This is a genomic window from Ensifer sp. MJa1, from assembly GCF_037026475.1.
Taxonomy (GTDB): domain Bacteria; phylum Pseudomonadota; class Alphaproteobacteria; order Rhizobiales; family Rhizobiaceae; genus Ensifer.
This window is the reverse complement of sequence record NZ_JAKUMO010000002.1, coordinates 113,271-169,149: the sequence shown is the minus strand read 5'-3', so window position 1 is coordinate 169,149 and position 55,879 is coordinate 113,271. Positions and strand designations below refer to the sequence as shown.

52 protein-coding genes and 3 pseudogenes (2 of these 55 only partly in view) are annotated in these 55,879 nt (G+C 62.9%); 30 read left to right on the top strand and 25 right to left on the bottom strand.

Features of this window, described 5'->3' with window-relative positions:
* Both minD and minE read left to right on the top strand, forming a co-directional pair.
* Positions 1–807, top strand: the 3' portion of a protein-coding gene (minD, locus tag MKZ91_RS03595; RefSeq protein WP_336168064.1) for a septum site-determining protein MinD. It extends 9 nt beyond the left edge of the window; 807 of the gene's 816 nt are visible here — the last part of the coding sequence; the start codon falls outside the window, past its left edge; it ends in the stop codon at positions 805–807.
* Positions 804–1,064: a cell division topological specificity factor MinE gene (minE, locus tag MKZ91_RS03590; protein WP_065778265.1), complete on the top strand. Its 261-nt coding sequence runs from the start codon at positions 804–806 to the stop codon at positions 1,062–1,064. Before minD ends, minE begins: the two co-directional genes overlap by 4 nt.
* Before the next feature lie 182 nt (positions 1,065–1,246).
* Here the strand turns inward: minE and MKZ91_RS03585 are convergent, their stop codons facing one another.
* On the bottom strand, positions 1,247–2,338 hold the full coding sequence (locus tag MKZ91_RS03585; protein ID WP_336168584.1) for a citrate synthase/methylcitrate synthase: 1,092 nt from the start codon (positions 2,336–2,338) through the stop codon (positions 1,247–1,249).
* A 75-nt stretch (positions 2,339–2,413) separates the two neighbouring features.
* On the opposite strand from MKZ91_RS03585, the gene MKZ91_RS03580 reads away from it, so the two are divergent.
* Both MKZ91_RS03580 and MKZ91_RS03575 read left to right on the top strand, forming a co-directional pair.
* Positions 2,414–3,544, top strand: a complete 1,131-nt coding sequence (locus tag MKZ91_RS03580) for a citrate synthase (RefSeq protein WP_336168061.1) — start codon at positions 2,414–2,416, stop codon at positions 3,542–3,544.
* Between the two features lie 293 nt (positions 3,545–3,837).
* Entirely contained in the window at positions 3,838–4,284 is a 447-nt protein-coding gene (locus tag MKZ91_RS03575) for a hypothetical protein (RefSeq protein ID WP_336168059.1), read from the top strand.
* 462 nt (positions 4,285–4,746) lie between these two features.
* Here the strand turns inward: MKZ91_RS03575 and MKZ91_RS03570 are convergent, their stop codons facing one another.
* A complete protein-coding gene (locus tag MKZ91_RS03570; protein ID WP_336168057.1) occupies positions 4,747–5,832 on the bottom strand; it encodes a Fic family protein in 1,086 nt (361 codons plus the stop codon).
* A 411-nt stretch (positions 5,833–6,243) separates the two neighbouring features.
* On the opposite strand from MKZ91_RS03570, the gene MKZ91_RS03565 reads away from it, so the two are divergent.
* Positions 6,244–7,254, top strand: coding sequence for an IS1595 family transposase (locus MKZ91_RS03565; protein WP_336168055.1), 1,011 nt, complete (start codon positions 6,244–6,246; stop codon positions 7,252–7,254).
* Positions 7,255–7,565: 311 nt separating this feature from the next.
* Positions 7,566–8,739, top strand: a pseudogene (locus MKZ91_RS03560) (Do family serine endopeptidase); the annotation flags it as partial.
* Positions 8,740–8,829: 90 nt separating this feature from the next.
* On the opposite strand, the gene MKZ91_RS03555 reads toward MKZ91_RS03560, so the two are convergent.
* A complete protein-coding gene (locus MKZ91_RS03555; protein WP_336168053.1) occupies positions 8,830–9,726 on the bottom strand; it encodes a helix-turn-helix domain-containing protein in 897 nt (298 codons plus the stop codon).
* Positions 9,727–9,999: 273 nt separating this feature from the next.
* On the opposite strand from MKZ91_RS03555, the gene MKZ91_RS03550 reads away from it, so the two are divergent.
* Positions 10,000–11,061: an alpha/beta hydrolase family protein gene (locus tag MKZ91_RS03550; protein WP_442892198.1), complete on the top strand. Its 1,062-nt coding sequence runs from the start codon at positions 10,000–10,002 to the stop codon at positions 11,059–11,061.
* Between the two features lie 186 nt (positions 11,062–11,247).
* A complete protein-coding gene (locus MKZ91_RS03545) occupies positions 11,248–11,655 on the top strand; it encodes a cupin domain-containing protein (RefSeq protein ID WP_336168048.1) in 408 nt (135 codons plus the stop codon).
* 43 nt (positions 11,656–11,698) lie between these two features.
* Here the strand turns inward: MKZ91_RS03545 and pcaD are convergent, their stop codons facing one another.
* The 3 genes from pcaD to benD form a co-directional block, all read right to left on the bottom strand.
* Positions 11,699–12,484, bottom strand: coding sequence for a 3-oxoadipate enol-lactonase (gene pcaD / locus MKZ91_RS03540; RefSeq protein WP_336168047.1), 786 nt, complete (start codon positions 12,482–12,484; stop codon positions 11,699–11,701).
* 165 nt (positions 12,485–12,649) lie between these two features.
* Positions 12,650–13,984: an MFS transporter gene (locus MKZ91_RS03535; protein ID WP_336168045.1), complete on the bottom strand. Its 1,335-nt coding sequence runs from the start codon at positions 13,982–13,984 to the stop codon at positions 12,650–12,652.
* Between the two features lie 37 nt (positions 13,985–14,021).
* Positions 14,022–14,810, bottom strand: coding sequence for a benzoate diol dehydrogenase BenD (gene benD / locus MKZ91_RS03530; protein WP_336168042.1), 789 nt, complete (start codon positions 14,808–14,810; stop codon positions 14,022–14,024).
* A 245-nt stretch (positions 14,811–15,055) separates the two neighbouring features.
* Between benD and MKZ91_RS03525 the strand changes: the two genes are divergently transcribed.
* A complete protein-coding gene (locus MKZ91_RS03525) occupies positions 15,056–16,234 on the top strand; it encodes an IS110 family transposase (protein ID WP_336168040.1) in 1,179 nt (392 codons plus the stop codon).
* An 8-nt stretch (positions 16,235–16,242) separates the two neighbouring features.
* On the opposite strand, the gene benC is transcribed toward MKZ91_RS03525, so the two are convergent.
* The 6 genes from benC to MKZ91_RS03495 all read right to left on the bottom strand — a co-directional run bounded on the left by benC (position 16,243) and on the right by MKZ91_RS03495 (position 21,741).
* A complete protein-coding gene (benC, locus tag MKZ91_RS03520; RefSeq protein WP_336168038.1) occupies positions 16,243–17,265 on the bottom strand; it encodes a benzoate 1,2-dioxygenase electron transfer component BenC in 1,023 nt (340 codons plus the stop codon).
* A 39-nt stretch (positions 17,266–17,304) separates the two neighbouring features.
* A complete protein-coding gene (gene benB, locus MKZ91_RS03515; RefSeq protein WP_336168036.1) occupies positions 17,305–17,793 on the bottom strand; it encodes a benzoate 1,2-dioxygenase small subunit in 489 nt (162 codons plus the stop codon).
* Positions 17,790–19,148, bottom strand: a complete 1,359-nt coding sequence (locus MKZ91_RS03510; RefSeq protein WP_336168034.1) for a Rieske 2Fe-2S domain-containing protein — start codon at positions 19,146–19,148, stop codon at positions 17,790–17,792. The genes benB and MKZ91_RS03510 overlap by 4 nt, the downstream gene beginning before the upstream one ends.
* A 98-nt stretch (positions 19,149–19,246) precedes the next feature.
* Entirely contained in the window at positions 19,247–20,185 is a 939-nt protein-coding gene (gene catA / locus MKZ91_RS03505) for a catechol 1,2-dioxygenase (RefSeq protein WP_336168031.1), read from the bottom strand.
* Positions 20,186–20,258: 73 nt separating this feature from the next.
* Positions 20,259–20,549: a muconolactone Delta-isomerase gene (gene catC / locus MKZ91_RS03500; RefSeq protein ID WP_336168029.1), complete on the bottom strand. Its 291-nt coding sequence runs from the start codon at positions 20,547–20,549 to the stop codon at positions 20,259–20,261.
* A 10-nt stretch (positions 20,550–20,559) separates the two neighbouring features.
* Positions 20,560–21,741, bottom strand: coding sequence for a muconate/chloromuconate family cycloisomerase (locus MKZ91_RS03495; protein WP_336168026.1), 1,182 nt, complete (start codon positions 21,739–21,741; stop codon positions 20,560–20,562).
* A 150-nt stretch (positions 21,742–21,891) separates the two neighbouring features.
* Between MKZ91_RS03495 and MKZ91_RS03490 the strand changes: the two genes are divergently transcribed.
* Positions 21,892–22,833, top strand: coding sequence for a LysR family transcriptional regulator (locus MKZ91_RS03490; RefSeq protein WP_336168024.1), 942 nt, complete (start codon positions 21,892–21,894; stop codon positions 22,831–22,833).
* Between the two features lie 5 nt (positions 22,834–22,838).
* On the opposite strand, the gene MKZ91_RS03485 is transcribed toward MKZ91_RS03490, so the two are convergent.
* The 6 genes from MKZ91_RS03485 to MKZ91_RS03460 form a co-directional block, all read right to left on the bottom strand.
* On the bottom strand, positions 22,839–23,699 hold the full coding sequence (locus MKZ91_RS03485; protein WP_336168022.1) for a sugar phosphate isomerase/epimerase: 861 nt from the start codon (positions 23,697–23,699) through the stop codon (positions 22,839–22,841).
* On the bottom strand, positions 23,699–24,904 hold the full coding sequence (locus MKZ91_RS03480; protein ID WP_336168020.1) for an NAD(P)/FAD-dependent oxidoreductase: 1,206 nt from the start codon (positions 24,902–24,904) through the stop codon (positions 23,699–23,701). Before MKZ91_RS03480 ends, MKZ91_RS03485 begins: the two co-directional genes overlap by 1 nt.
* A 207-nt stretch (positions 24,905–25,111) precedes the next feature.
* Entirely contained in the window at positions 25,112–26,056 is a 945-nt protein-coding gene (locus MKZ91_RS03475; RefSeq protein ID WP_336168018.1) for a substrate-binding domain-containing protein, read from the bottom strand.
* 81 nt (positions 26,057–26,137) lie between these two features.
* A complete protein-coding gene (locus MKZ91_RS03470; RefSeq protein WP_336168581.1) occupies positions 26,138–26,449 on the bottom strand; it encodes a MocE family 2Fe-2S type ferredoxin in 312 nt (103 codons plus the stop codon).
* 8 nt (positions 26,450–26,457) lie between these two features.
* Entirely contained in the window at positions 26,458–27,492 is a 1,035-nt protein-coding gene (locus MKZ91_RS03465) for a sterol desaturase family protein (protein ID WP_336168016.1), read from the bottom strand.
* Positions 27,493–27,661: 169 nt separating this feature from the next.
* Positions 27,662–28,663, bottom strand: a complete 1,002-nt coding sequence (locus MKZ91_RS03460) for a LacI family DNA-binding transcriptional regulator (RefSeq protein WP_336168015.1) — start codon at positions 28,661–28,663, stop codon at positions 27,662–27,664.
* Between the two features lie 159 nt (positions 28,664–28,822).
* Between MKZ91_RS03460 and MKZ91_RS03455 the strand changes: the two genes are divergently transcribed.
* Complete coding sequence (locus MKZ91_RS03455) at positions 28,823–29,548, top strand: glutathione S-transferase (RefSeq protein WP_336168013.1); 726 nt, start codon at positions 28,823–28,825, stop codon at positions 29,546–29,548.
* An 18-nt stretch (positions 29,549–29,566) separates the two neighbouring features.
* Here the strand turns inward: MKZ91_RS03455 and MKZ91_RS03450 are convergent, their stop codons facing one another.
* On the bottom strand, positions 29,567–30,700 hold the full coding sequence (locus MKZ91_RS03450) for an aminotransferase (RefSeq protein ID WP_336168012.1): 1,134 nt from the start codon (positions 30,698–30,700) through the stop codon (positions 29,567–29,569).
* A gap of 201 nt (positions 30,701–30,901) precedes the next feature.
* On the opposite strand from MKZ91_RS03450, the gene MKZ91_RS03445 reads away from it, so the two are divergent.
* Complete coding sequence (locus MKZ91_RS03445; RefSeq protein ID WP_336168010.1) at positions 30,902–31,471, top strand: helix-turn-helix domain-containing protein; 570 nt, start codon at positions 30,902–30,904, stop codon at positions 31,469–31,471.
* 167 nt (positions 31,472–31,638) lie between these two features.
* Positions 31,639–32,931, top strand: coding sequence for an adenylate/guanylate cyclase domain-containing protein (locus MKZ91_RS03440; RefSeq protein WP_336168008.1), 1,293 nt, complete (start codon positions 31,639–31,641; stop codon positions 32,929–32,931).
* A gap of 21 nt (positions 32,932–32,952) precedes the next feature.
* On the opposite strand, the gene MKZ91_RS03435 is transcribed toward MKZ91_RS03440, so the two are convergent.
* Positions 32,953–33,912 carry an MBL fold metallo-hydrolase gene (locus MKZ91_RS03435; protein WP_336168007.1) on the bottom strand — a complete coding sequence of 320 codons (960 nt, stop codon included), beginning with the start codon at positions 33,910–33,912 and terminating at the stop codon, positions 32,953–32,955.
* A 91-nt stretch (positions 33,913–34,003) separates the two neighbouring features.
* Here MKZ91_RS03435 and MKZ91_RS03430 point away from each other — a divergent pair, with 91 nt between their 5' ends.
* Complete coding sequence (locus MKZ91_RS03430) at positions 34,004–34,915, top strand: LysR family transcriptional regulator (RefSeq protein WP_336168006.1); 912 nt, start codon at positions 34,004–34,006, stop codon at positions 34,913–34,915.
* 57 nt (positions 34,916–34,972) lie between these two features.
* On the opposite strand, the pseudogene MKZ91_RS03425 reads toward MKZ91_RS03430, so the two are convergent.
* Positions 34,973–35,227 (bottom strand): annotated as a pseudogene (locus MKZ91_RS03425) (DUF427 domain-containing protein); the annotation flags it as partial.
* Between the two features lie 58 nt (positions 35,228–35,285).
* Positions 35,286–35,969: pseudogene (locus MKZ91_RS03420) on the bottom strand (DUF599 domain-containing protein); the annotation flags it as partial.
* 369 nt (positions 35,970–36,338) lie between these two features.
* Here MKZ91_RS03420 and MKZ91_RS03415 point away from each other — a divergent pair.
* From MKZ91_RS03415 to leuB, 11 genes are all read left to right on the top strand, one after another.
* Entirely contained in the window at positions 36,339–37,022 is a 684-nt protein-coding gene (locus MKZ91_RS03415; RefSeq protein WP_336168001.1) for a GntR family transcriptional regulator, read from the top strand.
* Between the two features lies 1 nt (position 37,023).
* Positions 37,024–38,463, top strand: coding sequence for an aldehyde dehydrogenase family protein (locus tag MKZ91_RS03410; RefSeq protein WP_336167999.1), 1,440 nt, complete (start codon positions 37,024–37,026; stop codon positions 38,461–38,463).
* A gap of 78 nt (positions 38,464–38,541) precedes the next feature.
* Complete coding sequence (locus MKZ91_RS03405; protein ID WP_336167997.1) at positions 38,542–39,288, top strand: SDR family oxidoreductase; 747 nt, start codon at positions 38,542–38,544, stop codon at positions 39,286–39,288.
* 42 nt (positions 39,289–39,330) lie between these two features.
* Positions 39,331–40,806: an ABC transporter substrate-binding protein gene (locus MKZ91_RS03400; protein WP_336167995.1), complete on the top strand. Its 1,476-nt coding sequence runs from the start codon at positions 39,331–39,333 to the stop codon at positions 40,804–40,806.
* Between the two features lie 105 nt (positions 40,807–40,911).
* Entirely contained in the window at positions 40,912–41,862 is a 951-nt protein-coding gene (locus tag MKZ91_RS03395; RefSeq protein ID WP_336167993.1) for an ABC transporter permease, read from the top strand.
* On the top strand, positions 41,862–42,722 hold the full coding sequence (locus MKZ91_RS03390) for an ABC transporter permease (RefSeq protein ID WP_336167991.1): 861 nt from the start codon (positions 41,862–41,864) through the stop codon (positions 42,720–42,722). Before MKZ91_RS03395 ends, MKZ91_RS03390 begins: the two co-directional genes overlap by 1 nt.
* Positions 42,719–43,735, top strand: a complete 1,017-nt coding sequence (locus MKZ91_RS03385) for an ABC transporter ATP-binding protein (RefSeq protein WP_336167989.1) — start codon at positions 42,719–42,721, stop codon at positions 43,733–43,735. Before MKZ91_RS03390 ends, MKZ91_RS03385 begins: the two co-directional genes overlap by 4 nt.
* A complete protein-coding gene (locus tag MKZ91_RS03380) occupies positions 43,732–44,706 on the top strand; it encodes an ABC transporter ATP-binding protein (protein WP_336167987.1) in 975 nt (324 codons plus the stop codon). The genes MKZ91_RS03385 and MKZ91_RS03380 overlap by 4 nt, the downstream gene beginning before the upstream one ends.
* 12 nt (positions 44,707–44,718) lie before the next feature.
* Positions 44,719–46,110 carry an amidase gene (locus MKZ91_RS03375; RefSeq protein ID WP_336167985.1) on the top strand — a complete coding sequence of 464 codons (1,392 nt, stop codon included), beginning with the start codon at positions 44,719–44,721 and terminating at the stop codon, positions 46,108–46,110.
* Entirely contained in the window at positions 46,107–46,334 is a 228-nt protein-coding gene (locus MKZ91_RS03370) for a hypothetical protein (protein WP_336167982.1), read from the top strand. Before MKZ91_RS03375 ends, MKZ91_RS03370 begins: the two co-directional genes overlap by 4 nt.
* 67 nt (positions 46,335–46,401) lie before the next feature.
* Entirely contained in the window at positions 46,402–47,511 is a 1,110-nt protein-coding gene (leuB, locus tag MKZ91_RS03365) for a 3-isopropylmalate dehydrogenase (protein ID WP_336167980.1), read from the top strand.
* Between the two features lie 141 nt (positions 47,512–47,652).
* Here leuB and MKZ91_RS03360 read toward each other — a convergent pair whose 3' ends face one another.
* On the bottom strand, positions 47,653–48,135 hold the full coding sequence (locus tag MKZ91_RS03360; protein WP_336167978.1) for an Lrp/AsnC family transcriptional regulator: 483 nt from the start codon (positions 48,133–48,135) through the stop codon (positions 47,653–47,655).
* 100 nt (positions 48,136–48,235) lie between these two features.
* Here MKZ91_RS03360 and MKZ91_RS03355 point away from each other — a divergent pair, with 100 nt between their 5' ends.
* From MKZ91_RS03355 to MKZ91_RS03340, 4 genes are all read left to right on the top strand, one after another.
* Entirely contained in the window at positions 48,236–49,735 is a 1,500-nt protein-coding gene (locus MKZ91_RS03355; RefSeq protein WP_336167976.1) for an aminotransferase class V-fold PLP-dependent enzyme, read from the top strand.
* Complete coding sequence (locus MKZ91_RS03350; protein ID WP_336167974.1) at positions 49,728–50,603, top strand: MBL fold metallo-hydrolase; 876 nt, start codon at positions 49,728–49,730, stop codon at positions 50,601–50,603. The genes MKZ91_RS03355 and MKZ91_RS03350 overlap by 8 nt, the downstream gene beginning before the upstream one ends.
* Before the next feature lie 9 nt (positions 50,604–50,612).
* Positions 50,613–51,395: a sulfite exporter TauE/SafE family protein gene (locus MKZ91_RS03345; protein ID WP_336167972.1), complete on the top strand. Its 783-nt coding sequence runs from the start codon at positions 50,613–50,615 to the stop codon at positions 51,393–51,395.
* A 137-nt stretch (positions 51,396–51,532) separates the two neighbouring features.
* A complete protein-coding gene (locus MKZ91_RS03340) occupies positions 51,533–52,831 on the top strand; it encodes an amidohydrolase family protein (RefSeq protein WP_336167970.1) in 1,299 nt (432 codons plus the stop codon).
* 10 nt (positions 52,832–52,841) lie between these two features.
* Here MKZ91_RS03340 and MKZ91_RS03335 read toward each other — a convergent pair whose 3' ends face one another.
* Complete coding sequence (locus tag MKZ91_RS03335; RefSeq protein ID WP_336167968.1) at positions 52,842–53,699, bottom strand: MurR/RpiR family transcriptional regulator; 858 nt, start codon at positions 53,697–53,699, stop codon at positions 52,842–52,844.
* A 159-nt stretch (positions 53,700–53,858) separates the two neighbouring features.
* Positions 53,859–54,875 carry a polyamine ABC transporter substrate-binding protein gene (locus MKZ91_RS03330; protein ID WP_442892197.1) on the bottom strand — a complete coding sequence of 339 codons (1,017 nt, stop codon included), beginning with the start codon at positions 54,873–54,875 and terminating at the stop codon, positions 53,859–53,861.
* Between the two features lie 226 nt (positions 54,876–55,101).
* Between MKZ91_RS03330 and MKZ91_RS03325 the strand changes: the two genes are divergently transcribed.
* Positions 55,102–55,879: the 5' portion of an ABC transporter ATP-binding protein gene (locus MKZ91_RS03325; protein WP_336167964.1), read on the top strand. It continues 314 nt past the right edge of the window; only the first 778 of its 1,092 coding nucleotides appear in the window; the start codon lies at positions 55,102–55,104; its stop codon lies beyond the right edge, outside the window.

Here is a 55,879-nt window from a genome sequence, read left to right as displayed (position 1 = left end):
GTAGTCGTAGTTACATCGGGCAAGGGCGGCGTCGGCAAGACGACGTCCAGCGCCGCACTGGGCGCCGCACTCGCTCAGAATGGCGAGAAGGTCGTCGTCGTCGACTTCGACGTCGGTCTGCGCAATCTCGATCTCGTCATGGGCGCCGAGCGGCGTGTCGTCTATGATCTGGTCAATGTGATCCAGGGTGAAGCCAAGCTGTCGCAGGCGCTGATCCGCGACAAGCGCGTCGAAACGCTTTACCTGCTGCCGGCCTCACAGACCCGCGACAAGGACAATCTGACCCCGGAAGGCGTCGAGAAGGTCATCGCCGCCCTGCAGAGCGCCTTCGACTGGGTCATCTGCGACAGCCCCGCCGGCATCGAGCGCGGCGCGACGCTCGCCATGCGTCACGCCGACATCGCCATCGTCGTAACCAATCCGGAAGTCTCCTCGGTGCGCGATTCCGATCGCATCATCGGCCTTCTCGATTCCAAGACGCTGAAGGCCGAGAACGGCGAGCGCATGGAAAAGCACTTGCTTTTGACGCGCTACGACCCGCTTCGCGCCGAGCGCGGCGACATGCTGAAGGTCGATGACGTGCTCGAGATCCTGTCGATCCCACTGATGGGCATCATCCCGGAAAGCGCGGACGTGCTGCGCGCCTCCAACGTCGGCTCGCCGGTGACGCTCGCCGACAACCGCTCAGCCCCGGCGCTCGCCTATTTCGACGCGGCACGCCGACTGAAGGGCGAAAGCCTGCCGATCACGATTCCCGGCGAGAAGCGCAGCTTCCTCGGCAAGATTTTCGGAAGGAAGGCGGCATGAACCCTTTCCGTTTCTTCTCCCGCTCCCAGTCAGCCCCTGCCGCCCGCGAACGGTTGCAGGTGCTGCTGGCCCATGAGCGCGCATCGGCCGGCGATTCCGACCTCGTCACCAAGCTGCGCGACGAAATCCTGAAGGCGATTTCCAAGCACATGCAGATCGATGACGACAAGGTGCGTGTGACGATGGAACGCGGCGCCCAGGTCTCGACGCTCGCGGTCGACATCGAGATCCCCTTCGACGCAAAGAAGGCGGCCTGACTGCCGCCTTTTGCTTGCGCACAGTCCAAGTCTATTTTGCTGGGCGACTTCCCGATGGATTTCGCCCAGCATTTTCTTGAGCAGTCCGCGTTGGCGGCGATCAACTCTTGTCACGCCTCGCCCCGGCTCCTGAGGCGATTGGCGGCAGATCGCTCCGCCACCGACTTGCCTGCGCTCGGCCCTCACGCTGCCTGTTGCGGCAGCGGCCCGACATAGTGGGAACGCGGCCGGATCAGCCGGCCTTCGAGCGCCTGCTCGCGGGCATGGGCGAGCCAGCCGACCATGCGGCCGATCGCAAAAACACCGGTAAAGGCATCGCGCGGGAACCTCAGCGCATCGAGCAAGAGCGCCGTGTAGAATTCGACATTCACATCCAGCGGACGATCGGGCTTGCGGACCTTCAGGATGGAGAGCGCCGATTGCTCGACCGCTTCGGCCAGTTGAATGCGATCGCGGTACGCCAGGTCGCCAGCCGCCAGTTGCTGCAGCGCTGCTTTCAACGCATCGGCGCGGGGATCACGGACACGATAGACGCGATGGCCGAAGCCCATCAGCCGCTCGCCATGGTCGAGCGCCTGGACGAGCCAGGTTTGCGCGTTCTCCGCAGACCCGATCGCATCCAGCATGTCGAGCACCGGACCCGGCGCACCGCCATGTAGCGGCCCCTTGAGCGCACTGATCGCGGCAAGGACCGAAGACGTGAGACCCGCTTTCGTGGACGCGACCACGCGCGAAGCGAAGGTCGACGCGTTGAGGCCATGATCCGATATCGTCACAAGGTAAGCATCGAGGGCCGCCACCTCCCGGCTGTTCGGCATCGCGGCGCCAAGCATTGCCAGAATATCGGCGGCGTGGGACAGCGCCGGCGTCGGCGCCACTGGCGCTTGGCCGCGCTTCAAACGCAGGACAGCCGGCAGGAAGACAGCCGGCGCGGCAAGCAGCAGCAGCGCCGTGTCGAGGTCATCTCCATCCGGGAGGCGTGCCATCAACGCACGCATGATATCGACCGGCGGCAATTGCAGCAGGGCATCGTCGATGGCGAGAACATGGGTGAACACTTCTGCCCGTTTCTGCCCGAGGCGCCTGCCGAGTTCGACTGTACCGGCAACATGCCCCAGCAGCCCTTTAAACAGCAGGGTGACGACATCTTCAAAGCGCGCGTATTCGACCAAACGATCGAGCGACACGCCGCGAATGATCAACTGTCCGGCCTCGCCGTTGACATGGGAAAGCTGTGTCTCGGCGGCGACGACGTCTTCAAGTCCGTTCTTCATCATCAAGTTTCTCCTTTACGAAGACGATGATCCGACCTAGTTCTATTGACGTCAATCTTGATGCAATTGATCAACATGAAGTCACTCTGGATCTCCGCCGAAGAGGCGCTTGCCCGCCTCGGCAGCAAACGGCAGACGCTCTACGCCAATGTCAGCCGCGGCCGCATCCGTGCGAAGCCCGACCCTGCCGACCCGCGCCGCAGCCTTTATCAGGCCGACGATGTGATGCGCCTGGCGGAGCGCCATGCCGGCAGGCGGCAGGCGGCGGTCGTCGCGGCCGAAGCGATCCGCTGGGGCGATCCGGTTCTGCCGACGATGATCTCCAGCATTGCCGGCGGTCAGTTGCTCTATCGTGGTCGTGATGCGACCGCACTTTCGGCGGAGGCGACGCTGGAGGAGGTCGCCGCTCTCCTCTGGCAAATGCCCGCGGACGTCGTGCTTTCTGCCGGCGGGGGTGAAATCAGCCAATCTCGTATGGCCACGGCCTTCGCCCTTCTCGCTGCACGCATCGAAAGCGACTTGCCTGCCCTTGGTCGCCGCCCGGCGATCTTGAAGGCTGAGGCCGCCGAAGTGCTTGCGACCGTCGCCGCCGGACTGGCGCCATCCCGGGAGCAGATGCCGCTGCACCTACGGTTGGCTATGGGCTGGAAGCGGCCGGACGCAGCCGATGCGATCCGCCGATCGCTGGTGCTTACGGCCGAACACGAACTGAATGTCTCGACCTTTGCAGCCCGCGTCACCGCGTCATCGGGGGCGGCACTCTCAGCCGCCACGCTTTCGGGCCTTGCGACCCTCACTGGGCCGCGCCATGGCGGCGCCTGGCTGAGCGTCACCCGGCTGGCCGGGCACGCGTCCACAGTCGGGGTGCGCGAAGCGATCCGCAGCATGCTGTCGTCCGATGGCGTCGTCAGAGCGTTCGGTCACCGGCTCTACCCGGACGGCGATCCGCGCGCCAAGGCGATGATGGCGAGTTTCGAGGTTCCAGAACTCTATGTCGTGCTTGCCGAAGCTGGCGAGGAGTTGCTCGGCGAACCGGCCAATCTCGACTTTGCACTTGCCGCGCTAGCCGCACGGTTCGAGCTTCCCGAGGATGCGCCCATGGTGATCTTTGCGCTTGCGCGCACCGTCGGTTGGCTTGCCCATGCCATGGAACAGGTGGAGAGCGGTGAACTGATCCGCCCGCGAGCCCACTACGCAGGCTCCTGATCGTCGCGGCGCCTACCCCCTGGCGGTTGCGGCAAAGTGCTTGCCGGCACCGGAGACTGGTTCCGCCGGCCGCCTGCACAAATAACAACCAGGTTAAATCCTTTTATTACATAATGTTAATGGAAGCATTGCCGAGAGAATATTACATGATATTAACATGACGGCGGCGTAGTGAAGTATTACCTTCCAATCGAGGCTGGATATTGCCGGCGACCGCAGCGGCCGCGACGCGACAATAGAAGACGGCCCTCTCTGGAAGCCTTCGCGCTTTCTTGAATTCAGGAGATGCAGATATGCGCTCGCCCCTCAAGACCACCTCCATCGCAACCCTCGCCTTCGTCGCCCTGTCCGGCGGCGCCTTTGCGGCCGATCAGCACGATTTCGGCCGCGAAAGCGACAAGGGCGCCTATACCGGCGACTACTACCAGGGTGCTTTCAGCCCAGACGGCGTGACGGCGCCCGCCATGCCAACGGTCAGAGTGCCTGTGCACATGGCTTCGTCACGGCTCGACCGTGTGCTGCATGAACTGCGGGCCGACAACCGCCAGATCAATGCGGACCGTGCCGAGGGCAAGTTGACCGCGACAAACTACAGCAAGCTTGAACGGGAGGACGCCGCGGTGCGCGCCCAGGCGATCAAGACCGCCTCCGCCCATAACGGCATGCTGCCGTCCCAATCCTATGCCCGGTTGCAGTCCGAGGTCCGCCACCTCGATCGGGACATTGCGCGAATGGCCTGATCAGATACCCGCGGCTCATCAACGGTGAGCCGCGATGCGACGGTCGATCCGGACGGGTTGGCCGCCGCGCCCATCAATCAACCAAGCCCTGCACATACGCCGGTAACGGCACGTTACCGCGGCAGACGTCGTGCGGCCGTCAGTTCGTGAGAGGACACGATCATGTCAAATACGTCCAAGAAATATCCGGCAAAAACCACCAAAAGCGATTTATGTCTCTGAACTAAAGCGACATTTTTGCTCAAATTTGCCGGAAGTTGGGGCGCGGCTGGAAGAGGTCAGCGGTCAGCACTGCCCATACGGTTCGCCCTCGTGCGGGGTGAAAGCCGTCAGCTTATCCGTGTCGCTCTGGTACACATGGGCATCTCAGGTCAAGCCGAGCTTCGTTCGGTCTCGAGACGAATTCCCAAACGTTATGTTAGGTTTGTGCCGGCTTTCAGAAATTTCCCCAGTGTCGGCTATTCAGGGTAGCGCGTACCAAGTCGAACGACCGCCTCCATTACGCACAAGCATTCCTTTCGTTACCAGGGACGCAAACGTGGCTTTAAGCGTATTAGGACTCGCGCCAGCTTCGCGGACCATGTCACGCGATGTGACGCGACCATGGTCACGCGCATAATCAAGGATTTTGAGTGCCAATTCTGGAAGGACGGCTAGAGCAGTCTTCTCCCGTTCGACCTTTGCCGCAAGGCGGCGCTTTTGTTGTTGTAGGGCGCGAAAGAAGAAAAGGAGCCATGGTTGCCAATTAGGGGTTTCGGTTCGAATGGTCTTTTGAGTCTGGCGTAGTGCCAAGTAGTAGCCTTCTTTGCTGTTCTCAACCACGCTTTCCAAAGAAGAGTATGGCACATAAGCGTATCCGGCTTGGAGGAGCAGCAACGTGGTCAATATCCGGCTGAGGCGGCCGTTTCCGTCCTGGAAAGGATGGATTTCCAAGAATACGACGGTAAACACGGCAACAATTATTAGTGGATGTAGACGACCTAGCTCACGCGCGTCTTTCAGCCAAGTGACAAGCTCTTGCATCCGTCGTGGGGTGTCGAAAGGGGTGGTCGTCTCGAAGACGACCCCGATCATTTTTCCCTCCTTATCAAAGGCACCTACATCGTTTCGCAATGTCTTGTATTCGCCCCGATGACGCTCGTCCTTTGAGCTGTGCCGGAGAAGATCGCGATGAAGTTGTTTGATGTGATTTTCCGTTGGTGGAATATCTTCCCACGCTTGGAATATCGTTTCCATCGCCTCGGCGTAGCCAACGACTTCCTGTTCGTCGCGACCTGTGAAGCCTTTGATTTCCAGATTGGCAAGGAGATGTTCGACTTCCCTGTCGGTTAGCTTGCTTCCTTCGATGCGAGTCGAAGAGCCAATGCTTTCAATGGTCGCGATCATTCGCAACGCTTTCAAGCGCTCTGGCGCAAGCGTACCCAACGCGCGCCATGCCCCCTTGAATTCGTCAATTTCAGCGACGAGAGTTAGTACCTCAGGCGTAATCTGTATGGTGTCTGTATTGATCATACCAGATTGAATACCGGATTGAACCTGATTGATCAACCAGATTGCTTGCCAGATTATACCGGATTATCGAAGGCGACCAGATTAAACGCCAGATTATGCCCGAATAGATTGTCAGCCTTCCCGTTGAAGTTCAAGGGGCAAACGAGCCAGAGGAAGGTAGCCGCTTCCGCTAACCATCCGATTTTTCTTCGATCGACTCCCGCGGAAAGTCCAGGTAAGAGCCTGGGTCATGTTCAGGATGATACGCATACAGCTCTGATCTCCCCGCGGCCATTTTCGGCCGCCGATCCGCTGTGCCTGCCGTCGACTTGTGGAGCCTGAACATGACCCTCAACGCTACCGCTGCCATTGCCCATCGCCCGCACACTTCGGTGTTGGCCGTCAGTGCCTTGGGCGGGGGCTTGGAAATACGCCCCGCCTTCCTCGGGATCGTGGAGGGGCTGAGCGATGGCGAACCCCGAAGACACGCCCAAAGGCCAGCACTTCCTGCTATCGCCAGAGTGCCGAACGCTGACAGTGCTCGATCTCGCCAAGATGCGGGATGCGACAGCCTACGACTGGTTTAAGCGCCTGCGCTGGCCCGAGACGGAGGGCGTGCCTTACTGCCCCCAGTGCGGGACGGTGCGGTGCCACACGATGAGCCGCAACCGCTTCAAGTGCACCGAGAAGACCTGCAAGGCCGTGTTCAGCGTCACCTCAGGCACGGTGTTTCATGCACGTAAGCTGAGCTTCAAAAAGATGCTTATCGCCATCTGGTTCTCGGCGAACTCGGTGAAGGGCAAGGCGGCGCTCCAACTCTCGCGTGAAATCGGCGTTCAATACAAGACGGCTTGGGTGCTCCTCATGAAGCTGCGCGAGGCCATCGCGTGGCGCAGGGAGGAGATGGTGCTCGATGGCGAGGTCGAGATTGACGGCAAGTACGCTGGCGGCCACATCCGTCCTGAGAATAAGGCTGAGGATCGCATCGACCGCCGCCTCAAGAAATACCAGAACATGAAGCGTTTGTGCGCTCTTGCGATCCGCCAGCGCGGACTGGGAGGCCAGACGTTTACCCGGATCATCCGAGACGAAGACGGCAACGCAGCCTGGGCTGCCGTCCGTGATCACGTCTCGAGGGAAGCAACGGTCTTCGCGGACGAGCACGGCAGCTATAATGACCTGGCTGGCCTCAACGAGCTGCAACGCGTCAACCACTCAAAGGCCTATCAGACCGACGATGGCACGAATACCAACCAGGTCGAGAGTTTCTTCTCGCGGGTCCAACGGGCCTATGTCGGCATCCACCATCGGTTTTCGTTGAAATACTTCGACTGGTACGTGGCCGAGCTCGCGTGGCGCGAGGACTGCCGCCAGGTGAGCAATCGCAGTCATACGTTCCAGGTGCTGGGCAGGCACTGTCGCGCCCGACATCACGCTATCTGTGTGGGTACTGGCAGGGCAACAAGCCGCCAGACCTGATCTGGGAAGGCTAGGCCGCGACCTCCCACAGAACTTTACGACCGTCGAACTGGCCAGACTGCCGAACGCGTCCCGCAGTCGTCAGTTGGGTAAGGACCGCCGACAGGCGGTGTGCGATGTCTGAGAGGTTTGCTGGCTCGCTCGCGATGCCGATCTTGGCTGCAAACTTCGCTGCGCAGTCGGTCACCGAAATCGGTTCCCCTCACTCAGGGCCGCCCGCTTCTGCTTCAACTCGTACGCTACACTCATTCGAGGCTCCGTTTTCACCGGAAACCAGGGTAGTCGGGACGACATTTCAGGTCTGGTGGTTTTTGCTACCTAACCGGAAATATCGTGCCGTCGCCCTTCTCGGCGCGGCCGTCATTGTTGCACCCCTGTCCGCAGTGAGCTTCTCGGCACACACTGTGACGACAGCCTCCGCACCGGCGCTGTCGACATCGCCTTGGCTCCGCCGGGTCCTTCGCGCCGATCGTCTCGGCCGACAAGCCCGCTGTCGTGACCATCACGACAGTGATCAAGGCGGAGAATGCGGGCAACGACGACGCGTCGCCCCTTGGCGGCAACGCGCCGTTCGACGAGCAGTTTCGCCAGTTCTTCCGCGACCAGGACATTCCACTGCCGGATCAGGCACCGCAGCAGAAGCAATCCCAGCGCGCCGAGGCCCTCGGTTCCGGCTTCATCGACAGCGCAGACGGTTATATCGTCACCACCAATCACGTCATCGACAAGGCGTCGCGCATCACCGTGACGCTCGACGACGGCACGCAAATGCCGACCAAGGTCGTCGGCACCGATCCGAAGAACGACCTGGCGGTCCTCAAGATCAAGCCGCCGAAGCCGCTTGCGACGGTTGCCTGGGGCGACTCCGACGCCTTGCGGGTCGGCGACCAGGTGCTGGCCATCGGCAACCCGTTCGGCATCGGCACCACCGTGACCTCCGGCATCGTCTCGGCGCGCGGCCGCGACCTGCACAGCGGCCCCTACGACGATTTCATCCAGATCGATGCGTTGATCAACCACGGCAATTCCGGCGGACCGCTGGTCGATGCCAGGGGTGAGGTCGTCGGCATCAACACCGCGATCTATTCGCCCAACGGCGGCAGTGTCGGCGTCGGCTTCGCCATTCCCTCGGACCAGGCGCAGAAGGTCGTCGCCAAGCTGATGAAGGACGGTTCGATCGAGCACGCCTTCATTGGCGTACAAATTCAGCCGGTGACATCCGATATCGCCGACGCAATCGGCCTTGGCCAACCGGAAGGCGCGCTCGTCGCCGGGGTCAACGGCGGAACGCCCGCCGCAAAGGCGGGCCTGAAGGCCGGCGACGTCATCACCGCCCTTGGCGGCAGCCCGGTCAAGTCGCCGCGCGACCTGTCGCGTATGGTTGCCGACCTTTCGCCCGGCACGTCACAGAGCCTGAGTATCTGGCGAACCGGCAAAACCAAGGATGTCTCGATCACCATCGGTCGCAATACCGGCGACCAGCAATAACCGCCTGTCTGGTCAAGCCACACCCGCTATCCTCCGCCTGCCCGGTCGCATGACGACCGGGCAGGACTTTGAGTCGATCGGTCGCGGTCAGGCCGCTAGCGTTTCCATCCGGTTTTGCTCACGCCAAGCGACGGGGCTTAAGCCGGTCACCCGCCGGAACTCGCGATGGAAGTTAGATTTCGTCTGAAAGCCGGATTCAAGCATGGCCGAGGTGACGGTCATGTCGGTCTCGCGAAGCAGCCGGCAGGCCTCCGCGATGCGAAAATCATTGATGTACTGGGAGACGTTCTTGCCCGCGATCCGGTTGACCGCGCCAGATATCTGGCGGGCGGGCAGGCGTGCGCGCCGCGCCAATCGCGACAGCGTCAGGTTTTCGTCGTGCGCAAGTTTCTGGCCGACCAATAGATCATCGATACGATCAAGGATCTCACGATCCTGCGACGCCGAAGAGGGAGCTTGATCGACGATGGCCGCTGCGGCCGGCAGCGCTCGCGCCCGATCTGCGATCAGGGCGGTCAGGCCGATGAAGAGCAATCCCAACAAGTTGGCGTTGCTGACCATGATGCCGATGTTTTCGCCCTTCGCCCATTCGAAGTCGAGCACGATCGCCAGGTCGAACAGGGCTGACAGACACAATGAGACGGCGGCGATGATCAAGGCGCGGTGTGCCGCCTGAGCGCCTTCGAACCGCGCCTCATCAAGGGCATCGACGCCGGGGCGCGCCAGATTCATGAGGATCAGCGCATATCCGACATATTGGGAGATCAGGAGCGCGTCGATCGGTCCCTGGCGCAGCATCACAAGAGCCGCGATGAAGAGGGGCGGAACTGCGTGTAGCCACCTGGCACTGGCGAATTCTCGCTCATCACCGCCAATCAATCTGTGGAAGCTCGCCAGTACCAGGGGTGGCACGCAACTCGCCAGGATCGGCAGGACAAAACGAAATTGCTCGATTTCGTAGCCCCAACGCAGACCGACGACCATGGACTGAAGAGCGCAGAGCGCTACCAGGGCAAGGAACGGCCGGTTACGCTCCGCCGGCTCGCTGCCGCGCAGCAGGAGCGCGAGCAGGACGAGGAGCATGGCGGCGACGACGAACGGAAGCGGAAGGAAGATCAAGGCAGGTCCTTTGGCAGGCAAATCACCGTGTAATTATCGCCCAGATCGCGATCTGGGACGACCTCAATCATGATCGAGGACGCAGGCAATCACGGGGAAGGTGACGATCGGCCGCCCTTTCAACAAAGCGAGATGCTCATGCCCCTCCTTCAATTTGTGCCCGTCGCCCTTTTCATCGCAAGCCTTGCTACCTCTGCACAGGCGAGCGACGTCGGCGTGCGTGAAATCAGTATCCCGGCGCCCAAGCGCGGAATCGATCTAAAGGTCACCGTCTGGTATCCGGCCAAGGTCGGAGGTGAACCTGTCCTCGTCGGCGACAACCGGATCTTCAAAGGCACGCCGACCTTAAAGAACGCACCTGTGCAAGAAGGGCGATATCCGCTGGTGGTCGTGTCGCACGGTTCGGGCGGACGCATCGACTCGGTGGGCTGGCTCGCGGCCGACCTCGCCGCAGCAGGCTTCATTGTTGCCGGCCCTAATCACCCCGGCTCCACCAGCGGAGATTCGACGCCTGCCGAGACGCCGAAGCTATGGCAGCGCACCGAAGATCTTTCGGCAGTCATCGACATGTTGACCACCGATGCCCAATGGAAGGGTGCCATCAAAGCTGACCGGATCGGGGTGCTTGGCTTTTCGCTGGGTGGAGCCGCCGCCATGGAGATTTCGGGTGCTGAAGCCAGCCTTGAGGCCTATGCGCGCTATTGCGACAGGTACAAACGATGGGATTGCGCCTGGTATGCCGGCGGCAAGGGCTATGTCGACGACGCCGAAGTCGCGGTCGACAAGGTCGATCTGCGCTCGATCGACAGGGCACGCTTCGAGCAGACGAACCGCGACCCGCGTATCACATCGGCCGTGCTGGTCGAACCGGGCCTTGCCCAGGCCTATACGCAGGACAGCTTGAAGAAGATCGCGATCCCGATGCAGTTCATCAATCTCGGCAGCAAGGAAACGATCCCACTGGCCGTCGCGTCCGAGCCGCTGGCGGCAGTGGTGCCTCAGGGCTCCTACGCCGCGGTTGCGGGTTCGGACCATTTCAGCTTTCTGCCGGAGTGCAAGGAGGGTGCCACCGAGCTGCTCAAGACCTTAGGCGAAGTCGATCCGATCTGCGCGGCAACAGAGCGGCCGCGTGCCGACATCCATGCCGATATCAGCAAGTTGGCCCGCGATGCCCTCGGGAGAACGCTGGCGGATCGATAGGGTTTGGACTGACCGCAGGGTGGCGGCACCTGCCATCCTGCAACGATATCGCACACGCGGCAGCCGCTTAAACAGGCCGCGCCTACACAGGCTTACAAAAACCGCCTTCACCCAACACATCCCCCATACACACTTCCGTTGAAATGACGGTGCTTCCAACGGTGGAAGCGCAAAACGGAGGATCTCATGAAAACGACCCGCTTTATCGCCGCCGCCCTACTGCTGGCCAGCGGCAGCATGACGACGCTTCATGCGGCCGAGCCTCAGAAGATGCAGGGCATCCAACGCACGGACCTCGTGAAAGACGATATCAGCGTCAAAGGACACGAAGCCGTGCAAGTCCGCGTCGACATCGCCCCTGGCGTGCTCGCGATCAAACATTCCCATCCGGGCGAAGAAATCGCCTACGTGCTTGAAGGTTCGCTCGAATACGAACTGGAAGGCAGGGCGCCGGTGACACTGCATGCCGGCCAGTCCCTGTTCATTCCGGCTGGCGTAGCGCATTCGGCCAAGAACGTCGGCGAAAAGACGGCGTCGGAGCTGGCCACCTACATCGTCAAGAAGGGTGAGCCGCTGCTCGTGCCGGTCAAATGAGCGCTGCGCGGGGTCACGCAGGAGGTTCTCTCAGCTACCAGCGCTAGGGTCGCAGGAAATCGAGAAGCGCCGTGTTGAATACCGGCGCCGACTCGATGTTGACGATGTGCCGGCCGGGCAGCGACAGATGTCGTCCTCGCTGCACGCGTGCGGCGATCGCTTCGAGGTCGGATGGTGGGCACACCGGGTCCCCGTCGCCGGATATCGCGAGTAGGGGATTGGCGATCTTCCCGATTTCTTCTCGCAGGTCCGCACCCGCCAGTGCCATACAGCCGCCGATATAGCCATCGATCGTGGTGGCGCCGAAACTCTTGAACACGCGGTCAACCGCTTCACGATTTCTGGCCGAGAATTCCGCGCTGAACCAACGTTCCGCCGTGGCCGAGCCCAACGTTGCAAGACCGTCCGACTTGACGCTGTCGATGCGCGCGGCCCAACTCTCGGGCGTACCGATGCGCGCCGCCGTTGCGCAGAGCACGATCCTGTCGAGGCGCTTGCCGGCGTGCACGCCGAGCCATTGCCCGGTGAGGCCGCCGATCGACAGGCCACAAAAATGCGTCCGCTCGATCCTAAGTGCGTCCAGAAGAGCCAGCACGTCATGGCCGAGATCGGCGAGCGCATAGGGCGGTGGCGGCGCCGAGGAACGCCCATGACCGCGGCGATCATAACGCAGCACGCGGAAATGCGGCGACAGGTCCGCGATCTGTGCGTCCCACATCGTAAGGTCGGTGCCGAGCGAATTGCAGGAGAGCAGCCAGGGCGCATTCCCCTCCTGTTCGCCATCGATGCGGTAGTGAAGCCGATGCGTCGGAAGATCGAGATAAGCCATGAAACAGAAACTCCAATGGTGAAAGCCGCCAGCGGCGGCGGCTTCGATCTGGCTGGCGCGACAGCGCCCCTGGTTTCACATGCGCTGCGATAGGTGGATACCGACAGAGCGCGCTCAAGAGGTGGCGGCCAAGCGCCATCGCGATCCGGCCGCCATCGCCATTCCCTAAGCCGTCGCCAACTGTGTAACCTCGACGCGGCGGGCATTGCTGATCGCGAAGATGAGCATGGCGAGCGCCGAGATCGCCGCCGGTATGGCGAAAATCGCGAAGTTCTGCTGCAGCGGGAATTCCTGCGCCAGAAGCACGCCGCCAAGCGTCGGCCCGACGATGGCGCCGATGCGCCCGACACCCGAGGCCCACCCCAATCCGGTGGAGCGGACCGAGAGATTGTAGAGCTGTGCAACGCTTGCGTAGAGCAGGATCTGCGTGCCGATGGTGGTGGCACCGGCGATGAACACCATCAGGAACAGAAGGGCGGGCGGCAGGCTGAAGCCGATCAGTGCGATCGAGAACGCAGCTGCGACGAAGAAGCCGACCACTACCTTCGGCAGGCCGAAGCGGTCGCCGAGCCAGCCACCGGCAATGGCGCCGACCATGCCGCCGAAGTTGAGCGAGAACAGGCTGAGCAGGCTTGCTTTCTCGGCATAACCGGCCTCCTGCAGCACCTTTGGCAGCCAGGACGACAGGAGATAGACGAGCAGCAGGCAGCAGAAGAAGGCAACCCAGAGCATGACAGTGCGAAGGGTGCGCTGGTGCCGGAAAAGCTCCAGGACCGACGCCGATGCGCCCTTGGTTTCGGAAAACACCAGCCGGTCCGACGCAACGAGACGCGCGTCGGGATCGATCTTGGCATAGATCCGCTTGGCCTCGTCCTGCTTGCCCTGACGGATGAGGAAGCCGAGCGATTCCGGCAGCTTCCAGAGAATGACAGGCAAGAGAAGCAGCGGCACGGCGGCGATGAAGAACATCGGCTTCCAGCCGTAGGACGGGATGAGACCGATGCCGAGGCCGGCCGCCACCATGCCGCCGACCGAATAGCCGGAGAACATCAGCGCCACCAGCGTGCCGCGCAGCCGCTTCGGCGCATATTCGTTCATCAGCGCCACGGCGTTCGGCATCAGGCCGCCGCAGCCGAGACCGGCGAAGAACCGGAAGATCTTGAACTGGTCCGGCGAATTGGCAAGGCCGGTCAGAAGTGTGGAGACCGTAAAGAGCACGAAGCTGATGGCGATGCCCTTCTTGCGGCCGATCCGGTCGGCGAGCGGGCCGAAGATCAGCGCCCCGAACATCATGCCGAACAGTGCCCAGGCCTGCAAAGCACCAGCCTGTGGTTTGCTCAACCCCCATTCGGAAATCAGCGTCGGCAATACCGTGCCGGCGACGAAGACGTCATAGCCGTCAACGATCAGAAGCAGCGCCGAAAGCGCCACCACCATCCACTGGAAGCCGCCGAGCGGGCTCCCGTCAATTGCTTCATTCACATCGATCGTGCGCATCATCTCCTCCCCAGGCTATTGCGCGTTTCAAAAAAAGCCGTCAGCCGAGATCGCCGCCGGCGACCGGCAGCACACTGCCGGTGATGTAGGAGGCCTCGTCCGAGGCCAGGAAAAGAATGGGAGCCGCCTGCTCCTCGATGCTGCCGTAGCGCTTCATGAAGCTCGACTGCTTCACCTGGGCGACGACCTCGCCCATCCACGCCCTTTCAGCTTCGCTGTCGCCTGCGGCATTGCGTGGAATCCGGCGCGGCGGCGCCTCGGTTCCGCCGGGTGCCGTGGCAACGACGCGGATGTTGCGCTCGGCAAGCTCCATCGCCAGCGACTGGGTGATGGCGTTGACGCCACCCTTGGCGGCCGAATAGGGCACGCGGTGAATGCCGCGCGTCGCATTCGACGACACGTTGACAATGGTGCCGCCGCCGCGCGCAAACAGATGCGGCAGTACGGCATGGCAGCAATAGAGCGTCGGCATCAGCGAGCGGCGAATTTCCGCATCGATCTGCGCCGGCTCGAACTCGGCAAAGGGCCGCATGCGGATCGCGCCGCCGACATTGTTGATCAGGATGTCGATGCCGCCGAATTTTTCCGCGGCAAAACGCATCGCCGCAGCTGCACCCTCGTGGGTTTCCAGATCGGCATTGAAGGCCGCCGTCTCAGCACCCGTGGCCCCGGCCGCCACCTCGGCGACAAACTCAGCGCGGTCGACGAACACGACCTTGCCGCCTTCCGCCGCTGCCCGAAGCGCGACCGCGCGGCCGATCCCTTGCGCCGCACCGGTGACGACAAGCACCTTGCCGGCAAAACGTCCTTCAAAGCGGGCCGCGCTCATGCGGCCCTACCTTTCAGATGCCGTGTGAACAGCGCCCTGCGGTTTGCTACTGCTGTGGCAGGATCTCCGCCGGGCGGCGCTGCCGGGATGGTTTTCATGCTGGCTGCCATGGATGGCTCAGGAGGCAGATCCCCCGGTAGCGCCACACCGCCTCGACCGCTGATTAGGCTCTGCGATTGATCGCTGTGTAGGGCGATGACGGCGTGGGCGGAACGCCTAATCGTGGTCAACACGCGGAGGGGAGAATGCGCATCAGTGTCGGCATCGATATTGCCAAGGACATCCACTGGGTCACTGCCATCGATAGCGACGGTACCATCCATATAGACCGCAAGGTCGAGAATACCCCGACGGCGATCGCCGACCTGATTGACGAGCTGAGGGCGCTCGGCGGCACGGTCAGTATCGGCCTCGACGTCATTGGCGGCATCGCTGGGCTCATCGAGGCCATGTTGGCCGAGGCCGGTTTCGGCCTGGTTCATGTCCCCGGTCTGGCCGTCAATCGGGCACGTCAGGGCACCGTCGGCGGCGAGAACAAGTCCGATCCGCGCGATGCCCAGACCATCGCCGATCAGGTCCGCATGCGCACCGATCTGCGTGCGATCGAACCGACCTCTGAGCTTGATCTCGAGATCAGGCTGCTGGTTGGCCGGCGGCGCGATTTGGTCGATGCCCAAACCCAGCGTCTGGGGCGCATGCACGACCTGCTCGCCGCCATTTTTCCCGGCCTCGAGCGCAGCCTCGACCTCACCACCAAGGGGCCATTGCACCTTTTGACGCGCTATGTCACGCCAGCCGAACTGCGCGCCGCCGGCGCCAAACGGATCCTCCGCCATCTCAAGACCGGCGGCGGTATCCCGCACCCTGAGACCCTTGCCGAACGCGCGCTCGCCGCCGCGGCCGAACAAGTCATCAGCGTGCCCGCCGAGCGCACGAGTGCGCGCCTCATCCGAGAACTGGCCGTCGAAGCGCTCGCAACCAGGGCCCGTCTCTTGGAGATCGACCGCGAGCTGGAGGCGCTTCTTCAACGCCACCCTGACGCGGCCCTCATCCGCAGCCTGCCTGGCATGGGGGTCGTGCTCACCGCCGAGTTCATCACCGAGGCAGGCAATCTCTCCCGCTTCCGCTCGGCCGACGCGCTCGCCGCCGCGGCCGGCATCGCCCCCGTGCTGCGCCAATCCGGCAAAACCCGCTTCCTGCGACGTCCTGCCGGCGGCAATAAGGGCCTCAAGCGGGTCTTCTACCAGTCCGCCTTCTGTTCGCTCGCCCAGCCAGACAGCCGCGCCTTCTACGCCCGTAAACGCCGCGAGGGCAAACGCCATCATCAGGCAGTCATCGCTCTGGCCAGACGTCGCATCAACGTTCTGTGGGCAATGCTGCAAACTCGCTCCACCTTCCAGGCCAGCTTCAAAATTGCCGCTTGACGAACGCATTAGGCTGCCTCCTTCGCCACGACATTCGGCGTGAACTTCTCGTAGTGGAAACTGTTGGTCTTCACGCCGGTGTCGTCGAGGTACTTGCGCACCGCATCGACCATCGGCGGCGGGCCGCAGAGATAGACATCGACGTCGCCACCGTTCAGCAGTTCCTCCGGCATATGCTGGGTGACCCAGCCCTTGCGCGGATGGCTGGACGCCGCATCCGCGACGACGGTTGAGAAGGTGAAATTGGGAAGCCGCTTCGCATAGGCCTCGATATGGTCGACCAGCACCAGATCGAGATCGCGTGTGACGCCGTAGATCAGGTGAACGGATTGGTCACGGTTCGCCTGGGCGAGTTGTTCGAGCATCGAAAAGAACGGCGCGAGCCCGGTGCCGCCGGCCAGAAACAGCAGCGGACGCTGGACTTCGCGCAGGTAGAAACTGCCAAGAGGTCCTGTCAGTTCGAGTTTCGTGCCGACTTCGGCGCGCTCCAGCCATGTGCTCATGAGCCCACCCGGGATCTTCTTGATCAGGAAGCCGAGACGCGTTTCGCCTGGCGCTGAACTGAAGGAATAGGACCGGCTCTGGCCGCTGCCGGGCACGTCGATGTTGACGTATTGACCGGGCAGGAACGCAGGGGCTGCGTCCGCGTCCAGTTCCAGCACAATCGCCGCATCATTGTGCGGGATGACGCGCGCCACTTCTGCCGCGAACTTCTGCTGCCCGGTCTTGCAGGCGGCCGAGGTCGTCGGCACCGCGATGACGCAGTCGCTCGACGGCTTCATCTGGCAGGTCAGCACCAGGCCGCTTTCAACCTCGTCCGATGTCAGCGCATCGTCGATGAAATCATCGCCGAGGTCGTAAGTGCCGCTTTCGGCGCGGCACTTGCAAGTACCGCACACTCCGTCGGAACAGTCCATCGGCAGGTTGATCTTGTTGCGGAAGGCGGCGTCGAGCACCTTCTCGTCGTCCCGGCATTCGACGAAGCGGGTGACACCGTCCTCGAAGTTCAAAGCGATCCTGTAGCTGGCCATGGTTGCTCCTCCCATTCCTGTCCTGTCAGGCAGCGGTCATCAGATGTGGTAGACGTCGATGACCTGGCGGATGTAGTCGTTCTTCAGCACGATCTTCTTTTGCGAGATCAGCAGTTGCTCGCCGCTTCTGCGCAGCGTGACGAACATGGTGCCGAAGAAATGGTCGGTGACCTTGTAGCGGTGGTTGAGCGTGTGGAAGTTGTAGCGGACATCCACTTCCTCGCCGCGATCGGCCACAAGCTCGACATTGGTGACGTTGTGGCTGGTGCGCGGCTCCGGCGTCGAGGCGCCCGAGCGCTCGGTCTTGATGCGGAAGACGCGATCTTCGAGGCCATCGCGGCTCGGATAAAAGATCAGCGAGATCTCGGACTGCGGATCCTCGGTCAACTGATCGTCGTCGTCCCAGGCCGGCATCCAATAGGTGACATCGGGCGCGTAGCAGGTCAGCCATTCGTCCCATTCGCGGTCGTCGAGCAGGCGCGCTTCGCGATAGAGAAAGGCGCAGGCGGCTTGATAGGAGATGCTCATGCGACCGCTCCTTGTCTTTCGGACACAAGCGCTGCGCGCATGACCTTCGCCCAGTATTCGTGCTGGCGGACGAACAGGCCCTCGTCCTCGCTGCGCTCTCCCGAAAGCAGCGGCTCGAGCCCCATGCGCCTGGCGTTATCATCAGGGCCATCGATCCAGAGCGGCGCACCGCGCGACAGGTCGTTCCAGAGGGCGGTGATGCCGGCATAGCCCTGCTGGCAGGCGCGGAATTCCTCGAGATCGTCGGCCGTGCCCATGCCGGAGACGTTGAAAAAGTCTTCGTACTGGCGGATGCGCAGCGTGCGATCGGCAGCACTTTCGCCCTTGGGGGCAAAGCAGAAGATGCTGATCTCGGTCTTGTCGACGCTGATCGGGCGGGTGACGCGGATCTGCGTGCTGAACTGGTCCATCAGGAACACGTTCGGATAGAGGCAGAGATTGCGGGTCTGGTTGACGATGAAATCCGCCTTCACCTCTCCGACGCGCGCCTTGATCTCCTCGCGGGCGTGGAACACCGGCCGGACCTCGGGGTTCATGGTGTTGGTCCACAGCAGGATATGGCCGTTGTCGAAGCCGTAGACACCGGCGATCGAGCGGCTCCAGCTGGAGGCATCGACCGCCTTGGTGCCCTCCTCGTGGCGACGGCCCATGGTGGCGGCATAGTTCCAGTGAACGGAGCTGACGTGGTAGCCGTCGCAGCCGTTTTCCATCTGCAGCTTCCAGTTCCCGTCGTAGATGTAGGAGGAGTTGCCGCGCAGCACTTCGAGGCCATCAGGCGCCTGGTCGACGATCTGGTCGATGATCACCTTCGTTTCGCCGAGATAGTCTTCGAGCGAGGTGACATCCGGGTTGAGGCTGCCGAAGAGGAAGCCACGATAGCTCTCGAAACGGGCGACCCGCTTCAGGTCGTGCGAGCCGTCTTTTGCAAATTGTGGCGGATACTGCGTGGTCTTCTCATCCTTCACCTTGAGCAGCTTGCCGGTATTGGAGAAGGTCCAGCCGTGGAAGGGACAGGTGAAGCTGCCCTTGTTGCCGTGCTTGCGCCGGCAGAGCATGGCGCCGCGATGGGCGCAGGCGTTGATGACCGCATGCAGTTCGCCGGACTTGTCGCGGGTGACGACGACCGGCTGCCGGCCGATGTAGGTGGTGTAGTAGTCGTTGTTGTCGGGGATCTGGCTCTCATGGGCGAGATAGACCCAGTTGCTCTCAAAGATGTGCTTCATCTCCAGCTCGAAGAGGTCTTCGTTGGTGAAGATGTCGCGGCGGCAACGGAAGATGCCCGCCTCATGATCGTCTTCGACCGCTGTCGCGAGCAGCTGATCAAGGGCTTCGGCTTTGTCGATAATTGCAGACATGGTTCTTCTCCCGCAAACGGCGCGCCGCATTCGGCCTGGCGATTGCAACAATGTCGGTGGTCAGGGTGCGGCGGCTTTGTGGGCCGCCGCGGAAACGATCAGGCGGCGGCGCGCTTGCGCTGCTCGTTGATCTGGTTGTCGAGACCATTCACCAAAGCGGTGAGATGGATGTCGAATTCGATCTCGGCAAAGGGACCGGAAAGACCGTTCGCCTTGATGCTTGCCTCGTCGGTGCGCTCGGTGACATCGGGCACCAGCCCTTCACGGGTCGCATAGGCGAAGTCGTCGTTAACAAGCGGGTCGCCGGCAATGTTGATCTGGGTCGTCAGCTTGCGGTGGCCATCGGCGCTGATGAAGAAATGGATATGCGCCGGGCGCTGGCCGTGGCGGCCGAGCGCCGAAAGCAGCTGCTCGGTCGGGCTGCCCGGAGGCACGCCGTAGCCATGCGGCACGATGCTTTGAAACTTGTAACAGCCCTTGGCGTCGGTGACGATCGTGCGGCGCATGTTGAACGGTGCCTGTGCGCCTGTCGGGTCGAAATGCGAGTAGAAACCGCGGGTATCACAGTGCCAGACCTCGACCGTCGCGCCTTTGAGCGGCTGGCCGTCGGCATCGTAGACCTTGCCGTGCATGATCAGCGTCTGGCCGTTGGTGTCGCGGCCGTCGTCAAGACGGGCAAAGCCTTCCGACGCGGGGGCTCCGGCGACATAGAGCGGTCCCTCGATCGTGCGCGGCGTCGGGTTCTTGATGCCGAGTTCTTCATCGATCGCGTCGAGGCGTTCATCGAGGAAGTGGTCGAGACCGAGGCCGGGCGAGATCAGGCCGGCTTGGCCGGCAGCGCCGATCTCGTTCAGCCAGGCAATGCCGGTCCAGTATTCGTCCGGGGTAATGTCGAGATCGTCGATCGCCTTGAACAGGTCCGACATCAGCCGGTGCACGATCTGCTTGACGCGCGGATTGCCGCCGTCCTTGTCGAGACCGCTCAGGACCTTCAGGAAGTCTTGCGTCTCCGGCTTGTCGAAAATCTTCACACTCATATCAATTCCTCCACTTGGATAGCTTGAAAGCAAAGCCGCCTGCCAACCTCCCGGCGGCGGCACGACCTAAGTCTCAGGTATCGTCCTCACGGATTGCCGACGGATGCCGCAGCAGCGGCGTCACTTCGATCTGCATGAATTTGAACAACGGCAGGCCCGAGAGGATCTCGTGCAGCTCGGCGTTGTCCTTGACGTCGAAGACGCTGTAGTTGGCGTACTGGCCGGCGATCCGCCAGATATGCCGCCACTTACCGTTTTGCTGCAGCGCCTGCGAATAGGCCTTCTCTCGCTCGAGAATTTCGGCCACCTCTCCGGCGGGTAGGTCATGGGGGATACGAACATCCATCCTTACGTGAAACAGCATGACCCGATCCTCACTTTGCAACGCTGATCGTCTTGCGCAGCCCGTCGCGCGCAAAGAATTTCAGCCGCTCTTCGTCGAGTTCGATCCCGAGGCCGGGACCATCCGGCACGGTCAGCTCGAAGTCGCTGTAGTCGAGCGGCGTCGCCAGGATTTCCTCCGTCAGGAGCAGCGGCCCGAAAAGCTCGGTGCCCCATTGCAGGTTGGCGAAGGTTGAAAACACGTGGGCGGACGCCACCGTGCCGATGCCACCCTCCAGCATTGTGCCGCCGTAGAGTTCAATGCCGGCGGCGTCGGCGATCGCCGCCACGCGCTGCGCATTGAAGAGCCCGCCGCTCTGCTCGATCTTGACGGCGAAGACGTCGGCGCCCTTGGTCTTGGCAATCTCGAAGGCTGATTCAGGCCCGGTCAACGACTCGTCCGCCATCAGCGCCACCGGGAAGCGACGGACCAGGCGACCGAGTGCAGCGGTCGACGCGACCGGCTGCTCGACCAGTTCGCAACCGGCGTCCGCAAGCGCCGCCATGCCATAGGCCGCCTCGAATTCGCTCCAGGCCATGTTGACGTCGACGCGCACCGCGCCGCGGTCGCCGAGTGCCTTTTTGATCGCCGCTACATGGGCGATATCGTCCTTCAGCGGCTTCGCGCCGATCTTCAGCTTGAAGATCCGGTGGCGGCGAAGATCGAGCATTTTCTCCGCCTCGGCGATGTCCTTGGTCGTATCGCCCGACGCCAGCGTCCAGGCGACCGGCAGCCGCTTGCGTAGCGCTCCGCCCAGGAGTTCGCCGACCGACAGGCCCAGGCGCTTGCCGTGGGCGTCGAGCAGCGCCGTTTCGACAGCACTCTTGGCGAAGCGGTTCTCCTTCACCGCCTTGCCGATACGCGCCATCAGCGCCTTCACGCGGGTCGCGTCCTCGCCGATCATCACAGGCGCGAAATAGGTATCGATCGCAAGCTTCATGCTTTCCGGGCTCTCGCCGCCATAGGCGAGCCCGCCGATCGTCGTGCCTTCGCCGATCCCAACCGTTCCGTCGCTGCAATGAACCTTCACCAGCATCAAGGTCTGGCCGGTCATGGTCGCGACCGACAGCTTGTGCGGCCGGATGGTCGGCAGGTCGACCAGCATCGTCTCGACCCGTTCGATGACGGGAAAGAGGGCTGCTGTCGGGGCGATGGGTGCAAGGGTCGTGTTCATGGCGTAACTGTGCGCCGCTGCCCCTGCGGCGTCCAACACCAAATAGGTTCGCCACGATACCTTTATGGTATAGTATAAAAGAGAATATGCGGATTCATGCGGTTACCGCACTGCAACATACCGCAATGATAGGCAAAAGAGGGTGGGAACATGGATCTGCGGCAGCTTCGCTACTTCGTCGCCGTCGCGCGCGAGCGTAACTTCACCCGCGCCGCCGAGCAGCTGCATATCGCCCAGCCGCCGCTCAGCCGGCAGATCCAGTTGCTGGAAGAAGAATTGGGCGTGCCGCTGATCATCCGGCAGAGCCGTCCCGTGCGGCTGACGGAGGCAGGCCGGCTGTTTTACGAACAGTCGCTGCAGGTTCTCGGGCGGGTCGAGCAGATGGTCGAGGCGACGCGCCGCGTCGGCCTCAACCAGAACCGGGTGCTGTCGATCGGGTTTGTCGCCTCGACGCTCTATGGCGGATTGCCGACGCTGGTGCGCAAACTCAGGCAGAATGCACCGGAACTCGATATCCGCCTGCTCGAAATGGTGTCGGTTCAGCAGATCGCAGCTTTGAAGGAAGGCCGTATCGATGTCGGCTTCGGCCGGCTCCACCACAACGATCCCAATGTCGTCGGCATCCTCATGCGCGAGGAGCGCCTTGCGATCGCGATACCCCAGGGCACGCCGCTGGCTGACGAGATGTCTCCACTGCCCTTGAGCGCGCTCAATGGCCAGAAACTGATCGTGTACCCCAAGGAACCGCGCCCGAGTTATGCGGACCATGTGTTGAGCCTGCTTCACGCTGAGGACGTGCGCCCGACCGAAGTGCTTGAAGTGCGCGAGATCCAGAGCGCCCTTGGTCTCGTCGCCTCGGAGGCCGGCCTCTGCGTCGTGCCCTCCTCGGCCCGCCAAGTCCGCTCGGACGTGCACTACCGGATGGTCGAAGGCGAACGCGCGACGTCGCCGGTTATCCTCAACCATCGGGCCGGCGACAGTTCGGGCCATATCGAGCTGATCAAGGATCTGATCGTCGAGATGTATGCGGAAAACCCGCCCTGGCTAGGCCTCGAACACAACCTCCCCTTCCGGCCATCCTTCATCAAGTGACAAGGTCAGGGATGCGCGCGCTCCGGTTCGCAGACGTCCGCACTCTCGGCCCAAAGGTCCCGCACCATCTGTCGAAGCAGGAGCGCTTCCGCCCAGCGGTCCGTCGTGTCGTTGCCGTCCCGGTCGGTGATGGCATAGGGCCTGGGACCGAGTTCGCAGGTCATGACCAAGTCGGCGTCTTCAGCGGCACGTGATCGCCAGTTGCGCAAGCCGTAGGCCCACCAGCCACGGAAGAGCTCGACCCAGGGACGATGCTGCGGAAAGGACATCTCGATCTGGATCTGCTGGCACGAGCCGATGCGCCCGTGGAAAGCTTCAGCGTTCTCAAGGATGCGCCGGATCTGGGCATGACTTTCGCCCTCCACCGGATAGGCGAATTCGCGGCCGACCAGATAATGCGAGAGATCGGCGAGCAGCGGCAGATCCGGTCGCCGGTCGAGCAGATCGAGCGTGAACAGGAGGTCGCTGGTGATCCGGTGGCGGTGGGTTTCGATGTAGACGGGGACACCAGCCTCCTCGGCGAGCCGCATCCAGCCGTCGAGAAGCGGCAGGCAATCCTCGACCCGGCGCGGGCGGATATCCGCCTGAAGGTCGATATGGCTGACCGGGAATTCTGAAGCCAGTTCCAGTGTCAGGCACAGGTCTTCGACCGTTCGAGGGAAACAGACACCCTCGATCTTCAAGCCGGTTCCGCGGATCGCGTCGTTGAGGCGGACGACGTCGGCGCGGTTGGTGTAGTGCGCACTGATACCGTCGAACCCAGCCTCGACGATGTCAGCGATGTTGTCTTCAAGGCTGCGCTCAAAGCCGTCCGGGTGCCGACGCTCCATCGCCCAGAGCGATTGAAAGACATGTAGTGTCTGCATCAGGCGGCCCGCGCGCTCTTCAGCAACGCCTTGAGGTTCACACCGGGATCGGCGAGCGCCGCCGGATCCGGGCTGATACCTGCGGCAATCAGTATTTCTGCAAGTTTGATGTCCTTGGCGACGCTGTTTCCAAGACCGAGGCCCGCCGCCGCAACAAGACGTCCGCCATCCAGGTAGAATTCCAGCTCGCCGCCGTCGAGCGGGCGGATCACGCTCTGATGCACCGGCTGCGGCAGGCCCGCCACCTGCAGGCCGAGATCGTATTGATCGGTCCAGAACCAGGGGATGGCACCAAAGAGCTCCTTGCCGCCGACCATGTTGCGGGCCGCGACCTCGGCCTGATTGCGGGCATTGCGCCAGCTCTCGAACCGCATGTGGCCGCCGCCCGGCTGCGCCACAGCGGCGCAATCGCCCGCGGCGAAGATGTTCGGGTCGCTGGTGCGAAGGAAGCTGTCCGTCAGGATGCCGTTTCCGACGGTTAGGCCTGCCGCTTCTGCGAGTGTGATATCCGGAAGCACGCCGATGGCGGAAACGACGATATCGGCCGGCACCGCGCTGCGATCAGCGAGCAGAACGGCATCATCGGTGATTTCACCGATCCCCTGCCCGAGATAAAAGACGACGCCTTCCGCTTCGTGCCGAGCATGGAGCTTTCCGGCAAACCGTGGCGGAACGGCACGACCCAGCGGCTTTAGCGCCATCTCGATCACGCTGACGGTGACGCCCTTGGCGCGCAGCACAGCCGCGAGTTCCATGCCGATAAGGCCGCCACCGACGATGCCGACGTTTTGCCCCGGTTCGACACGCGAGAAGATGGATTCCGCATCACCGAAAGTGCGGAAATCAAGCGCCCGCTCTGACCCCGGACATTTCAGCCGTCTCGGACGGGCGCCGGTCGCCAACAGCAACGTGTCATAGGCGAGCGTTCGACCATCGCTCAAGGCCACGCATCGGGCGTTCGGATCGATCTTCAGCGCCGACACGTCCTGCACGTACTCGATACCGGCAGCCTGAAGCGCCTCGGCGCCGCAGATTTGTTTCATCTGCACCGCGCCATCAAGCGGTTTCGACAGCGGCGGGCGTTCGTAGGGCAGGTGCGGCTCGGATCCTGCGAGCGTGACGCTGCCGATAAAGCCCGCTTCGCGCAGTGCAAAAGCTGCCCTTGTGCCGGCTTCGCCGGCGCCGATGATGACGATGCGGTCCATGGACTGGCTCCCTAGATCAATAGGCTGGAACGGGACGCGGGTGGAACTCATCCCGTTAAAAAAGGTGGCCGGCGCAGGCAGGAGGAATGCGCCGGCCTGCAGCGCCGCGCGTCTTGTCAGACGCGCAAAGGTCGCTGCAGAACTTTGTAGTCCTGCATGTTTTGTCCTTTGGTCGGCTGTGACCAAAGGAAACATGCAGGAGGAGGATCAGTTGCGCGCCGCGTAATCGGCCATGTTCTTGGGCGTGACGAGTTCGAAAGGAACCCAGACGTTCTTGTCGACCGTTTCACCGCGCACGAGCGAGACTGCGGTGTCCACGGCGCTGGCCGACTGCCCCTTGGCGTTCTGGAACACGGTCGCGTCGAGGTCGCCGGCCGCCATGGCGGCAAGGCCATCCTGCGTCGCGTCGATGCCGACGACGATCACGTCGTCCATCGAGATACCGGCCGCTTTGAGCGCCTGGATGGCCCCGATGGCCATCTCGTCGTTATTGGCGAAGACCACATCGATCGGCCGGCCGGCCGTGACCCAGTTGGTCGTCAGGTCCATGGCATTGGTGCGGGTCCAGGCGGCCGACTGTTCGTCGGCGATGGTGGCACCCTTGCAGTCGCCGGCGGCCAGCGTCTCCTTGAACGACGAGGTGCGGTCGCGCGAGGCCTGGTGCGCAAGATCGCCCATCAGGATATAGACCTGCGCATCGCTGGCCTTGCCCTTATCCTTGAGCAGCGAACAGGCGGCCTCCGCGCCCAGCCGTCCGGAGTCCGTTTCCTTCGAGCCGACATAGGCCTGTTTTGCCGGCAGCGTGCCAGGGTTTTCCGGCTCAAGATTGAGGTAGACCAGCGGAATGCCCGCCTTCTCCGCCGCCTCGCTGATGCCGGGGGCGGCAGAGGTATCGGTCAGCGTCATGATGATCGCGTCGACGCCGGCGGCGATGAAGTTGTTCACCTGGTTCAGCTGCTTGGAGATATCGGTCTGGGCGTCCTCGATCTGGACGGAAGTACCGTTGACCTCCGAAGCGCGGGTGTTGATGCCCTCGCGCAGCAGGGTCTGGAAGTTGTTGTCGAAGCTCTGCATCGAGACGCCGATCGTCTCTGCAGAGGCAGCACTTCCCATCAAGGCGGCAAGCGCTGCCGCCAGGTACATGGATTTCATGATTTCCTCCCGATGGGTGCCGGATCACCCGAGCGCAATCCGGAGGCCCCGCGGGCCTGGTCAATGATTGCGTGGGTGGCCCTAGCTAAGGGCCACGCGAACCTCGCCGTCGACAATCTCGGCGGGGTAGGTCTTGAGGTTCTCACAGGCCGGAAGCCGGATGGCTTCGCCGGTGCGGTAGTCGAAGGCGCCGGAATGCTTGGGACATTCCACCTCGTAGTCCATGACCAGCCCATCGGCGAGATGGATCGCCTCATGGGTGCAGAGACCGGCGGTGCAATAGACGCTGTCGTCAGGGCCGCGGTAGATCGCGTAGGTGCGGCCGGCATGGTCGAAGCGGATCGCCCCTTCCTGTTCGATGTCGTCCAGTTTGCAGGCTGGAACCCAGGTGATCACGGTGCTCATTCTGCTGCCTCCCCTACTGTGTTGCGTGCCTTGCGGGCCGCGAGTTTTTCCTTGCGCTTGCGGTAGCGCTCCTGCATCTGCGCCTCGCCTTCCTTGGAGCCGTCGTGCCAAGTGCCGAACCAGCGATCGAGCGGGATCAGGGCGTCGCCGTAGTTCACCTCGAAATACTTGTGGTGCAGGTAATGCGCATAAGCGTGGCTATCGACGAGGGTCTCGTCCCCGACCTCGACCTTGTCGAAGCCGACATGGCCGGGAATGGCGCCGAAGCCCGCATAGTGAAGCTGGTAGAGCATCAGGATCGGGTTCGACGGCAGCACCAGATGATAGAAGGCGGTGCCGAAATAGAGCAGGTGCTCGATCGGATGCATCGACAGTGACGACCAGGGCGACGGGTTCACCGAATTGTGGTGGACCGAATGCACCCATTTGTAGAGAAATGGCGTGTGGATGAGCCGGTGAATGCAGAAGAAGTGGAACTCGTGGATCACAGGCACGACCAGCGCAACAAGCGCGAGCGTCCAGGGGTTTTCCGCAAAACTCAGCCACGGCGCATAGCCATTGGCATAAGCAAAGAGCATTCCGGCCTCGACGGCGGTCCAGATCGTCACGCCCGACAGGAACGTGCGCAGGATGTTGTCGAGGTTCTGGCTTTCGAACCAGAAAGCCTTGCTCTTCTGCTCGGCCGGAAACTTGCCGTTATACTTGAAGCGGTTTTCCTGCCGCTTCAGCACGTAGAGGTGCATCTCGAAAGCGCCGTAGAACAGGAAGACGCAGACGGCGTTGACCACATAAAGCCAGGCGATCCAGCCGAAACTCAAGCTCCGCATCGTCTCGATCGGTGGGATCACCCAGGCCCAATACGCGACGGCCGAGACAGCGAAGATCGCGTTCCAAGGAAAGAAGTAGTGCGGCAACCATTTGACCAGCGCCATCAGCTTTGGCGGAAAGGCAAACAGCGGCGCCGTCTCGATCGGCTCGTTCGGCACCCAATCGCCGCGCTTGTTGCGCGCTCCATATTTCAGATCATCCATGACGCTCTCTCCCGAGCGGACCGCAGGCGCTCCGCAAATTCACCGACGAAGGAGAGCGCCTCCGGGCGCTGTTTTTCCGGTACAATCCGCTTGGGAAGCCGGCCTCCTTGCTGAACAGAATCTAGCAGGGGGATCGTTGGATACCGAAGGCTTCCTTGATCAAATCAGATCAAAGGCTCTCGGCGGTGATGGTGATGAAACGGATCGGCGCCTTGTCCGGGTCCATCTCGGAAAGGCCGATCCGGCGAAGCACAAGATCCAGCGCCCGGCGGGCCTGCGCCTCGGGCGCCTGATCGAGCACCACGTCCATGATGCCGTCGGCTAGTGCCTTGCGGGTATAGTCGGTCAGTTCGTGGCCGACGAAGAAGATCTCCCTGCCGCGCGGATGCCGGCGCAGCACGTCGATCAGGGCCGCGTTTGCGCCGCCGGCGTTATAGAGCCCGGCCATATCGGGATACATGTCGAGTGCAGACCGCAACGCCTCGGCGCCGTAGTGTTCCTCGTCGCGGGTAAAGCCCAGCCACAGAAAATCGCGTTCGCCCAGATGCTCGCGGAAATAGTCCGAAAAGCCAGTGAGCCGATCACGATGGACCTGGTAGATCGGGTGGCAGAGCGCGACGACAGGCCCCGGCCGAGTGGCCATGCGCGCGATGAAGAGCGCGGCGGTTCGCCCTGCTGCATGATTGTCGATGCCGACAAATTCACCCAGCTTCTCCGAGGCCCTGGTCACGACATGGACGACCGGCACGCCGCGCGCGACCACGGCCTCGACGGCGGCACTGATCAGGGGATGATTGGGTACGGCAAGGATCAGGCCCGCGCGCGGCACGTCGGACGACAGAATGCGTCGGGCAATCTCGTCCGGCTTCATCTCCTCGGTGAAGCTGCGATGCACGACGACGAGCGGATCGAGCGTCTCGGCGATGCGCTGGAACGCTTGCGACAGGCGGCGATAGAAGGTCGTCTCCGGGCGCACCATCAACACGTCGATGCGCAACAGCCCACGATGGGCATCGGGCAGCGTGCGCGGATAATTGAGCGTGCGTGCCGCGACCACGACCTTTTCGACCAGGTCCGGCCGAACGCCGCCACGGCCGTTCAACACACGCTCGACCGTGGCAGTCCCGACGCCCGCAAGCTCGGCAATGTCGCGATAGTTCGGTTTGCTCACGAAGGCTTCCTCGGCAGGCCGGCGACACTCAACTCTACAGCGCCTTAGCACGAGACGGGTCCTGCTCGACAGAGGGGCATCACTGTTCGGCTCTCCCCTCGCCATCGTCTTTTCGCCGCCTATATCAAACCCTTGTCCAGAACCACTACCGAGGCGTCCATGACCTATGAGTTGTACTACTGGGACGGCATCCAGGGCCGTGGTGAATTCGTGCGCCTCGCACTCGAAGATGCCGGTGCGACCTATGTCGACGTCACCCGCGTGTCGGGCCGCGGCACAGGCGAAATGCTGAAACTGATGGAGAGTGCTGCCGAGGCGCACATTCCCTTCGCGCCGCCATTTCTCAGGGACGGCGACCAGATCATCTCCCATGTGGCAAACATCCTGTTCTACCTCGGTCCCAGGCTCGGGCTGGCGCCTGACGATGAGGCGTTGCGCTGGTTTGCCAATGGCCTGCAGCTCACCGTCACCGACTTCGTCGCCGAGGTGCACGACACGCACCATCCGATCGCCACCTCGAAATATTATGAGGAGCAGAAGGCAGAGGCGGAGGACCGGGCGTTCGAGTTTGTCGTAAACCGCATCCCGAAGTTCCTCGGCTACTTCGAGCGGGTGCTGCAACAAAATCCTGCCGGCAGCGGCCATTCGGTCGGCAATGCCACCACCTATGTCGACCTCTCGCTGTTCCAGGTGATCGAAGGGCTCCGCTATGCTTTCCCAAGAGCGATGCGCCATTATGAGCCGCAATACCCCGAGCTCTTAAAGCTGCATGCCGCGGTGCAAACACGACCGAACATCGCCGCCTATCTCGCTTCACCGCGGCGGCTGGCCTTCAACGAGAACGGCATCTTCCGCCGCTACCCGGAGCTCGACATAGAGCCCTGAGGAGATCGGCGGCCAGCGTTAGGCCGCGGCCGCTCTTTGCTCCCGCAGGAACTCGGAGACGCGCCTCAAGCCTTCGCGAAGCACGCTCTCGTTGTTGGCGTAGCCGATCCTGAGGCAACCCTCCATGTCCATCGCACTGCCCGGCGTGAACATCACGCCCGTTCGCTGAAGCAGTTGCAGGCAGAACGCCTCTGATGTCATCGGCAGGTCGTATTTCAGAAGCGCCGTCGTGCCCGATTGCGGCTTTATCCAGGAGATCAACGGCTCGTTCTCCACCCAGTCGGAAAGAATGGCGAGGTTGGTGCGGGTGATGTTCTGGCTGCGGGCGAGGATCTTGTGCTTGTTTTCAAGCGCAATGGCCGCGAAGTGATCGTCGAGCATGCCAACGCTGATTGTGTTGTAGTCGCGGTGAACGGATACGGCCTGGATCAGTTCCCGCGGCGCAACGATCCAGCCAAGGCGCAGGCCGGCGAGCGAAAAGGTCTTCGACATGCTGCCGGTGCTGATGCCCTTTTCGTAGAGGTCGGCGATCGATGCGGTCAGCCCGTCGCCTTTTTGGTCGGTGCCGCGATAGACCTCGTCGCAAAGGATCCAGGCGCCTGCGGCGCGGGCGATCGCGACGATCTTCTCGAGATAGGCGCGATCCATCAGCGCGCCGGTCGGATTGTTGGGATTGTTGATGGCGATCAGTTTGGTGCCTGGTGTCGCCAGCCGCTGCAATTCTTCAAGGTCCGGCAGGAAGCCGGTCTTTTCCGTCAGTCGCAGGATCTGCGTATCGGCACCATAGCTCTCCGGGATCGAATAGTGCTGCTGATAGGTCGGCAACACCGAAATCACCCGGTTGCCCGGCTCGACCAGCGTCTCATGCACCAGCGCATTGGCGCCGATCGCGCCATGGGTGGTGACGACATTGTCGATCCCCTGTTGCGCATAGAGGCCTGCGATCAGGCCGCGCAGCCGCTCGGAACCCTCGATCGCGCCATAGGTCAGCTTCAGCGGCAGCAGTTCGGAGAGGATGCTGTCCATCTTGCCGGCCATCTCGAGCAGTTCCGCCACGGTCAGGGACTCGACGCAGGTCTCAGCGAGGTTCCATTCGCAATGGTTTTCATAGCGGTTCATCCAGATTTCGACGCCGAAGTCGCGGATTTTCATGCGAAGGTCCTTTCGAACAGTTGAGATATGTTTCGAACATGCCGGCCCGGGCGGGTAACGGGCGCGGCCACGCGCGTTGAGAAATGCCGTTTCCTGTGACATGAACCGATATGCTGCCACGGCTCCGCATGAGCTCTCCGTCGCTGACGGGGCCCGGAAAAGCCTGTGGCATTTGGTGTTCGATCCCTGTAGAAAGACGTTATGAGCAATATATTGCACAGTCAAGATCGATCCGACGTTTTGTCCCATGTGGCCGAAAACCTCAAGCGCATCCGCCTGGCATCGGGGTTGAGCCAGACGGCGCTGGCAACGGCGTCGGGCATCAGCCGGCGCATGATCGTCGCGGTCGAAGGAGGAGACGCCAATATCAGCCTTTCAAGCCTCGACCGGCTGGCGGCAGCCATGAATGTCGGCTTCGTCGATCTCGTCAGGGACCCATCGCGCCAATCCCGCGACAACATCGACGCGATCACCTGGCGTGGACGGAAACCGGAAAGCGAAGCGCGGCTGCTTGCATCCACCCCGGCGGCGTCCGAAGCCCAGATGTGGCTCTGGTCGCTTGCTCCCGGTGAACACTACGGCGCCGAGCCCGACCCGCAGGGCTGGCACGAGATGCTGTTCGTAACGGAAGGGGCCCTGACGCTGGAGCTCTCGGGTGAGCGCAAGCGCTACCCGACCGGCACCTTCGCGGTCTACAGCTCGGCCCAGCCCTATTCCTACATCAATGAAGGCGATGATATCGTGCGGTTCGTCCGCAACGTCATTTCCTAGCTCATCGGTAGCCGGCTATCAGGCGCCCCGCCAGATGGAATGGCTTCAGCGTGCACACGCCAATGTGACGATGCCTGTTCATCGTTTGCACAGGCCCCACCCCGAGCGCGCTTGATTCGCTGTAGCCCGAATGGAAGGATGCCGAGGTCTCGGCGAAGGGGATCCGCATGCTTTTGAAGGTCGAACCGCCCGACGGCTGGAACAGTCAGGACGGCCGCGTTCTGTTTGACGCCGAGCGTGAGGCCGAACGCTTCGCGTCCAACGCGCGGCTCGCCTTTTCGCTGGCGATCGCGGCGCTGATGCTCGCACTCGCGATCATTCTTGGACGGTGGAGCGACTGGGTTGCCCTGATCGCCGTCGCCAACATCTGCCTCTCGGCGCTCGGAGCATTTCTCGCGCACAGCTCGAACTATCCAAGGATCGTGCCCTGGCTCGGGGTCGTGGCGGATGCCTTGCTGCTGTTCGGCATAGGCTGGTTTGGTCCTTGGCTCGAAAGCCTGCCGGCCGGCATGCGCTCTGCATTGGTCTCGCCTTGGGCTGCCTTCCTGTTGCTTGCGATCACCTCTTTCGGGTTGAACGCCTGGCGCCTGTTCGTGCAAGCCTTCTTGCTCGTGCTCGCGATCGGCCTGCTCATCTGGTGGCCAACTCCGGCAGGCCTGGTCTTTCCCGTTGCCCCTCAGCTTCAGCCACTGTTTTCCGACGGGTCCAACATCACACGGCTGGCGATCGTGCTCCTGACCGGCCTTGCGATGGCGCTCGCAGCCTCCCGCGCGCGGCGGACGCTGATGCTGGCGATCCGCACGGCAAGGGAGAGAGCCGTGCTCGAAAGGTTCAATTCCGCCGAGATCAACCGCTATGTGCTCGCCAGCAATGTCGATACGTTGCGCAATGGCACGCGCCAGAGGGTCTGCGTGCTCTTTGCCGATATCCGCGGGTTCACCACCATGTCGGAGGCGCTCGACCCATCTGAGGTCGTCACGCTGCTCAACGCATTCCGCAGCCGGGCGGAGCAGGCGATCACCACCAATGGCGGCGTCATCGACAAATTCATCGGTGACGGCCTGCTGGCGATCTTCGGCCTGCCTTCGCCCGGCGCAGGCGATGCCCGCAACGCCATCAACGCCGCGACCTCGCTTGCAGCCGCCGTCGACAAATGGAGCCTCGAGCGCCAGGCGAGCGGCGAGAAACCGGTCGAGGTCGGCATCGGGGTCCATGTCGGAGAGGTCTTCGTCGGGCTTCTCGGCGACCACCGCTACGAATTCACGGTCATCGGCGACGTCGTCAATGTCGGCCAGCGGCTGCAGGCCGCCTCCCGGAACCTCAATGCATCGGTCGTGGTTTCGGCCGCAGCCTTCGCTGATGCCGGGATCGACGGTGACGGCGCCGACCGGTGGACAAGGCACGAAGGCCTCAGCCTGCGCGGACGCAGCGAGACCATCGACGCCTTTGCCTACACCTGAGCCCGGCCAAGGGCGCCCGGTTTACTCGACGTAGTTCCAGGGGACGAAGCGGTAGAGCGTCTCGTCGCGGGCGACGTGACCGACACCGGGAAACGGCAGGTGTGCGCCGGCAACGAGATAACGCCCATCGGCCGCATCCGATAGGGCCACGGATCGGGTCGCTGCCGCCGCCGTCCCGTCGACGTCGAAGCTGACAAAGACATCGGGCGCGTCGAACTGCACGTGATCGCCATGGATGATGTCGCCCCAGAAGACGAGACGCTCACCGTCGCCGGCATCAAGCACGATTGACGAATGCCCGGGCGTGTGTCCGGCCCGCAGAATGGACCCTAGACCCGGCAACACGTCCGCATTGTCGGCAAAGCGCTTTACCTTTCCGGCGGCAACGTAGGGAGCGAGAGCGTCATGGGCACGCTGGAAGTCGGTCTTCTGCGCCTCCGTCATCGCGGTCACGCCTTCGCGCTCGATCCAGTAACGGTATTCGCGATCGGCAAGGTGGACCACGGCGTTCGGAAACTGTAACTTGCCATCGCTCGTGAGGCCGCCGGAGTGATCGGCGTGGACATGCGTCAGGATCACGGCATCGACCTGATCGGCACGGTAACCGGAGGCCGTCAGGTGCCGCATGAGCTTGCCGGCGGCGGCACCGAGCAACGCACCCGATCCCGCATCGATGAGCGCCAGGCGTTCGCCGTCATTCACCAGGTAGGCGTTGATCGACAGATGCGTCTCCTTGCCGAGGAAATTGTCATCCAGCCTGCGCTGGAGTTCGTCGACCGGCTCATTCTGGTAGATGTTGGCCATCGGCAGCGCCAGCGTTCCATCCGAAAGGGCCGTGACTTCGAAACGCCCGAAGCGGAAGCGGTAGTAACCGGCATTGGCGACGGCCGAAAACGGCGCTGCGGAAAAAGCAAGGCGCGGGGCGAACGGCAGCAGGGCGGCGGCGGCGAGAAGGCCAAGGGCTTGTCTGCGGGTGGTCATGATCGGCTCCTTCGATTTGATGCGACGAAGCTATCAATTCAACCTTCAGTCGATTATCCTGCGATCATGGAAGTGATTGTTCCGGAAACGCATGAAATCCCCGCTATCTGCCGATCTCAACAGCCTCAGGATTTTCCTCGAGGTCGCCCGCACCGAGAGCTTTTCATCAGCGGCGCTACGCCTTCACCTGCCGCCAAGCACGGTCAGCCGGCGCCTGGGCGAGCTTGAGACCGCGCTCGGTGTCGCATTGCTGCTGCGCTCCACCCGCCGCGTCTCGCTCACCGAGGCGGGCAAACATCTGGTGGAACAGATTGGCGGGGCGGTAGAGGTCATCGATCGCGGCATTGCCGGTTTCGGGCCCGCCGACGGCACCGCCCGCGGACGGCTGCGGGTGGCGACGTCAGTCGCCTTTGCCCGTACTTTCCTGCCGCCAATCCTGAAACGCTACGCAGAGCTTTGCCCCGAGGTTCAGGTCGACCTGCAGACGACCCATCACAATGTCGACCTGATCGGCGAAAGTGTCGACGTGGCGCTGCGCATGGGCGAGCCTGTCGACAGCGAGATGATCTATCGAAAGATCGGAACGATCGAACAGCGCCTCTATGCGGCACCTAGCTACGTCACTCGACTGAGCATTGCCTCCCCTGAAGACCTGATGCATGTCGCACTCGTCGCGCACCGGACACGCATGCGACGGGACCTTGTGCACTGGGTGCTTACGGATGGGAACCGGCATTTCACCCTGGAGCGCCCGCCATCCATCGTTGTCGACGATCCGGCGATCGGGGAACGGCTGATCGCCGAAGGTCTCGGCGTCGGCCTCTTGAGTGATGCGCTGGCCGCGGATGGCCTCGCCACGGGGCGGCTCGTTCCGGTTCTCGCCCAATGGTCCGGACCAACCACGAATCTATACTATCTCTACCATCAGCAGTTGGGCGATCTGCCGAAAGTGGCAGAATTCCTGAAGGCGGTGCGTGAAACACTTCGCACGCGCTTCGAGTGACCCCCGCCGGGACGGCACTTCGAGCAATCAGTGCGTCGCCATTCAGCGTCAATGCCACTAGCGATCGCTTGTTTCCGCCTGCAATTCCTCAATCAAGTCCACCCGATCGGGATAGAATGCCAACCGATCCCTGATATCGCCGACTGCGGCATGCGGGCGCTCATAGGTCCAGACGGCGTTTGTCAACCGCTCGCCGCCGATCGGAATGCTGTAATAGGACGCCCCGCCCTTGTAGGGGCAATGGTACGAATGATCCGTGCGCGACAGCAGCGACATGTCGACGTCGGTTCGCGGGATGTCTTCAGCTGTTGGCCTTCCGTGAACCGCTCGCCGCAGCAGGCACTGCCTCGATGGCAGGCTGCGTGCTCTCGTCGAGCAGCTTGCGCACCTCCATCACGCCCTTGGCCGCATCCGACCAACTGTGTCTCCAGACGAGAAGTCCCACCGAGCCGGCGATTGCGATGAGAAACGCGACAGGCCCCATGAACCAGAGCGCCGCGGCAACGGTGAAGTAGTAGGAGCGGACACCCTGGCTGAACGAGCGAAGGGCGGGATTGATCATCAGCGACAAGGCGTGGGTCCAGGCGTCAATATCCCGAACCTCCTCCCGCGACGGACTGGCTCCGATCGCCGCAAGGCAATAGTTGATCTGCCGGACCGCCCAGATGAATTCGGAAAGCCCGCGCAGCAACGTCGCCATGACAAGCAGTACCTTGCACTGAAACAGCCACAGCGGTTCGATCGGCGCGAACATCGTGATGATGCCTGACTGGAGGCCGGCCGTCGGCTGCATGAAAAGGGCACTGCTCATCGCGACGATGACAATGAGATTGGCCGAACCGAAGAAAGAGGCCGAATTGATCGTGTGACCGAGGATGGCGGCATCGCCGATGAAATTGGTGTCGCGCGTCAGGACCTCGCGCATCCAGGCCCGCCTGATATGCACCATGTCCAGCATCAGGCTGTCCTTTCGTCGCGGCCAGCCAAGCGCCATCAACGGCTCCAGCGCCGCCCAGGTCACGAGGAACAGGGCAATCGCAATCCAATCGAGCATCTGCACGTCTGACCTCCCAGCATGATCCCTCCTAATAGAAGCATGTGCGACGAGCGCGTCAACGCATTCGCGACCGGCGATAAGGTGGAAGCGCCAGTCCTAAGTCTGTGGGGCTTGCATCCGAAGAAACGCGGATCGCTGGGCGATCTTTCCCTTTCCAAAAGCCCGTTTGGTCGTCCTGACCGCATCGCCGCGGGGCGGCGTTGAGCAGACCGCGTTCCAGTTTTCGTCGCCGGCGGCGAAACCCAGAGGCGGCACGCAGCTTGTGTTTCGCCGGACAGCCAATCGTTCCCACCCGCCATGTAGCTTCTGACTGATTGACATCGCCTGTATCCTGGATACAATTTGCCTCGATCTTGGGAGGGATCGATGAACCAATCCTTCGAATGGCGAAGCCAGTCACGCCTTCTCGACGAAGTGGCCCAGGCCCTTCGCGAACGTATCTATGCCGGCGTCTATGCCCCGGGCGCGACGCTGCGCCAGGAAAAGATCGCTGCCGAGTTCGGCATCAGCCGCACGCCGCTTCGCGAAGCCTTGCGGGTGCTGGAGCGCGACGGTCTCGTCGTCAACAAGCCGGGCAGCGGCGTTAGGGTCGCAACCGCCGACCTGCCGAAGCTGCTCGACGCCTATGCGGTGCGTGAAGCGATGGATGGCGTGGCCGCGCGAAACGCCGCGGAACGTGCGACATCCTCCGAGATCAAGGATCTGGCAAAGCAGGTCGAGCGCCAGCGCAAGATCGTCGAGCGCTGGGATCCCGCCGCCTACACCCAGTCCAACGTCGTCTTTCACGAGGCGATCGTAGCCGCGTCCCGCAATGCGTCGCTGGCGCCGCTCGGGCCGCTTTTGCGCATGACCTCGCAGGTCTTTGCACCGGCCTTTTCGCTGTCCAGCGAACGCGCGAGAACGGCCGTTGCCGAACACGGGCTGATCGTCGAGGCGATCGCGGCACGAAACCTCGACGAGGCCGAGAAGCTGGCGCGCGCCCATATCAACGCGACGGCAATGAGATTGAAGGCGCTCCTCGAGGGGCGCGAGACTGACAAAGAGGCATGACGTGAAGACCTACGGCAATTTCATCGCAAACACCTGGCAGGACGCAACAGGCGGCGAGCTTATTCCTGTCCGCGACCCTTCCAACGGCGAGCAATTCGCGCAGATCGCCCGGGGCACCAGCGAGGATGTCGATCTCGCCGTGCGCTCGGCACGCGCGGCCCTCTCCGGTGACTGGGGCCGCATGACGCCGACCGAGCGCGGCCGGGTCCTGACCCGGATTTCGGCGGCGGTGCTCAACAACATCGATCTCTTGACCGAACTCGAGGCGCGTGATGTTGGCAAGCCCGTGACGCAGGCGCGCGCCGACGTCGTGGCGCTTGCCCGCTATCTCGAGTTCTACGGTGGCGCGGCCGACAAGGTGCATGGCGACACAATCCCCTACCAGAACGGCTTCACCGTCCTGACCGTCTACGAGCCGCATGGGGTCACGGGGCACATCATCCCCTGGAACTATCCGATGCAGATCCTCGGCCGCAGCCTCGGTGCAGCCCTTGCCATGGGCAATGCCGCCGTGGTCAAGCCGGCGGAAGAGGCTTGCCTGACGATCCTCGAATTTGCCCGCATCGCCGAAGAGGAAGGCCTGCCGTCGGGCGCGCTCAACATCGTCACCGGCTTCGGCTCGGAAGCGGGTGCGGCTCTCTCGGAACACCCCGACGTCAACCACATCTCCTTTACCGGCTCGGTTCGGACCGGCGAGATGGTGCAGGCGGCGGCGGCGAAAAATGCGGTGCCCGTGACGCTCGAACTCGGCGGCAAGTCGGCGCAGATCGTTTTTGCCGATGCCGACCTCGACCGCGCCGTTCCCTTCCTCGTCAATGCCGGCATCCAGAACGCCGGCCAGACCTGCTCGGCCTCGTCACGCATCCTCGTCGAGCGCGCCATCTATGAGGACGTCGTCGCACGCATGAGCGAGCGCTACCGCGCCCTCAAGGTCGGCCCAGCAGGCGCCGATCTCTCCGTCGGGCCTGTGGTCTCGCAGCGACAGAAGGCGATCATTGAAGACTTTCTTTCTGGTGCGGTAAAGGACGGCCTGAAGGTTGCGGCGCAAGGCGAGATCGTCGCCGATGCGCCCTCCGAAGGCGCCTATGTCGCCCCCACCCTTTTGCGCGACGTGCCGCACGAACACCGCACGGTGCAGGAAGAGATCTTCGGCCCGGTTCAGGTGATCATGCCGTTCGACGGCGAAGAGGAAGCGATCCGCCTTGCCAACGGCACCGCCTACGGCCTCGTCTGCGGCGTCTGGACCAATGACGGCGGCAGGCAGCTCAGGATGGCGCGCGCCGTCCATGCCGGCCAGGTCTTCATCAACAATTACGGCGCCGGCGGCGGCGTCGAGCTGCCCTTCGGCGGCGTCAAGAAATCCGGCCATGGCCGCGAGAAGGGTTTTGAGGCCCTCTACGGTTTCGCCAGCATGAAAACCATTTCTGTCTACCACGGCTAGGGTGGGACGAGGAAAAGGGCGGATTTCCGGCCGCGTCCCGCTCCACCCCATGATGCAAGATTGCCTTAGGAGGAACACGTGTCACTAGAAGGTAAAGTCGCTCTCATCACCGGCGCAGGCTCCGGTTTCGGCGAGGGCATTGCCAAGCGCTTCGTCGAAGGCGGCGCCAAAGTCGTCGTCGTCGATCGCGACGCCAAAGGTGCCGAGCGCGTGGCGAGCGAGCTGGGCGGCAATGCCTTTGCCGTGGTCGCTGATATCGCCAAGGAGACGGATGTCGACGCCGCGGTTGCCGCAGGCATCGAGAAATTCGGGCGCGTCGATATCCTGATCAACAATGCCGGCATCGGCCACAAGCCGCAAAACGCCGAGCTGGTCGAACCGGATGAGTTCGACCGCATCCTCGGCGTCAATGTGCGCGGCGTCTACCTGATGACGCGGGCGCTGCTGCCGCACATGAAGCACAACAAGGCAGGCGTGATCGTCAACATTGCGTCGACCGGCGCCAACCGGCCGCGACCGAACCTTGCCTGGTACAATGCGACCAAGGGCTGGGTGGTCTCAGTCACCAAGGCGCTCGCGATCGAGGTCGCGCCTTTCAACATCCGCGTCGTCGCGCTCAATCCCGTTGCAGGCGAAACGCCGTTGCTCACCACTTTCATGGGCGAGGACAGCGAAGAAATCCGCAAGAAGTTCCGCGACTCCATTCCGCTCGGACGCCTGCTGAAGCCCGAAGATCTCGCCGAGGCCGCCTACTTCGTCGCCTCGCCGCAGGCGTCGATGATCACCGGCGTGGCGCTCGACGTCGACGGCGGCCGCTCGATCTGATTACTGGAAAACATAAACAACCAACCGCAAAGCGGGGGAACCATGATGAACTTGACGAAATGGGCACTTGCCTCGTGCTTCATCGCCGCGTCGCTGACGACGGCGATGGCCAAGGATACGATCACCGTCGGCCAGGTGCTCGAACCGCCGGGCCTCGACCCGACCGCGGGCGCTGCAGCGCCGATCCGCTACATCACCTACGGCAACCTGTTCGAGGGCCTGGTGCGCGTGGTCGAGGACGGCAGCGTCAAGCCGCTGCTCGCTGAAAGCTGGACGATCTCCGACGACCAGAAGACCTACAGCTTCAGGCTTCGTCAGGGCGTCAAGTTCCACGACGGCACTGCGTTCGACTGCTCGGTCGTCAAGTTCTCCTATGAGCGCGCCGTCTCGGCGGATTCCACCAATGCGCAGAAGGGCCTGTTCGAGCCGATCGAAAGGACTGAATGCCCGGATCCGGCAACCGCCGTGGTGACGCTGAAGCGCCCGGCCTCCAACTTCCTCTTCAACATGGCCTGGGGCGATGCGGTGATGATCGCGCCGTCATCTGCCGCCGGCAACAAGACCAATCCTGTCGGCACCGGCCCGTTCAAGTTCAAGGAGTGGGCCAAGGGCGACAAGGTGGTGCTGGAAAAGAACGCCGACTACTGGGGCGAACCGGCCAAGCTCAGCGAAGTGACCTTCAAGTTCATCAGCGATCCGTCGGCCGCCGCTGCCGCCGTTCTTGCCGGCAATGTCGACGCCTTCCCGATGTTCCAGGCGGCCGAACTCGTCAGCCAGTTCCAGAGTGACCCGAACCTGCAGGTCGAGGTCGGCAGCACCTCCGGCAAGGTGGTGCTCGCGCTCAACAATGCCCGCAAGCCGTTCGACGACGTCCGCGTCCGCCAGGCACTCGCTTACGCGATCGACCGCAAGTCGCTGGTCGAGGGCACCTATTCGGGCTTCGGCACGACGATCGGCTCGCATTATTCGCCGGTCGAACCCGGCTATGTCGATCTCAACGACACCTACCCCTATGATCCGGGCAAGGCGCAGCAGTTGCTCCAGGAAGCGGGCGTTCAGAACCTCGAGATCACCATCATGCTGCCGCCGCCGGCCTATGCCCGTCGTGGCGGCGAGATCATCGCGGCGATGCTCGCCGAAGTCGGCGTCAAGGTGAACCTCGTGCCGATCGAGTTCGCGCAGTGGCTCGATCAGGTGTTCAAGAACTCGGATTTCGACGCGACCATCATCGCCCATGCCGAGGCCCGCGACCTCGATATCTATGCCCGCGACAAGTACTACTTCAACTACCAGAACCCCGAGTACAAGGCGCTCTACAAGTCCTTCACGCAGGCTTCGACCGAGGCAGAGCAGATGGATCTCGCGGGCCAGCTCCAGCGCAAGCTTGCGGCCGACGAGCCGAACGTCTTCCTCTACGCGCTGCCGAAGATCGGCGTCTGGAACAAGAAGGTGAAGGGCCTCTGGAAGAACATGCCGGTTCCGGCCGACGACCAGACCCAGACCTATTGGGAGAACTGACGATAGGCGCCTGCCCCTCCTCATCGTCGGGAGGGGCAGATGCAGTTCTGCCGTTGACCGCCGCACCCGGCGCCGGTCGACGCCCGCTCTTTCCGGGAGGTTGATGTGATTTCCTTTATCGGCGGTCGCCTCGTGTCGCTCATTCTGACGACGCTCGCCGCTTCAGTCATCGTCTTTCTGCTGATGCAGGTGCTACCCGGCGACCCCGCCGTGCTGATGCTCGGCATGAATGCCGACGCCGACGCGATCGCGGCACTGCACCGGCAGCTCGGCCTCGACCAGCCGATCTGGATCCGCTACCTCCACTGGATCGGCGGCTTCGTCGTCGGCGATTTCGGCATGAGCCTTACCTATTCGGTGCCGATCCGCGAGTTGCTCGGGCCGCGCATCCTGGTGACGCTGCCGCTCGCTCTGCTTTCGATGGCAATCTCCGTCGTCGTCGCCATCGCCATCGGCGTCTATGCCGCCGCCAACCGCGGCAAGGCCGGCGACACGGTCGTCATGGGCATCGCCCAGGTCGGCGTCGCCATCCCGAACTTCTGGCTGGCACTGCTCTTCATACTGCTCTTTGCGCTGAAGCTCGCCTGGTTCCCGGCCTCCGGTTTTGCCGGCTGGGAAGGCGGCATCTGGAACGGCCTGCAATCACTGATCCTGCCGGCCTTCGCGCTCGGCCTGCCGCTTGCCGCCATTCTGGGGCGCGTCACGCGTTCGGCCGTCATCGAGACGCTCGGCGAAGATTTCATCCGCACCGCCCGCGCCAAGGGGCTTTCTCGCTCCGGCGCGCTCTGGAAACATGCGGTGCCGAACGCGCTGATCCCGGTCGTCACCATCATCGGCCTGCAGTTTTCCTTCCTGCTTGCCGGTACGATCATCATCGAGAACGTCTTCAACCTGCCGGGCATCGGCCGCCTCGTCTTCCAGGCGATCGCGCAGCGCGATCTGGTGACGGTGCAGACACTGGTGACCCTGCTTGCCGCCTCCGTCATCACCATCAACTTCCTCGTCGATCTGGTTTACGGCTACCTGGATCCGCGGCTGTCGCGGGGAGGCCACTGATGTCCACCGCCGCAACCACCTCCGAACCCGGCCTGATCTCGAAGCTGATCGGCAGCCGCAGCCTGACGATCGGCGCCACCGTGACCCTTATCCTGGTGGCGATGGCGCTCGTCTCCTTTATCTGGACGCCCTATTCGCCGACCGCGATGAATTTTCGTGACAAGCTGCAGGGGCCGAGCCTTGCCCATTGGTTCGGCACCGACAATTTCGGTCGCGACATCCTGTCGATGATCATGGTCGGCGCCCGCAATTCGATATCCGTCTCAATCGTCGCGGTGCTTGTCGGCGCCGGCATCGGCGTGCCGCTCGGCGCCTGGGCTGCCGCCCGCGGCGGTTGGGTCGACGGCCTCGTCATGCGCATGAGCGACCTTGCCTTTGCCTTTCCCGCACTTTTGACCGCGGTCATCATCACCGCCATCTTCGGCCCGGGTGCCACCAACGCGATGATCGCAATCGGCATCTTCAACATTCCGGTCTTTGCCCGGGTCACCCGCGGCGCCTCGATGGGTCTCTGGAAACGCGAATACGTGCAGGCCGCCCGCTGCGCCGGCCGCGGCGACGTGGCGATCACGCTTCTGCACATCCTGCCCAACATCAACCATGTGCTCTTGGTGCAGGTGACGATCCAGTTTGCGCTGGCGATCGTCGCGGAAGCAGGGCTCTCCTATGTCGGCCTCGGCACCCAGCCGCCGATGCCGAGCTGGGGCAAGATGCTGAACGACGCCCAGACCTTCATCTACCAGGCGCCGTGGCTCGCGATCTTTCCGGGACTGGCGATCACCTTCGCCGTGCTCGGCCTCAACCTGCTTGGCGACGGCCTTCGCGACATTCTCGACCCGCGCGTGAGGCGGCAACGATGACAAAAACCTTGCTTCACATGGCCGGCATGTCGGTCGAACTCTCGGCAGGCGCAAGCCGAGTCGATATCGTCTGCGATATCGATCTCCAGCTCAACCGCGGCGAACGCCTCGGCATCGTCGGTGAATCCGGCAGCGGCAAGTCGATGACAGCCCTTGCGGTGATGGGCCTCTTGCCGCAGCGCATGCGTGTGCGCGGCGAGCTTTTGTTCGACGGGCGCAATCTCGCCGGCTTGGCCGAAGCCGACTATTGCGGCTATCGCGGCCGGCGCGTGGCGATGATTTTCCAGGAACCGATGACGGCGCTGAACCCGGTCAAGTCGATCGGTGCGCAGATCGCCGAGGGGCGGCGCCTCCATCTCGGCGAGACCAAGGCGGACGCTGAGAAGAAGGCGCGCGCGCTGCTTGACCGGGTCGGCCTGCCGGCGCCGCGCTTCGATCTGGACCTCTACCCGCACCAGCTTTCTGGCGGCCAGCGGCAGCGCGTGATGATCGCCATGGCGATCGCCTGCGAACCGGACCTCTTGATCGCCGACGAGCCGACGACGGCACTCGACGTGACCGTCCAGGCGCAGATCCTCGACCTGCTCGACGAACTGATCGAGGACACCGGCACGGCGCTGATGCTGATCACCCACGATCTCGGCGTCGTCTCGGAAATGACCGACCGCATCGCCGTCATGTATGCCGGACGCATCATCGAGACCGGGCGCACGGACGATGTCTTTGCCCGCATGGCGCACCCCTATGCCCGCGGCCTCTTCGCCGCCTCACCGCATGGAGCAGCCCTCGGCGCCCGCCAGGAAGGTCACGGCCGGCCGAGGTTGAACGCCATCCCTGGCATCGTTCCGGACCCGTTTGGCCGGCCACCCCACTGTTCCTTCGCCGAGCGCTGTTCGTTCGCCGAGGCCGATTGCCGTCAGGCGATCCCGGCACTCGACCTGATCAATACCGATGGACATGTGCCGCATCGTGCCGCCTGCTTTCATCCGCGTGAAAAGATGGTGGCACCGTGAGTAAGACCATTCTGAAAACCACCGATCTCGTGCGTGAATACGATCTGCCACGCCCGTCGATCTTCTCGAAACACAGCCGGCTGCGTGTCCTGCATGGCGTCAGCATCGAGCTTGCGGCCGGTCAGAGCCTCGGCATCGTCGGCGAAAGCGGCTCCGGCAAATCGACGCTGGCGCGCGCGGTCATGGGGCTCGAACGGCCGCAATCGGGCGAGGTCAATATCGCTGGCAACAACATCTACGCCCTCGATCGCGCGGGCTTGCGCGAGGCGCGTAAAGGCTTCCAGGCGATCTTCCAGGATCCCTACGGCTCGCTTGATCCGCGCCATACGGTCCGAACGATCATCTCCGAGCCGATCGTCTCTCTGGAACGCGGCACCAGCACGGCGGAGCGGAATAAGCGCATCGCCGAAGTGCTGGAAGCGGTCGGCCTGCCGCTCGCGTCGGCCGACAAGTATCCGCACGAATTCTCCGGCGGCCAGCGCCAGCGCATCGCCATCGCCCGGGCACTGATCACAAGGCCGGCGCTGATCGTTGCCGACGAGCCGGTCTCGGCGCTCGACGTTTCGATCCAGGCGCAGGTGCTGAACCTGATGATGGACCTGCAGGAGAAGCTCGGCCTATCCTACCTCTTCATCAGCCACGATCTCGGTGTGGTGCGCGCCATCACTGACCGTGTCGCCGTCATGCATCTCGGCCGCATCGTCGAGGAAGGGCCGACAAACGACGTCTTCGACAACCCGCGCCATCCCTATACCCAGGCGCTGGTCGCCGCCGTGCCGAAACCCTTCTCCGGGCGGCGCAAGCGGGAGCGGTCCGACACGCCGCCGCAGACGCCCGTCCATACCGCCACAACTGCAGCCGGCTGCGCCTATGCCGCCGTCTGTCCAGTGAGGCAGGAAATCTGTCTGACCCGCACGCCCGTGGCCAAGCCGGTAACGCCGGCCTGGTCCGCCCGTTGTCATTTCTCCTAGGGAATTCATGCCATGTCCGATCTCGCCGATCTTTCCGCCATCGACCTTGTCGAGGCCTACCGCTCGAAAAAGCTCTCTCCCGTCGAGGTCACCGAAGCCGTCATCGTGCGGATCGATGCCTCCGAGCCGAAGTTGAATGCGCTCTGGGCCTATGATCCCGCCGACGCGCGCAAGGCGGCGAAGGCATCGGAAGAGCGCTGGGCAAAGGGCGAACCGCTCGGTGCCATCGACGGCGTACCGGTGACGATCAAGGAAAACATCGCCACCAAGGGCACGGCCGTGCCGCTCGGCTGCGCCGCCGTGTCGCTGACGCCGGCCGCAGCCGATGCGCCGCCGGCAGCGCGCACCCGCGAGGCAGGCGGCATTCTGCTCGCCAAGACCACCATGCCCGACTACGGCATGCTCTCTTCCGGTCTTTCCAGTTTCCACAAGCTCGCACGCAACCCGTGGGACATCTCGGCCAATCCGGGCGGATCGAGCGCCGGTGCGGGTGCTGCGGCCGCCGCCGGCTACGGACCGCTGCACATCGGCACGGATATCGGCGGTTCGGTCCGCCTGCCGGCCGGCTGGTGCGGCGTCGTCGGCCTCAAGCCCTCTGCCGGTCGCGTGCCGATCAATCCGCCCTTCATCGGTCGCGTCGCCGGCCCGATGACCCGGACCGTCGCCGATACCGCGCTCTACATGTCGGTGCTGTCGAGGCCCGACGCCCGCGACACCATGGCCCTGCCCTATGCCGACATTCCCTGGCTCGATCTCGACCGTGACGTGAAGGGCCTGAAGATCGGGCTCTGGCTCGACGCCGGCTTCGGCCAGGCGGTCACCGAAGAAACGGAACACGCAGTCAAGCGGGCAGCTACGCTTTTCGCCGATGCCGGAGCGATCATCGAGCCGATCGGCCCGTTCCTGACCCGCGAAATGATCGACGGTCTCGACCGCTTCTGGCGGGCGCGCGGCTGGGAAGACGTGTCGCGTCTTTCGCCGGAGAAACAGGCGCAGATCCTGCCCTACATCTTCGACTGGATCAAAACGGCCGAGAGTTTTTCCGGCCGCGAGGTCTATACCGGCTTTGCCCAGATCGAGGCGATGCGCAACGCGCTGCACGCAGCGCTTTCCGGCTATGACTTCATCCTGTCGCCGACAGCACCCACGGCATCCTATCCCGCCGAATGGGCCTCGCCGGTCAACGATCCGCAAAAACCGTTCGAACACATCGCGTTTACCGTCGCCGTCAACATGGGCGGACAGCCGGCGGTCTCGATCAATTGCGGCTATACCGCCGGCGGGCTGCCGATCGGCTTGCAGATCATCGGACAGTCCTTCGACGATATCGGCGTGCTTCGCCTGGCACGCGCCTTTGAGACCATGCGCCCCGAACAGCGTCCCTGGCCGAAGGTGGCGGCATGACCGATACGATGCGCTACACCGTCGAAAGCGGCGATCTCGAAAACATCGTTTCGCGGCTGCTCGACATCGTTCGCCGGCTCGGCGTCAGCGTTTCGAAACTTGCGGTCGAAGTGGAGGGCGGCAAGGCGAGCCTCGAAATCGCTGTGTCTTCGGCCTCGCAGGCTGTCGCCAACACGCTGCGCGAGCGCATCGGGCAGATCGAAGGCGCGAAGCCAGCGGCTTAGCCGCGACCGCATCATCTTCAATGCGGCTTTGCCGCTTTATTTCAGACCAGACACAGGAGTGCCGAAAATGGCCCGCAAACTTTTCATCCTCCCCGGCGACGGCATCGGCCCGGAAGCCATGGCGGAAGTCCGCAAGATCATCGCCTACATGAATGCCGAGCTTGGTGCCGGCTTCGTGACCGACGAGGGCCTGGTCGGTGGCTCGGCCTATGACGCCCATGGCCAGGCGATCTCGGAAGAGGACATGGCAAAGGCGCTTGCCGCCGACGCGGTGCTGTTTGGCGCCGTCGGCGGTCCGAAGTGGGATGCGGTGCCTTACGAGGTGCGCCCGGAAGCCGGCCTGCTTCGGCTGCGCAAGGATCTCGAGCTCTTCGCCAATCTGCGTCCGGCGATCTGCTACCCGGCGCTGGCTGCCGCCTCGTCGCTCAAGCCCGAGCTCGTTGAGGGCTTGGACATCCTGATCGTGCGTGAACTGACCGGCGGCGTCTATTTCGGCGAACCGAAGGAGATCATCGATCTCGGCAACGGCCAGAAGCGCGGCATCGACACCCAGGTCTATGACACCTACGAGATCGAGCGCATCTCAGGCGTCGCCTTCGAGCTGGCCCGCACAAGGCAGAACCGCGTCTGCTCGATGGAAAAGCGCAACGTCATGAAGTCGGGCGTGCTCTGGAACCAGGTGGTGACCGAGACGCACAAGGCGAAGTATTCCGACGTTCAGCTCGAGCACATGCTGGCCGACGCCGGCGGCATGCAGCTGGTGCGCCAGCCCAAGCAGTTCGACGTCATCGTCACCGACAACCTGTTCGGCGACATGCTGTCGGATGTGGCCGCCATGCTCACCGGTTCGCTCGGCATGTTGCCGTCGGCCTCGCTCGGCGCACCTGATGGTGTCACCGGCAAGCGCAAGGCGCTCTATGAGCCGGTGCATGGCTCGGCGCCTGACATTGCCGGCAAGGGCATCGCCAACCCGATCGCGATGATCGCCTCCTTTGCCATGTGCCTGCGCTATTCCTTCAATCTCGTGAAGGAAGCCGACAATCTGGAAAAGGCGATCGCCAACGTGCTCGATAAGGGCATCCGCACCGGCGACATCATGGCCGAAGGTGCCAGGAAGGTCGGCACCACGGAGATGGGCGACGCCATCCTTGCCGAGTTCAAGGCGCTGTCGGCCTGATCGGCAGACGATCCGCGCACGGTCTCAAGCTGATGCGAAAAAAACACCTCCGGAGCACATCCGGAGGTGTTTTGCGTTTCACGGCCCTTGATGAAATGGCCCATCGGACCCACGCGCGCCTGCTTGGCCCAAAGCGTCCGCTCACTTCAGCCGGCTCAAATCCACCGGCCGATTGTTGATGATCGCTTCCATCGAGAAGAAGCCGGTGACGGTTGCGAGATCGAAGTTGGTGATGAGCTTCTGATAGAAGGCGTCATAGCCGCGCATGCCCCGCGTCACCACCTTGATCAGGTAATCCCAGTCGCCGCCGATGCGATAGAAATCGATTACTTCCGGCAGCCGCTCGACATGCTGGCGAAATCCGTCACTCCATTCCTTCGAGTGGTGGCGCGTGCGGATCATCACGAACACGGTCAGATCCAGCCCGAGCGCATCAAGATCAATGTCCGCGTGCGAGCCCTTGATCATACCGATCGCCTGCAGACGTTGGAGCCTGCGCCAGCAGGCGTTTTGCGACAAGCCGACCTTCTCGGCAAGATCCCGTTGCGACAACGACGAATCTTTTTGCAATGCGGTAAGAATGTTCAGATCGAAAGCGTCGATTTTGAACGAAGACTCGATCATTTGACACAATCCATTGGCGGAACTGCAGAAAAGAGGTGAACTTTTCGACCCTGGACGGGATTACAATTGCTGTCAATGTCCGCTCCGAGGAGTAAGCGAGATGATCGTGCCCGCCGTCCACCGCCAGCCCTGCGAGGCGCCTTCCCCCATCGCCCGCTTCCGTCAGGCTCTGAACCGGCCCGGCCTGATCGCCGATCTGCGTGACGATCTCGTTGGCGCCAAGGCGAAGATTGCCGGTCCTTACGGTACGAGGGAGCTGGTCTATGCCGACTATGTCGCCTCCGGCCGCGCTCTGCGCGTGATCGAAGACTTCGTGCTCGAAGAGGTTCTGCCCTTCTACGCCAACAGCCACACTGAAGCCTCCTATTGCGGGGGCTTCATGACCCGGATGAGGCGGGAAGCACGGGCACTGATCGGCGAATTCTGCGGTGCGACCGCCGACCATGCCGTGATCTTTACAGGCTCCGGCGCGACCTCGGGCATCAACCGGCTGGTCAATCTGTTCGGCATCACCGAGGCCGTTGCCGCGGGCAAGAACGTCCGGGTTATCATCGGCCCCTACGAGCATCACTCCAACATCCTGCCCTGGCGCGAAAGCGGCGCGGAGATCGTCGAGATCGCAGAATGCCCGACCGGCGGTCCGGACCTTGTTGAGCTCGCGACAGCGCTTGGCGACGGTTCGCGGGACCTGACGGTCTGCACGCTGTCGGCCGGCTCGAACATCACCGGCATCACCAGCGACGTCGCGACGATCACGCGCATGGTCAAGACGGCCGGCGCGAAGATGATCTGGGACTATGCCGGCGCTGGCCCCTATGTGGCAATGTCGATGGCGCCGGAAACCGGCGCCGAAATCGACGCAATCGTCGTCTCGCCGCACAAGTTCATCGGCGGCCCGGGCGCCTCCGGCATTCTGATCGTTCGCCGCGACAGCGTTCTGACCGCAAAGCCGACATGGCCGGGGGGCGGCACGGTGAAATTCGTCTCGCCCGATGCCCACGACTACAGTGGCAACCTCGAGGCCCGCGAAGAGGCGGGAACGCCGAACGTCGTCGGCGACATCCGCACAGCCCTCGCCTTTATCGTCAAGCACGCTATCGGCCTTGAGGAAATGGGCAAGCGTAACCGCGCGCTGACCGAGCAGGCATTTGCCGCATGGAAAGCCGTGCCGCAGTTGGAACTGCTCGGCCTTCAGGAGCCGGACCGGCTGCCGATCTTCTCCTTCCGCATCCAGAACGGAAGGGGCGGCTACGTCCACCAGCAGCTCGTCACCCGCATGCTCAGCGATCGCTTCGGCATCCAGGCGCGCGGCGGCTGCGCCTGCGCCGGACCTTATGTTCACCGGTTGCTGTCGATCGATGCCGAGCACTCCGAAGAGATCCGTCAGGCGATCCTCGCCGGCGAGGAGATCGAGAAGCCCGGCTTCACCCGGCTGAACTTCAGCGTCCTTCTCTCCGACGAGAAGGTGAAGTTCATTCTCGACTGCGTGGCAAAGCTGGCCGCTGACGCTCCGGCCTTCGAAGCCGACTACGATTTCGATCCGGCCCGCGCGATCTTCTTTCCGCGCGAAATGGCCGAAGAGGCGCGCGCCTATGCTTGAGCCTGACGTCACCGGCTTTTACGACGCGCGAACCGGCAGCATTCAATACGTCGTTGCCGACCCGGCCACCGGCAAATGCGCGATCATCGATCCGGTGCTCGATTTCGACGAAAAGTCGGGCTCGACCGCTACGAAGAATGCCGACGCCATCCTTGCGCATGTCGAGGGCAAAGGCTTGACTGTCGAATGGATCCTCGACACCCATCCCCATGCCGATCATTTCTCGGCGGCGCGTTACCTCAAGGCTAGGACCGGCGCGCCGACTGCAATCGGCGAGCATGTGAAGGGCGTGCAGCGGATCTGGAAAACGATCTACAACTGGCCGGACTTCGCCTGTGACGGCTCACAATGGGACCGGCTTTTCGCCGACGGAGAGACGTTTCGGATCGGCGAGCTCAAGGCCCGTGTCCTGCATTCGCCGGGCCATACGCTCGCCTCAATCTCTTACGTGATCGGCGACGCGGCCTTCATTCACGATACGCTGTTCATGCCTGACAGCGGCTCGGCCCGCGCCGATTTCCCCGGTGGCAGCGCGTCCGACCTCTGGCGTTCGATCCAGGCGATCCTGGCGCTTCCGGACGAGACACGCCTCTTCACCGGCCACGACTACTGCCACGGCGGCCGCGAGGCGCACTGGGAAAGCACGGTGGCGGAGCAGAAGGCGACGAACCCGCATGTCGCCGGCAAGTCTGAGGCCGACTTCGTCAATCTGCGCGAGGCGCGTGACCGGACCCTGCCGATGCCGAAACTCATCCTGCACGCGCTGCAGGTGAATGTTCGCGGCGGCGAGCTGCCGCCGGCAGAGGAGAACGGCAAGCGCTACCTGAAGATACCGCTGGACGCTCTCCCCGGCTCGGTCTGGGGGTAGAGGCGCGCCATGGCGGACCCCTTTCAGCAGATGTTGCTCGCGATCGGCTCCGGGTCACTCACCGGCTTCACCCTCGGGCTGGTCGGCGGCGGCGGCTCGATCCTTGCAACACCGCTGCTGATCTATGTTGTCGGCATTCGCGACGTGCACACGGCGCTCGGCACCGGCGCGCTGGCGGTTTCCGCCAACGCCTATCTCAACCTCATCAGCCATGCGCTTCGCGGCCATCTCTGGTGGCGCTGCGCCCTTGTCTTTACCATCGCCGGCTCGCTCGGCGCCTACCTCGGCTCCAGCCTCGGCAAGTTGATCGACGGACAGCGCCTGCTGTTCCTGTTCGGGCTCGTCATGATGTTCGTCAGTTTTGCCATGAAGAAGGTGAAGTGCGACACGTCAGCGACACCACAATCGCTGTCGATCGGGACTCACGGCAAGACGGGGCTGACAGCGCTCGTGACCGGCACCTGTTCCGGCTTTTTCGGTATCGGCGGCGGCTTCCTGATCGTTCCGGGCCTGCTGCTTGCGACCGGCATGCCGCTGATCAACGCGGTCGGCACCTCGCTTCTCGCCGTCGGTACCTTCGGCCTGACCACGGCGATCAACTACGCAGCCTCGGGGTTGGTGGACTGGCGCATCGCCGGCTACTTCATCGCCGGCGGCATCGCCGGCGGTGTGATCGGCACCATCGTTTCCACCCGGCTTGCAACCCAGCGCGACACGCTGACCCAGATTTTCCGTGCTATCATCTTTTCCGTCAGCCTCTATGTTCTCTGGCGCAGCTACGGAGCGGCATGACCGCAGCGGTCGATCCTTAGCCGACAGCGCTTGACCGGGAAGTGCTGCCAGATGCTATTGCTGGCATGCTCGGGATTCTCCAGTCGCCTGCGGCTGCGGCGGAAACCTGATCACCGCCACACCGGGAGGCACCAGCCATGTTCGACCTGATCATCCGCAACGCCAACCTTCCCGACGGACGCGAGGGAATCGACGTTGGTGTTGCGGGCGGAAAGATCGCCGCAATCGAGCCGCGCCTCGCCGCAACATCAGGCGAGGAGATCGACGCCACCGGCCGGTTGCTGAGCCCACCCTTCTGCGATCCGCATTTCCATATGGACGCAACGCTTTCGCTCGGCCTGCCGCGCATGAACGTCTCCGGCACGCTGCTCGAGGGCATTGCGCTCTGGGGCGAACTGCGCCCGTCCCTGACGAAGGAGGCACTGGTCGATCGGGCGCTGCGCTATTGCGATCTCGCCGTCAGCCAAGGGTTGCTCGCCATCCGCAGCCATGTGGACACGTCCGATCCAAGGCTGGTCACCGCCGAGGCGCTGCTGGAGGTCAAGGAAAGGGTCGCGCCCTATATCGACCTGCAGCTCGTCGCCTTCCCGCAGGACGGCTATTTTCGCGCGCCCGACGGCGTGGCATCTCTTGAGCGAGCGCTCGACATGGGCGTCGACATCGTCGGCGGCATCCCGCATTTCGAGCGCACGATGGAGGACGGCACGCGCTCGGTGGAAGCGCTCTGCCGGATCGCTGCCGAGCGCGGCCTGCCCGTCGACATGCATTGCGACGAGACCGACGACCCTTTATCGCGGCACATCGAGACGCTGGCGGCCGAAACCGTGCGCTTCGGGCTTCAGGGACGCGTCGCCGGATCGCATCTGACCTCGATGCACTCGATGGACAACTATTTCGTCTCCAAGCTCATCCCGCTGATGGCGGAGGCCGAAATCAACGTCATCCCCAATCCGCTGATCAACATCATGCTGCAGGGCCGCCACGACACCTATCCGAAGCGCCGCGGCATGACCCGGGTACGCGAACTGATGGCGGACGGTCTCAACGTGTCCTTCGGGCACGACTGTGTCATGGACCCCTGGTACTCGATGGGATCGGGCGACATGCTGGAGGTCGCCCATATGGCCATCCACGTGACGCAGATGGGCGGCATCGAGGACAAGCGCAAAATCTTCGACGCGATCACCGTGAATTCGGCGAAGACCATGGGCCTTGAAGGCTACGGGCTCGACGTCGGCTGCAAGGCCGATCTCATCCTGTTGCAGGCGGCCGATGTCAACGAGGCATTGCGACTGAAACCGAACCGGCTGTTCGTCATCAAGGCTGGCAAGGTCATCGCGAAGACGGCACCACGCATCGGTGAACTCTTCCTCGGTGGTCGACCGGCCTCGATCGACATTGCCCGGGATTACATCCCGCAGGCGGCTCGGGGCTGAACGCGGCGCCTCAGTCCTCGAAGTCGCCGAAGACGTTCTGCAGCCGCGTCAGCTGGGCGACGCGTTCGCCGACCTCGTCGCCGAGCACGACGATGATGTTGCTCAAAAGCAGGTCCATCACCGCGACCGTGGTGGCGGCACCATCCCAGAGCGGGCCGTGCGAGCCCGGAACGACGAGGCAGATGTCGGAGACTTCGGGCGCCCAAGGGCAAAACTCGTCGGTATAAAGGATGACCTTGACGCCGGCGCGGCGGGCTTCCTCGGCGAGCGGCCGCGCCTTGGCGGCAAAGCGGCGAACATCGTGCAGGAACAGCACCCGCCCCTCGACCGAACCGTCGAGCAGTTCGGCATAAGTGCCGTTGAGGCCATCGACGAACTGCACCCGCGGCCGGGTGTAGGAAAGCTGGCTGGCGAAATATTGCGCGATGCCGCGAACGTTCTGGTAGGCCGCGACATAAACTTCGCTGGCGGAAATCAGGGCATCGATGGTCTGCTGCCATTCCGGCGCGGTCGTCAGCTCGTAGATCATGCCGAGATTGTCGACCTGCTGCTGGATCAGGCCGGCGAGCAGCTTGCCCTCGCGGTTGTCCTCCCTAAGCCGGCCGACCGAGCCCTTGACCTGCCAGGCAGGATTGTTGGAGCCGTCGCGCCTCAGCGCATGCTTCAGCTCGTCGAGGCCGTCGAAGCCCAAACGCCGGAGATAGCGCCCGACGGTCATCGGCGACACCTCAAGCCGGGTCGCGATCGAGCGCGCCGTCTCGAACGGGATGTCGGAGAGATTGCGCTCGATATAGTTGGCGATGAGCTTGTCCGACTTCGAGCGTCTCATCTCGTCGCTGCGCAGCAGCTTCAGGATGCGCTGTGCCACGTCCCCTCCCATTTTACAGAACCAGTCGTGTTGCCAGACGGACAATGGCGGCTGGAGCACGTCGTTGCATGTTTATCCTCAGCCAGCGGGTAAGGAAACATGCCTTGGGAGCGGATGCCGGGCAACAACGCCGCATCCGCTCCTGTCATCGTCTCGCGTCTATTGGGCCGTCTTCACTTTCGTCCAGACCCGATCAAGCTGGCGCACGCCGGGGCCAAGATCTTCGAAGATCTGCAGCTTCTGCATGGTTTCCGGCGGCGGGTTGATTTCCTTGCTGTTCTTGATCTGCTCGGGCGTCAATTGCCGCGCCGGCACGTTGGCCGTGCCGTTGGTCTGCTGTTCGATGTTGAGCGCGGCCACTTCCGGCCTTGTATAGAACTGCAGGAACTTGATGGCGTTCTCCTTGTTCGGAGCCGTCTTCAGGACGCAGATATCCTCCTGGTACATCGTCGCCCCCTCCTCGGGGATCACGTAACCAAGGTCTTTTGGATTGCCGAAGACGTCGACCATCGAGCCGACGAAGAAATGCCCAGCCGCCACGTCGCCGGCGGCGACCATCGGGCGGGTATCATAGGTAAAGGCGGCAACTTCGGGCTTCATCGCGATGATCGTATCGGCCGCCTGCTGCAGTTCGGCCGGATCGGTCGAGTTGACCTTGTGACCATTGAGGATGAGGCCGACCGACAGCACCTCGCGCATGTCGTCGAGCAGCGTGAACTTCAACCCCTTGGCCTTCACCGTCTCGATCAGGTCGCGCCAGCCGGTCACGTCCTTGCCGAGCAGCTTGCGGTTATAGAGGATGCCGACCGAGCCGAAGGCGTAGGGCAGGCAATATTCGCCCTTCGGGTCGCTCTTGGCGCGCAGGAAGGTCGGGTCGATGTTCTTGAAACCCTCATAGGCGTTGATGTCGGTCTTCTCGAGCAGGTCGAGCTTGGCCATGATGTCCTGCATGTGCACCGACGGGAAGACGATGTCATAGCCGGTGGCGCCGCCCTGGATCTTCGCCAGCATCTCCTCGTTCGAAGAGTAGGTCGAGAGGTTCACCTTGATCCGGGTCTCTTCCTCGAACTTCTTGAGGACGGCCGGATTGATGTATTCGCCCCAGTTGTAAATGTTGAGTTCGGCCGCTTCGGCAGGGCCGAACAGGGCTGCCAGCGTCGCCAGCGACAGCGCCATACTGCGTGCACGGGCGGCAAACGGCTTCTTGCCTTGACGGGCCACCCCATGTGTCATTGTCATCGATAGTCTCCTCTGAAGGTTGATGGCCGGACGGCCCTCAGCGGCCCTTGCAGGCCACTTCCGGATCACGGCTTCTCGCGGCCGTTGACTCCGATAGGCAAATGGTATCCATATATCGAAAACGCACAAGCGTTATTTGCATAACATTTTGGGGAACAGAAGTATGCAGAATTCCATCGTCCGGCTGGTGGAGGCGAGCAAGGCCTTCACCACTCCGGAAGGCGGCACCGTGACCGCACTCGACCGCATCGATCTCGATGTTCGCCGCAACGAGTTCCTGACCTTGCTCGGCCCGTCCGGTTGCGGCAAGACCACGTTGCTTCAGGCGATCAGCGGCTTCGTCGAACTCGACCAAGGCTCGATCCTGATCGACGGCGAAGACATGACCGAGCGGCCGCCCTATCGCCGCCCGGTCAACACCGTCTTCCAGAACTACGCCTTGTTTCCGCACATGACGGTCGGCGAAAACGTCGCCTATTCGCTGGAGGTCGCCGGCATCGCCAAGCCGCTGCGGCGGGAAAAGGTTGCGTCCGCGCTGAAGATGGTCGGGCTCGAAGGCATGGAAGGGCGCAAGCCACGCCAGCTTTCCGGTGGCCAGCAACAGCGCGTGGCGCTGGCCCGCGCGATCATCGCCCGGCCGAAACTGCTCCTGCTCGACGAGCCGCTCTCGGCGCTCGACAAGAACCTGCGCCAGGCGATGCAGATCGAGCTGAAGACGCTGCAGAACGAGCTCGGCATCTCCTTCATCTTCGTCACCCACGACCAGCAGGAAGCGCTGACGATGTCGGACCGCGTCGCGGTACTTTCCGGCGGCCGCATCCAGCAGCTCGATACGCCGCGGGCGATCTACGACCACCCCGTGAACACCTTCGTCGCTACCTTCATTGGCGCGAGCAACCTGTTCGAGGGCATGCTCGACGGCGACCGGCTGATGACCGCTG

What these genes read in the sequence shown, in the direction of transcription:
- minE (WP_065778265.1), top strand. Translation starts at nt 804, where the DNA reads ATGAACCCTTTCCGTTTCTTCTCCCGCTCCCAGTCAGCCCCTGCCGCC.
- MKZ91_RS03585 (WP_336168584.1), bottom strand. Translation starts at nt 2,338, where the DNA reads ATGAAGAACGGACTTGAAGACGTCGTCGCCGCCGAGACACAGCTTTCC.
- MKZ91_RS03580 (WP_336168061.1), top strand. Translation starts at nt 2,414, where the DNA reads ATGAAGTCACTCTGGATCTCCGCCGAAGAGGCGCTTGCCCGCCTCGGC.
- MKZ91_RS03575 (WP_336168059.1), top strand. Translation starts at nt 3,838, where the DNA reads ATGCGCTCGCCCCTCAAGACCACCTCCATCGCAACCCTCGCCTTCGTC.
- MKZ91_RS03565 (WP_336168055.1), top strand. Translation starts at nt 6,244, where the DNA reads ATGGCGAACCCCGAAGACACGCCCAAAGGCCAGCACTTCCTGCTATCG.
- MKZ91_RS03555 (WP_336168053.1), bottom strand. Translation starts at nt 9,726, where the DNA reads ATGGTCGTCGGTCTGCGTTGGGGCTACGAAATCGAGCAATTTCGTTTT.
- MKZ91_RS03550 (WP_442892198.1), top strand. Translation starts at nt 10,000, where the DNA reads ATGCCCCTCCTTCAATTTGTGCCCGTCGCCCTTTTCATCGCAAGCCTT.
- MKZ91_RS03545 (WP_336168048.1), top strand. Translation starts at nt 11,248, where the DNA reads ATGAAAACGACCCGCTTTATCGCCGCCGCCCTACTGCTGGCCAGCGGC.
- pcaD (WP_336168047.1), bottom strand. Translation starts at nt 12,484, where the DNA reads ATGGCTTATCTCGATCTTCCGACGCATCGGCTTCACTACCGCATCGAT.
- MKZ91_RS03535 (WP_336168045.1), bottom strand. Translation starts at nt 13,984, where the DNA reads ATGATGCGCACGATCGATGTGAATGAAGCAATTGACGGGAGCCCGCTC.
- benD (WP_336168042.1), bottom strand. Translation starts at nt 14,810, where the DNA reads ATGAGCGCGGCCCGCTTTGAAGGACGTTTTGCCGGCAAGGTGCTTGTC.
- MKZ91_RS03525 (WP_336168040.1), top strand. Translation starts at nt 15,056, where the DNA reads ATGCGCATCAGTGTCGGCATCGATATTGCCAAGGACATCCACTGGGTC.
- benC (WP_336168038.1), bottom strand. Translation starts at nt 17,265, where the DNA reads ATGGCCAGCTACAGGATCGCTTTGAACTTCGAGGACGGTGTCACCCGC.
- benB (WP_336168036.1), bottom strand. Translation starts at nt 17,793, where the DNA reads ATGAGCATCTCCTATCAAGCCGCCTGCGCCTTTCTCTATCGCGAAGCG.
- MKZ91_RS03510 (WP_336168034.1), bottom strand. Translation starts at nt 19,148, where the DNA reads ATGTCTGCAATTATCGACAAAGCCGAAGCCCTTGATCAGCTGCTCGCG.
- catA (WP_336168031.1), bottom strand. Translation starts at nt 20,185, where the DNA reads ATGAGTGTGAAGATTTTCGACAAGCCGGAGACGCAAGACTTCCTGAAG.
- catC (WP_336168029.1), bottom strand. Translation starts at nt 20,549, where the DNA reads ATGCTGTTTCACGTAAGGATGGATGTTCGTATCCCCCATGACCTACCC.
- MKZ91_RS03495 (WP_336168026.1), bottom strand. Translation starts at nt 21,741, where the DNA reads ATGAACACGACCCTTGCACCCATCGCCCCGACAGCAGCCCTCTTTCCC.
- MKZ91_RS03490 (WP_336168024.1), top strand. Translation starts at nt 21,892, where the DNA reads ATGGATCTGCGGCAGCTTCGCTACTTCGTCGCCGTCGCGCGCGAGCGT.
- MKZ91_RS03485 (WP_336168022.1), bottom strand. Translation starts at nt 23,699, where the DNA reads ATGCAGACACTACATGTCTTTCAATCGCTCTGGGCGATGGAGCGTCGG.
- MKZ91_RS03480 (WP_336168020.1), bottom strand. Translation starts at nt 24,904, where the DNA reads ATGGACCGCATCGTCATCATCGGCGCCGGCGAAGCCGGCACAAGGGCA.
- MKZ91_RS03475 (WP_336168018.1), bottom strand. Translation starts at nt 26,056, where the DNA reads ATGAAATCCATGTACCTGGCGGCAGCGCTTGCCGCCTTGATGGGAAGT.
- MKZ91_RS03465 (WP_336168016.1), bottom strand. Translation starts at nt 27,492, where the DNA reads ATGGATGATCTGAAATATGGAGCGCGCAACAAGCGCGGCGATTGGGTG.
- MKZ91_RS03455 (WP_336168013.1), top strand. Translation starts at nt 28,823, where the DNA reads ATGACCTATGAGTTGTACTACTGGGACGGCATCCAGGGCCGTGGTGAA.
- MKZ91_RS03450 (WP_336168012.1), bottom strand. Translation starts at nt 30,700, where the DNA reads ATGAAAATCCGCGACTTCGGCGTCGAAATCTGGATGAACCGCTATGAA.
- MKZ91_RS03445 (WP_336168010.1), top strand. Translation starts at nt 30,902, where the DNA reads ATGAGCAATATATTGCACAGTCAAGATCGATCCGACGTTTTGTCCCAT.
- MKZ91_RS03440 (WP_336168008.1), top strand. Translation starts at nt 31,639, where the DNA reads ATGCTTTTGAAGGTCGAACCGCCCGACGGCTGGAACAGTCAGGACGGC.
- MKZ91_RS03435 (WP_336168007.1), bottom strand. Translation starts at nt 33,912, where the DNA reads ATGACCACCCGCAGACAAGCCCTTGGCCTTCTCGCCGCCGCCGCCCTG.
- MKZ91_RS03430 (WP_336168006.1), top strand. Translation starts at nt 34,004, where the DNA reads ATGAAATCCCCGCTATCTGCCGATCTCAACAGCCTCAGGATTTTCCTC.
- MKZ91_RS03415 (WP_336168001.1), top strand. Translation starts at nt 36,339, where the DNA reads ATGAACCAATCCTTCGAATGGCGAAGCCAGTCACGCCTTCTCGACGAA.
- MKZ91_RS03400 (WP_336167995.1), top strand. Translation starts at nt 39,331, where the DNA reads ATGATGAACTTGACGAAATGGGCACTTGCCTCGTGCTTCATCGCCGCG.
- MKZ91_RS03390 (WP_336167991.1), top strand. Translation starts at nt 41,862, where the DNA reads ATGTCCACCGCCGCAACCACCTCCGAACCCGGCCTGATCTCGAAGCTG.
- MKZ91_RS03385 (WP_336167989.1), top strand. Translation starts at nt 42,719, where the DNA reads ATGACAAAAACCTTGCTTCACATGGCCGGCATGTCGGTCGAACTCTCG.
- MKZ91_RS03375 (WP_336167985.1), top strand. Translation starts at nt 44,719, where the DNA reads ATGTCCGATCTCGCCGATCTTTCCGCCATCGACCTTGTCGAGGCCTAC.
- MKZ91_RS03370 (WP_336167982.1), top strand. Translation starts at nt 46,107, where the DNA reads ATGACCGATACGATGCGCTACACCGTCGAAAGCGGCGATCTCGAAAAC.
- leuB (WP_336167980.1), top strand. Translation starts at nt 46,402, where the DNA reads ATGGCCCGCAAACTTTTCATCCTCCCCGGCGACGGCATCGGCCCGGAA.
- MKZ91_RS03360 (WP_336167978.1), bottom strand. Translation starts at nt 48,135, where the DNA reads ATGATCGAGTCTTCGTTCAAAATCGACGCTTTCGATCTGAACATTCTT.
- MKZ91_RS03355 (WP_336167976.1), top strand. Translation starts at nt 48,236, where the DNA reads ATGATCGTGCCCGCCGTCCACCGCCAGCCCTGCGAGGCGCCTTCCCCC.
- MKZ91_RS03350 (WP_336167974.1), top strand. Translation starts at nt 49,728, where the DNA reads ATGCTTGAGCCTGACGTCACCGGCTTTTACGACGCGCGAACCGGCAGC.
- MKZ91_RS03345 (WP_336167972.1), top strand. Translation starts at nt 50,613, where the DNA reads ATGGCGGACCCCTTTCAGCAGATGTTGCTCGCGATCGGCTCCGGGTCA.
- MKZ91_RS03340 (WP_336167970.1), top strand. Translation starts at nt 51,533, where the DNA reads ATGTTCGACCTGATCATCCGCAACGCCAACCTTCCCGACGGACGCGAG.
- MKZ91_RS03330 (WP_442892197.1), bottom strand. Translation starts at nt 54,875, where the DNA reads ATGGCGCTGTCGCTGGCGACGCTGGCAGCCCTGTTCGGCCCTGCCGAA.